Genomic DNA, 54,502 nt, shown 5'->3' with positions numbered 1-54,502 from the left:
ACGTCATGCCGGTTTTACTGGATCTTGTCCGCGCGCCGACGCTTGAAGCACTGTTGAGCGCCGCCAATACCCAGGGATTGGACTGGCGCATCAGTGCGGCGCCAGGCGCAGACCCCTTGCAGGTCTGCGGCATTGGAACGCTGTCATCGGCGGGCCCGCAGGAAATCTCCTTCCTGGCCAATCCCCGCTACCAGAGCCAGCTCGGCGCCACCAGGGCGGCGGCGGTCATCGTCTCGAACGACGTGGCCGAGGCCCTGGAGGCCGAAGGCAGCCCGCGGCCGCCTTTCGCGCTGGTCGTCTGCAAGCATCCCTATCTGCTTTACGCCCGCGTGGCGCAGTGGTTCGACGCCGCGAGGCGGCCCGAGCTGCCCGCCCATACGCATCCGTCCGCGGTGGTGGCCGATGACGCCACGATCGAAGAGGGCGTGCGCATCGGCCCGCAATGCGTGGTGGAATCCGGCGCCCGGATCGGCCGCGGCGCGGTGCTGGGGCCGGGCTGCGTCATCGGCGCCGGCTCGTCCGTGGGGCCTGGCAGCCTGCTGCACGCCCACGTTACGCTGTACGAAGGCGTCACCGTGGGCGCCCGGGCCATCATCCATAGCGGAGCGGTGCTGGGCGCGGACGGATTCGGTTTCGCGCCGGATCCCTCGCTGGGCAAGGGCGCCTGGGGCAAGATCCCGCAGTTGGGCGGGGTGACGATCGGCGACGACGTCGAAATCGGCGCAAACACGACGATCGACCGCGGCGCGCTCGAAGACACCCTGGTGTCCGACGGCGTGAAGCTGGACAACCAGATCATGATCGGCCACAACTGCCGCATCGGCGCGCACACCGCGATGGCGGCCTGCGTCGGGGTGGCTGGCTCGACCACGATCGGGGAACGCTGCACGATCGGCGGAGCCGCCATGCTGTCGGGCCACCTGACGCTGGGCGACGACGTGCATATTTCGGGCGGCACCGCGGTTACGTCCAATATTTCGAAGCCAGGCCGCTATACGGGCGTATTCCCGTATGCGGAACATGGCGAATGGCAGCGCAACGCCGCCGTGATACAGCAGTTGGCGCAATTGCGCCGCCGCGTGCGGACGCTGGAAAAAGAGTAGGGCGCTCCGTCGCTCCGGCGCGTCCGCGCCGCGAAATTATTTCACTTTGCAGGAAAGCATAGAAAAATGGAACTCGACATCAAGGGGATCATGGAGAGGTTGCCGCATCGTTACCCGATGCTGCTGATTGACCGCGTCGTCGAAATGGTGCCTGGCAAGTCCATCGTGGCCATCAAGAACGTCTCGATCAATGAACCGTTTTTCAATGGCCACTTTCCGCATCACCCGGTGATGCCTGGCGTGCTCATCGTCGAAGCCATGGCCCAGGCCTCGGCCCTGTTCTCGTTCACCGACGAGAACGGCGGCCTGAAGTGCGAAGGTTCCAAGACGGCGTATTACCTGGTCGGCATCGATGGCGCGCGTTTCCGCCGCCCCGTGGTGCCGGGCGACCAGCTGCGCATCGAAGTGGAAGCCGAGCGTTTGAGCCGCAGCATCTGTAAGTACCAAGCGCGCGCAACGGTGGACGGCCAGGAAGTCGCCTCGGCCAAGCTGATGTGCGCGATTCGCAGCCTGGAAGAGTAGTCAATGGCAGGAAACATTCACCCCACCGCTGTCGTCGATCCGGCGGCAAAACTCGACCCGACCGTGGTGGTCGGCGCCTACGCGATGATCGGCCCCGGCGTGACCATCGGCGCCGGCACCGAGATCGGCCCGTACTGCATGGTGGACGGGGTGACGACCATCGGACGCGACAACCGCTTCTACCGGTACTGCTCGATCGGCGGCATGCCGCAAGACAAGAAATACAAGGGCGAGCCGACGCGTCTCGAAATCGGCGACCGCAATACCGTGCGGGAGTTCGTGACGCTGAACACGGGCACCGTGCAGGACGGCGGCGTCACCACGCTGGGTGACGACAACTGGATCATGGCGTACGTGCACGTGGCGCACGACTGCCACATCGGCAGCAACACCATCCTGGCCAATTCCGTGCAGCTGGGCGGCCACGTCCATGTCGGCGATTGGGCCATCGTGGGCGGCCTGACCGGGGTGCACCAGTTCGCGCGCATCGGCGCGCACAGCATGACGGGCGGCAACAGCTCCTTGATGCAGGATACGCCGCCGTTCGTGCTGGCTGCCGGCAACCCCTGCCGGCCGGTCGGCGTCAACGTCGAGGGCCTGAAACGCCGCGGATTCACTCCCGCCGAGATTTCTGCGCTGCGCGACGCCTACAAGACCATCTACCGCAGGGGGCTTTCCCTGGACGCGGCGCGGGCCGAGTTGCGCGCCCGCCAGCAGGCGGAACCGGAAGTCGCCAGCCGCCTGCAGACCCTGCTCGATTTCCTGGACGTCGCCAGCCGCGGCATCATCCGGCCATGAACACGCGGATCGGCATGGTGGCCGGCGAGCCTTCGGGCGATTTGCTGGCCGGTCGCATCATTGCCGGTCTGCAAGCGCGCGACGCCGGCGTCCGGTGCGAAGGAATCGGCGGGCCGCAGATGCAGGCCCGCGAGTTCGACGCCTGGCATCCCATGCATGCCCTGACGGTGTTCGGGTACGTCGATGCGCTCAAGCGGCTGCCCAGCCTGCTGGGCACCTATCGCGACGTCAAGCGCCGCTGGCTGGCCGAGCCGCCTGCCGTTTTCGTCGGTATCGACGCGCCGGATTTCAATCTGCGCCTGGAGCACCAGCTGCGGCAGGCCGGCACGCCCACGGTGCATTTCGTCGGGCCGTCCATCTGGGCCTGGCGCTACGAGCGCATCCACAAGATCCGCGAATCCGTGTCGCACATGCTGGTGCTGTTCCCGTTCGAGGAAGAGATCTACCGCAAGGAAGGCATTCCTGTTACCTACGTGGGCCACCCGCTGGCCGGGGCCGTGCCCATGCAGCCGGATCGGGCCGCGGCGCGGGCTCGCCTGGGCATAGCCCAGGACGCGCGCGTGCTGGCCATCCTGCCGGGCAGCCGCTCGTCCGAGATCCGGCTGCTGGCCCCGCGTTTCCTCCAGGCCGCCCAGTTGCTGCAGAAAAAAGACCCGGCCCTCCAATGCGTGGTGCCGATGGTCAATGACCAGCGGCGCGCCGAATTCCAGGCCATCCTGGCCCAGTATCCGGTGCCCGGCTTGCGCTGCGTGACCGCAGAGGACCTGCACGGGGAGGGCGGCGAGCGCCAGGCGCCCGTGGCCTGGTCGGTGATGGAAGCGGCCACGGCGGTGTTGGTGGCCAGCGGCACGGCGACGCTCGAGACGGCGCTGTACAAGCGCCCCATGGTCATTTCCTACGTGCTGTCGCCCTGGATGCGCCGCATCATGGCGTGGAAATCTGGTCAGCAGCGTCCGTACCTGCCGTGGGTCGGCCTGCCGAACGTGCTGCTGCGCGATTTCGCCGTGCCCGAGCTGCTGCAGGACGACGCCACCCCGGAAAAACTGGCCGAGGCGACCTGGGCCGCGCTGACCGATGAAGCGCTGACGGCGCGGGTCGAAGCGCGTTTCACCGCCTTGCACCAGGAACTGCTGCGCGATACGCCGGCGCTGGCCGCCCAGGCGATCCTGGAGGTGGCCGGTGGAGCAGCCTGACCTGTTCGCGGCGCCCGAACAGCCGCCGATGGTGACTGCCGGGGTCGACGAGGCCGGCCGGGGCCCGCTTGCGGGCGCGGTGTACGCCGCGGCCGTTATCCTGGATCCCGCCCGGCCCATCGACGGCCTGGCGGATTCCAAGGTGCTGAAGGCGGCGACACGCGAAGCCCTGGCGCTGGAAATCCAGGAGCGCTCGCTCGCCTGGTTCGTCGCCAGCGCCAGCGTGGCCGAGATCGACAGCCTGAACATCCTGCGCGCCACGATGCTGGCGATGCAAAGGGCGGTCCAGGGCCTGTCCCTCCTGCCGCAGCTGGCGCTTGTGGACGGCAACCAGGCCCCGAAGCTGGGTTGCACCGTGCAGACCGTCATCAAGGGCGATGCGCTGGTGCCCGCGATTTCCGCGGCCTCCATCCTGGCCAAGACAGCCCGGGACGCGGACCTGCTGCGGCTGCATGCCTTGTATCCCCAGTACGCGTTCGACCAGCACAAGGGCTACGGCACCGCGCTGCACCTGCAAATGCTGCGCGAACACGGTCCTTGCGCCGAACACCGCCGCAGCTTCGCGCCGATCAAGGCCTACGGTCCGACCTCATGAAGCACATCAGTTCCCGCGACAATCCCGCGGTCAAGGCGCTCGCCAGGCTGGCCGGCACGGCGGGCAAGCGCGGGGCGCCCGTGCTGCTGGACGGGGTCCACCTGTGCCAGGCATGGCTGCAGCATCATGGCGCGCCCGACCAGGCCGTTTTCGACGTGGGGCGCCTGTCTCAGCCCGACATCGCCGCCTTGGCCGCCGCCGTGCCCGATAGCCGCTGCCTGGCCCTGGACGCGCGCCTGATGCAATCGCTGGCCAGCGTGGAAAGCGGGCAGGGCGTTGCGTTCCTGGTCACGCCGCCAGCCATGGCATTGCCCGCGGAAGTGGACGAGAACTGCGTGCTGTTCGACCGCATCCAGGATCCCGGCAATGTCGGCACATTGTTGCGCACCTGCGCGGCGGCCGGCGTGAAACGGGTGTTCCTGGCGACCGGCACGGCGGCGGCATGGTCGCCCAAGGTGCTGCGCAGCGGCCAGGGCGCCCACTTCGCCCTGGCCATCCATGAACATGTCGATCTTGCGGCCTTGCTGCCCAGCCTGCGGGTGCCGCTGGTGGCGACCGCGTTGGAGGGCGCGCAGGATCTGTACCGCGGCCGCCTGCCGGAACGCTGCGCCTGGGTATTCGGCCACGAAGGACAGGGCGTGGCGGCTGCCTTGCTTGACGCCGCCTCTCTTAAGCTGCACATCCCCCACGATATGGCGGCGGTGGAGTCGCTCAATGTAGGAGCCGCGGCCGCCATCTGCCTGTTCGAACAGCGGCGGCAGGGCTTGCTCGCCTGATCCGGTTCCGCAACGCTGAAGGGTAAGCGGCGCGGCTGCGGCGACAGACGGAACCGGGCGGAAAACGTTTTGTAAATATAGGACGCACTCATATACTTCGGCTTTTGCTTCCGAGGTGTTTATGGCGTCATCGCCGGTTCGTAGGCTTGAAGATTGTCCCGCCCGCGCGGCCAGGGTGCTTTTTTTGGCGGCCGCGTGCGCGTTTGCGCTGGGCGCGTGCATGTCGGTCAATACCCAGAAAGTCAGCATGGTGCATGCGGCTCCGGCGGATCCCGTCCACATCATCCAATTGTCCAGACCGGTCATCGCGGCCCTGCCGAACGATAGTAGCGTGACGCTGGCTGCCGGCTCGCAATGGCGCCGCGTGGGCGCCTTGCCGCAAGGCGACGTCTATCGTCCCCTGAGCGGGCTCTTCACCATCCAGACGCGTCGCCAGGACGAAGCCTATGCCGTGGCGTCTTCCGGCAAGCTTCTCGGTTTCTACCTGCCGGGCGAAGGCTCATACATGCCTCTGTCCCGTCCCGTCACGTTGCCCGTGGAGATGCGTCAATGAAAGCGTGGTTGAGAATGGCGGCCGCCGCGGTCGTTGCTGTGCTGTTGGCCGGTTGCGCCGGATCCAGGTACGAATCGCTGCATGGCAGGATCCCGCCCATCGCCGAGGGGAACGGCCGGATTTATTTCTATCAGCCGCAACCCGCGAGCATGGCGGCCGCCCAGCAAAAACTGCGTGTCAACAAGGAGGTCGTGGGCCGCAACAAGCCTGGCAGCTTCTTCTTCGTGGACCGCCCCGCGGGCAGCTACGTCGTCACCAATCTGTATTGGACCGGCGACGGCGTGAGCTTCATGTTGGATGCGGGTCAGACGCGCTATGTGCGCATCATGGCGGAATCGCTGGGCAGCACCAGCGCGGTGGGCCAGTTGTCCATGCAATTGGTCGACCCGCCCGAGTTGGCCGAGAATGAAATGCGCCAGTTGCGCTATTGGGGCGCCGCCTCGCCCGAACAGGTGCCCGGCCTGTAAGCCGCGACGGTGCTGTAAAGAGGGGCGCGCCAGGGGCGCGCCCTTGCTGTTTTCAACCCCGGTCCAGGCCGACCTCCTGCAGTACGGTGGTCGCGATCTCCTCGATCGATTTCGTGGTGCTCGACAGCCACGAAATGCCTTCGCGGCGCATCATGCGTTCGGCCTCGGCGACTTCGTAGCGGCATTGTTCCAGCTTAGCATAGCGGCTGTTGGGGCGGCGTTCGTTGCGGACCTCGGCCAGGCGCTCGGGCTGGATCGACAGGCCGAAGAGCTTGCCGCGGTGCGGCGCGATGGTCGAGGGCAGGGTGCCGCGCTCGAAGTCGTCCGGCGTGAGCGGGAAATTGGCCGCCTTGATGGCGTATTGCATGGCCAGGTACAGGCTGGTGGGCGTCTTGCCGCAGCGGGACACGCCCACCAGGATCACGTCCGCCTGGTCCAGCTGGTTCACGAATTGGCCGTCATCGTGGGCCAGGCTGAAGTTGATCGCGTCGATCCGATTGCGGTACTTTTCTGAATTGGCCTGCATGTGCGAGCGGCCGATGGAATGGCTGGACTTCAGCCCCAACGCCTGCTCGATGTGGCTTACGAAAGTGCCGAACAGATCGAGGAAGATTCCGTTCGCCTGGCGAACACGGGCCAGCATGTCGGGGTTGACCAGGGTGCTGAAAACGATGGGCGGAACGCCGGCCTCCTGGGCGCTTCGGTCGATCCGCATGGCGACTTCGGCCGCCTTTTCCAGCGTGTCGACGAAGGGCAGCCGGACGGGCTTGAAATCGACCCCCTCGAACTGCGAAAGGACTGACTGGCTGAAGGTTTCTGCGGTGATGCCGGTACTGTCGGAAACGATGTATACCGTGCGTACGATCGGGGTAGATGTCATGTGTAAAAAATTCCAACCAGGCGGATGGCCGGACGTACTCCACCGAGTACAATCAGGCCCCTATAAGTCACCCCAAGGGCGGTCCAAGGCCAGTTTGGTCAGCGCGTAGAGTTGGGGCTGTGATCCAGCTTCCTGACGCATTGACCAAACTCGCTTTCATTCCATTGTAAAAGGTGACTTCAATGTCGTATGTTGTTTTGTTCGAGCAGCTCCGCATGACGGACGTGGACTCGGTAGGAGGCAAGAACGCATCACTAGGCGAAATGATCAGTCAGCTGTCTGGCGCGGGCGTCCGCGTGCCGGGCGGCTTCGCCACGACCGCGGATGCCTTCCGCGACTTCCTCAAGGCCTCCGGCCTCGACAAGCGCATCGCTGAGCGCTTGAGCACGCTGAACCCCGAAGACGTCCGCGAGCTGGCCAATGCCGGCGCGCAGATTCGCCAATGGATCGTCGAGGCGCCGTTCTCGTCCGAATTCGAAAAGCAGATCCGCGAGGCCTTCGCCAAACTCGACGCCGACGGCAAGGGCTCGTTCGCCGTGCGCTCGTCCGCAACCGCCGAAGACCTGCCCGACGCTTCGTTCGCCGGCCAGCAGGAAACCTTCCTGAACGTCGTCGGCATCGACGACGTGCTGGACAAGATCCGCCACGTGTTCGCGTCGCTGTACAACGACCGCGCCATTTCCTATCGCGTGCACAAGGGCTACGCCCACGCCGACGTCGCCTTGTCGGCCGGCATCCAGCGCATGGTGCGTTCCGACAAGGGCAGCGCCGGCGTCATGTTCACCATCGACACCGAATCGGGCTTCCAGGACGTGGTGTTCATCACTTCGTCGTACGGCCTGGGCGAAACCGTGGTGCAAGGCGCGGTCAACCCTGACGAGTTCTACGTCTTCAAGCCCACGCTGGCCCAGGGCCACTTCCCGATCGTGGGCCGCCGCATCGGCTCCAAGCTGATCAAGATGGAATTCGACCCGGAGCGTCCGGAAGGCCGCGCCGTGCGCACGGTGGACGTGCCCGTCTCCGAGCGCAACCGCTATTCGCTGACCGACGACGAGGTCAACGAACTGGCCCGCTACGCCGTCATCATCGAAAAGCACTACGGCCGTCCCATGGACATCGAGTGGGGCCGTGACGGCGTGGACGGCAAGATCTACATCCTGCAGGCGCGTCCGGAAACGGTGAAGTCGCAGCAGGGCGCCGCCGACGTCCAGCAGCGCTACCGCCTGAAGGCCACCGGCCAGGTCCTGATCACCGGCCGCGCGATCGGCCAGAAGATCGGTTCGGGCCCCGTGCGCGTGGTTGGCGACATCTCCGACATGGACAAGGTCCAGCCGGGCGACGTACTGGTGACCGACATGACGGACCCCAACTGGGAACCCGTGATGAAGCGCGCCTCCGCCATCGTGACGAACCGCGGCGGCCGTACGTGCCACGCGGCCATCATCGCGCGCGAGCTGGGCATTCCGGCGGTTGTGGGTTGCGGCAACGCCACCGACGTGCTGAAGGAAGGCCAGGCCGTGACCGTGTCCTGCGCGGAAGGCGACGAAGGCCGCATCTATGACGGCCTGATCGAGACCGAGGTGGAAGAAGTGCGCCGCGGCGACATGCCCGCCATCGATCTGAAGATCATGATGAACGTGGGCAATCCGCAGCTGGCCTTCGACTTCGCCCAGATTCCCAATGGCGGCGTCGGCCTGGCGCGCCTGGAATTCATCATCAACAACAACATCGGCATCCACCCGAAGGCGGTGCTGGACTACCCGAACGTCGACGGCGAACTGAAGAAGGCCGTGGAATCGGCGGCCCGCGGGCACGCCAGCCCGCGCGCCTTCTTCGTCGAGAAGATGGCCGAAGGCGTGGCCACGATCGCGGCGGCGTTCTACCCCAAGCCCGTCATCGTGCGCATGTCGGACTTCAAGTCGAACGAATACCGCAAGCTGGTCGGCGGTTCGCGCTACGAGCCCGAGGAAGAGAACCCCATGCTGGGCTTCCGCGGTGCGTCGCGTTATATCGCCGAGGACTTCGCCGAGTGCTTCCGCATGGAATGCGAAGCGCTGAAGAAGGTGCGCGACGAGATGGGCCTGACCAACGTCGAAATCATGGTGCCTTTCGTGCGCACGCTGGGCCAGGCCGAGCGGGTGGTCAACCTGCTGGCCAAGCATGGCCTTGCCCGCGGTGAAAACGGCCTGAAGCTCATCATGATGTGCGAAGTGCCGTCCAACGCCATCCTGGCCGACGAGTTCCTGCAGTATTTCGACGGCTTCTCCATCGGCTCGAACGACATGACCCAGCTGACGCTGGGCCTGGACCGCGATTCGGGCATGGAGCTCCTGGCCGCCGACTTCGACGAACGCGACGAGGCCGTGAAGTTCATGCTGCGCCGCGCGATCAAGGCTTGCCTGGCCGCCAACAAGTACGTGGGCATCTGCGGCCAAGGCCCCAGCGACCACCCCGACTTCGCGCAATGGCTGAAGGACGAGGGCATCCTGTCGATGTCGCTCAATCCGGACACCGTTGTCGACACGTGGCAGCGCCTGGCCAAGAACTGATCGGATTTCCGATGTGAAAACCCCGCGTCACGGAAGTGGCGCGGGTTTTTTTTTGTCGTCGGGCCGCCCCAAGACAAAAAACGCCCCCTTGGGGGGCAGCAAACCCGCGAAGCGGGTGCGGCGTGGGGGTATTTTTTGTCGTCGGGCCGCCCCAAGACAAAAAACGCCCCCTTGGAGGGCAGCAACCCGCGAAGCGGGTGCAGCGTGGGGGTATTGTATTTCTTGTTTGTTTGGGGGTGTCTGACACCCGGGGACGCCTTGTTTGATCGGACCAGCGTTTCGTACGGGTGTCAGACACTTGGCGGTAAGCCCAGGCGTCTCGGGCATATGGCCGGTGTCTGACATCCCTACGAGACGCCGCCCCAACTGAAGCCGGTCTTGCCGGGTGTCTGACACCCTTCGCACGCAAGCATTTCGTCTAAGCCGCCAACGCCTCCCGCGCTATCAGTTCCCGCTTGCGGTCTATGCCCCAGCGGTAGCCGGCAAGCGAGCCGTCGGTGCGCACTACGCGGTGGCAGGGGATGGCCAGGGCGATATTGTTGGTGGCGCAGGCGCGGGCCACGGCCCGCACCGCCCGTGGGGAGCCGATGCGTTCCGCGATGTCGGTGTAGGTGGCGGTTGCGCCCACGGGGATCTCGCGCAACGCTTCCCAGACCCGGCGCTGGAAGGCCGTGCCGCGCACGTCCAGGGGCAGGTCCAGGCCCCGGGAAGGGTCTTCGACGAAGCCCACCACGGCCGCCACCCAGCTTTCGAACTGCGCGTCGGCGCCAATCAAGCGCGCCGCCTTGAAGCGGTCCTGCAGGTCGCGCACGAGTTGCTCCGGGTCCTCGTGCAAGGCGATCTCGCAGATGCCGGTGTCGCTGGCCGCCACCAGCAAGGCGCCCAGCGAGCATTGGGCGACCGCGAATCGGATGTCGACGCCGGCGCCGTTCCTGCGGAAGGCGGTGGGCGTCATGCCCAGGATGGCGTGCGCGGCTTCATAGAAACGTCCGCTGGAATTAAAGCCGGCGTCGTACATGGCGTCGGTGACGCTGGCGCTCTGCTCGAGCCTCTGCCGGGCGCGGTTGGCGCGCAGGGCGGTGGCATAGGCCTTGGGAGTGATGCCCGTGGCCGCCTTGAACACGCGGTGGAAATGGAAGCGGCTCATGCCGGCCTGCTCGGCCAGGGTGGCAAGGTCCGGGGGCTGCTCGGACTCCAGCGCGCGGCAGGCGCGCTCGACAGCGGCGGCGTGCTGTTTGCTCAAAGAGGCGGCGGCGTGATTCATAAGGGACTCCTGACAGTGCGCAGGCTGTGCGCTTGACTGCATCGTCTCAAGGCCTGCCGCGCGCCGCACTCCGGTTGTTGCGCGCAGGCCCGGGCGCCTGGGCAGGTCCGGCCGCTAGGAGGGGGCGTAGGCGTCCAGGAAGCGGCGCAGCAGGCTGCCCGCCACGGGGGTGGCGCGCACGTTGGCGGACAGGCCCGGCACGTCCAGGTTTTCGGCGGCGTACCGGCGCCCGTAGCGTTCCAGGTGGGCGCGGATGAAGTCGGGGCCGAATTCGGGATGGAACTGGGTGGAGAACACGTTGCGGCCGATCCGGATCATCTGGTGCCCGTCCAGGTCCGAGCGCGCCAGCACGGCCGATCCGGGCGGCGCTTGCAGCACGGTCTGCGCGTGCAGCATCTGGGCCGGGAAGGTGGGCGGCAGGCCGGCCAGCAGCCTGTCGCCCGTGGCGGGCGGCAGCAGTTCCACCGTTTGCGTGCCGACTTCGCGGCCCGCCGGGTTGTAGCCCACCTTGCCGCCCAGGGCATGCGCCAGCAGCTGGTGGCCGTAGCAGACGCCGAACATGGGCAGTTCCGCGGCGGCGGCCTCGCGCAGCCACGCGGCGGTGTCCTCGCTCCAGGGTTCCTTGTCGGTCACCATGGCGGGCGAGCCGGTGATCAGCGCGGCGCGATAGCTGGAGGGCGCGCGCGGGCGCTGGCCCGCATGCACCGCCACGATTTCCATGTCGTCGGGCGCCAGGCCGGCGGCCTGCGCGAGCTGGTCGGCATAGCCGCCGAACTGGCTTTTGAGCGTATCGTCCGGGTCGCCGGTGTGCAGGATCAGGACGGGTAGGGCGGAAGGAATTGCAGCGGTCATTGGGGGCTTTGCGTAAGAGGCGCGGGCGCCGGGTCCTGGAGGAACCCAGCCGCAATACACATCATAATCCAGCGCTATTGTCCTTGAGGCGCGGCGTCCTTACCGTTGCGTCCCGGAAATACGTACAATCCGGCACAGGGACTCATCCTTTCGGGCGAACGACAACTATGTGGATATGGCTGGGACTGGCTGCGCTGGCCCTGATCGGCGAATTGGCGACGGGAACGTTCTACTTGCTGCTGGTGGCCCTGGGGCTGGCGGCCGGAGGCGTGGCCGCATGGTTCGGCACGGGTCTCGAATGGCAGCTCGTGGCCTGCGGCGTGGTGCTGCTGCTGGGCCTGCTGGTCCTGCGCAAGACCCGCGTCCTGAAGAAGCGCGAAGTCGATTCGGCCAGCAACGCCGACGTCAACCTGGACATCGGCCAGACGGTCTCGGTCGAGGCCTGGTCCGAAAACGGCACGGCGCGCGTCTGGTATCGCGGAGCGCACTGGCAGGCCGAGCTGGCCCGGGGGCAGGCGCCGCTGGCCGGCGAACAGATCATTACCGAAATGCGCGGCTCGATCCTGGTGCTGACCCCGAAGGGCACGCCCGGCTCGGCATGAGCAGGGCCGGCCCGCCGCGGGCGAGGCCGGCGGCAGGCGCCCATGCCGTCCAGGCGGGCGCTGCGAACGTACTTACCAGAAGAAGAGGCTCCGAATGATGATAGATACTTCCACCATCGTCCTGCTTGTCGTCGTCGCGCTGGCGATACTGATCGTCATCAAGGCGATCGCCATCGTGCCCCAGCAGCACGCCTGGGTGGTCGAGCGCCTGGGCAAATTCGACCGGGTCCTGTCTCCGGGCGCGGGCTTCGTCATCCCGTTCATCGAGCGCGTTTCCTACAAGCATTCGCTCAAGGAAATCCCGCTGGACGTGCCCAGCCAGGTCTGCATCACGCGCGACAACACGCAGCTGCAAGTGGACGGCGTGCTGTACTTCCAGGTAACGGACCCGATGCGCGCCTCCTACGGCTCGTCGAACTACATATCGGCCATTACGCAGCTTGCCCAGACCACGCTGCGTTCGGTCATCGGCAAGATGGAACTCGACCGCACGTTCGAAGAGCGCGACTCCATCAACAGCAACATCGTTTCGTCGCTGGACGAGGCCGCGCTGAATTGGGGCGTGAAGGTCCTGCGCTACGAGATCAAGGACCTGACTCCGCCCAACGAGATCCTGCGTTCGATGCAGGCGCAGATCACCGCCGAACGGGAAAAGCGCGCCTTGATCGCCGCGTCGGAAGGCCGCCGCCAGGAACAGATCAATATCGCCACGGGCGAACGCGAAGCCGCGATCGCCCGCTCGGAAGGCGAGAAGCAGGCGCAGATCAACCAGGCCCAGGGCGAGGCCGCGGCCGTGCTGGCGATCGCCGAGGCCACCGCCAAGGCCATCACCCAGGTCGCCGACGCGGTGCGCCAGCCGGGCGGGATGGAGGCCGTGAACCTCAAGGTGGCCGAGCGCTATGTCGAGGCTTTCGGCAACGTGGCCAAGGAAGGCAATACGCTGATCCTGCCGGCCAACCTGTCCGACGTGGGCGGCATGATCGCCTCCGCCATGACCATCGTGAAGTCCACCCGGAACAGCTGACAACCGCGCCTGCCGGCGCCTGCAAGATGATCGCTCCCGTTAACTTGCTTTTGGTGGCAGCGCTGGCGGGAGTGCTGGCGCTGTGTGTGCTTGGGTCGCTGGCCCGCAGCGGCATGGCGGGCATCAAGGAAGCGATAAGCGCAAACCTGCTGACGCTGCTGGCGTTCGGCGCCTTCGCGTTCCAGGCCACCGGCGCGCCTCTGTTCCTGTCGGTGATCCTGGCCAATACGGCCGTCGCCCTCGCGCTGTGCGCATACTATGCGGGCCTGTGCAGGCTGGTCGGCCGTCCCGTGCCCAGGCATCTCATGGCGCTGGCCTCGGGGGCGACCCTGCTGGTGCTGGCCGCCTACACCTACATCGAGCCGCGGGTCGGGGCCCGCATGGTGGCGATGTCGGTGCTGATGACCGGCTTCATGCTGGCCGTGGCCGTCACCGTCGGGCATGGCATGCCGATGAACCGGTCGCGCTACAGCTACCATTTCGTCCGCGTGGTGGCGTTCGTGTCCGCCGTGGTGTGCGCGGCGCGCGCCGTGGTCTATCTGCTCGGCATCGCCGAACCGCAGGCGCTGCTGCTGCCCACCGCCTGGAATATCGCGTTCATGACGCTGGGCGTGCTGACCATGCCATGCCTGACCCTGGGCGCCATCATGATCATCCACGACCGGATGCTGGCGGATCGCGAACAGGAGGCGAACACGGACTTCCTGACCGGGCTGATGTCGCGCAAGGCCTGGTGGCTGCAGGCCGAGCGCTATTGCGCCCAGGCGCTGCGCACGCGGCGGCCGCTGGCGATGCTGTTGCTGGACATCGACCATTTCAAGCGCATCAACGATACCCATGGGCATGCGGCCGGAGACGCCGTGCTGCGCCATTTCGGCCTGCTGGCGACCGCCACGCTGCGCACGGGCGACCACGTGGGCCGCGTGGGCGGAGAAGAGTTCGCCGTGCTGTTCCCGGACCTGCGCAGCGATGCGGTGATGGAGGTGGCGGACCGCCTGCTGGATTCGGTGCGGCGCACGCCATGCTCGCACGGCGGCAGCACCATTTCGTATACGTTCAGCGCGGGGGTGACGGATTGGATGCCTGGAGAGAACCTGCAGGCGTTCTTCGAGCGGGCGGACCGCAAGCTCTATGCGGCGAAGGCGGCGGGGCGCAACGGGATCGCGGGGCCGGGAACCGACGTCGAGCGCCAGCCGCAGCCCGTGGCCGCGTGAATCAGCCGTCCTTGCCCTTGCGCGGCGCGCGGGTGTCGTGCTTCATCATGCGCTCTTTCTCGCGCTGCCAGTCCTTTTCCCGGGCGGTGTCGCGCTTGTCGTACAGCTTCTTGCCGCGGCCCAGCGCGAAATCCAGCTTGATGCGCCCGTTCTTGTAGTGCAGATTGAGCGGCACCAGCGTGTAGCCGCGCTGCTCGACCTTGCCGATGAGCTTGCTGATTTCCTCCGCCTTGAGCAGCAGCTTGCGCGTGCGCATGGCGTCGGGGTGGATGTGCGTGGATGCCGTGGGCAAGGGGCTGACGTGCATGCCCAGCAGGTAGAGCTCGCCATCGCGCACGATGACATAGCTTTCCTTGAGCTGCACGCGGCCATCGCGGATCGCCTTGACTTCCCAGCCTTGCAGAACAAGGCCGGCCTCGTAGCGGTCTTCGATGAAATAGTCGTGCGTGGCCTTGCGGTTGTCGATAATGCTCATAAAGCCCTTGTGCCTGGGTGCCGCGCGCTGCGGCTAGGCGTATTCTGGCCCCAGGTCGTGTTGTGCCGGTAAAATCGTGCCATTCTAGCCATTTGCGATAGTCGATGCACAAAGTACAACGATCCGTCCTGGTGCCGTACAGCGCCGCCCAGATGTTCGATCTGGTCGCCGACGTGGAGAAGTACCCCGAGTTCATGCCGTGGTGCGGCGGCACCGAGGTGCAGACCCGGGACGAGCACGGCATGCAGGCTTCCATCCTGATCAGTTTCGCGGGCATGAAGCAGCGCTTCACCACGCGCAATACCCACGCCTATCCCGACCGGATCGACCTGGAACTGGTCGACGGCCCGTTCTCCAGCCTGGTCGGGCATTGGGAATTCCAGCCGCTGGCCGAAGATGCCTGCAAAGTGCTCTTCACCATGGAATACGCGTTCTCCAACCGGGCGCTAGAGATGGTGGTGGGGCCGGTGTTCAACCGCATCGCCACCAGCTTCATAGATTCCTTCACCAAGCGCGCGCAGGCCAAGTATGGCGAATGAGCCGTCCCCGGCGCGGCAGTTGAGCGTCAGCGTCTGCTACGCCTTGCCAGGCCACGTCTGGATGCGCGAGCTGCGCCTGCCCGAGGGCGCCACCGTTGCGGATGCGCTGGCGGCCAGCGGTTTTGCCGATGCCTTCCCGGTGGTGCGGCCCTGGGAGCGCGGCGTGGGCATTTTCGGGCGCGCCACCGAGCCCCAGGCCGTGCTGGCCGACGGCGATCGCGTGGAGATCTACCGCGGCCTGACCTTCGACCCCAAGGAATCGCGCCGCCGCCGCGCGGAGCACCGCCGCGCCAAGACGGCCAGGAACGGGCGCATCCGCCCGGCCGGCCTGCTGTAGCCGGCCCGCCCCGGTGGAAACCCGGGGAAACATTGTCGCGGGTAAGACAAATCGCGCTGGCGCTTCGGGCGTAACATAAACGTGGTTACGCATTTACGTTTACGTCAACGTCATGCCAAAATCGGCATGCTGGCGTTCACGAGACGGCAGCAACGCCAACAGACAATACCGACTACAACAGGAGACAGGCTGTGGACTTGGAACTGACCGACGAACAGCGCGCGTTCGCGCAGGCCGCGCGCGACTACGCGGAGGGCGAGCTGGCTCCCCACGCCGCGCACTGGGACGCGGAGGGCATCTTCCCGCGCGAGGCCTTCGCCCGCGCGGGCGAGATGGGCTTCTGCGCCATTTACGCCAGCGAGGACATCGGCGGCCTGGGGCTGCCGCGCCTGGACGCCACCCTGGTGTTCGAGGAAATGGCGGCGGTCGATCCGTCCACCACGGCGTTCCTGACGATCCACAACATGGCCACCTGGATGGTGGGCAAATGGGGGCAGCCGGGGCTGCGCGAGGCCTGGGGGCCTATGCTGGCCAGCGGCCAGAAGCTGGCCTCGTACTGCCTGACCGAGCCGGGCGCGGGCTCCGACGCCGCCTCCCTCTCCACGCGCGCGCAGCGCGACGGCGACGACTACATCGTCAATGGCGCCAAGGCCTTCATCTCGGGCGGCGGCGACACGGACCTGCTGGTGGTCATGGCGCGCACCGGCGGCGAGGGCGCCAGCGGCATCAGCGCGTTCGCCATACCTGCGGACAGCGAGGGGATCGGCTACGGGCGCAAGGAAGAGAAAATGGGCTGGAACAGCCAGTCCACCCGTCCGATCACGTTCGAGAACGTCCGCGTGCCGGCCGCCAATATGCTGGGCCAGGAAGGCGAGGGCTTCAAAATCGCGATGAAAGGCCTGGACGGCGGCCGCATCAATATCGGCACCTGCTCGGTGGGCGCGGCGCAGGGCGCGCTGGACGCCGCCCGGCGCTACATGGACGAGCGCAGGCAGTTCAACCGGCGCCTGGCCGAATTCCAGGCTTTGCAATTCAAGCTGGCCGACATGGCCACGCATCTGGTGGCGGCTCGCCAGATGGTGCGCCTGGCGGCGTGCAAGCTGGATGCGGGCGCGCCGGACGCGGCGACCTACTGCGCGATGGCGAAGCGCTTCGCTACCGACATGGGTTTCCAGATTTGCCTGGACGCGCAGCAGATTCATGGCGGCTACGGATACCTGCGGGACTATCCCTTGGAGCGCCTGGTGCGCGATACTCGCGTTCATCAGATTCTGGAGGGAACCAACGAGATCATGCGAGTGATCATTTCCCGCCAATTGTTGGAAAAAGGAGCCGACATAAGATGAACGCACCGGTGCTGTTCGAAGAAAAAGCCGCTGCCAATGGAATGCGCTTCGGGATCGCGACGCTGAATTCGCCGCAGACCCTGAATGGCCTGTCGCTGGAGATGGTGGACTTGCTGGCCGCGCAGCTGGATACCTGGGCGAACGACCCGGGAGTGGCGCTGGTGGTCCTGCAGGGCGCGGGCGAAAAGGCGTTCTGCGCCGGCGGCGACCTGCACGGGCTTTACCGCAGCATGCAAGAGAACACGGGCAAGTCCGGCTGGAGCAACGCCTATGCGCGGCGCTTCTTCGAGCACGAATACCGGCTGGACTACCGCATCCACACCTATCCCAAGCCCGTGCTGTGCTGGGGCCACGGCATCGTCATGGGCGGCGGGATCGGCCTGATGATGGGAGCCAGCCACCGGGTGGTCAGCGAGTCTTCGCGGCTGGCGATGCCAGAGGTCACGATCGGCCTGTTCCCCGACGTCGGCGGCAGCTGGCTGCTCAACCGCATGCCGGGCCGGATCGGATTGTTCCTGGCGCTGACGGGCGCGCACATGAACACGGCCGACGCCTTCTTCGCCGGCCTGGCGGATTTCCGCCTGAATCACGCGGACTGGCCCAAGCTGCTCGCTTCGCTGCAGGAGCAGCCCTGGGCCGGCCAGGCGGCGGGCGCGTCCGAAGACGCCATTCCCCCGCGCTCGATCAACGACGGCCTGCTGCGCCGCGCGCTGGCGGCGCTCGAGCCGCAGACGCCGCTCGAGGGCGGCAACCTGCGCCAGCACTCCTTCCTGATCAACAGCCTGTGCAGCGGCAACCGGCTGGATGACATCTACGAAGAGCTGGCCGCGTTGAAAGACCACGAGGATCCCTGGCTGGCCCGCGCGGCGTCGACGATGCTGGCGGGTTCGCCGGGCTCGGTGCGCCTGTCGTTCGCGCTGCAGCAGCGCATGCGCCTGCGCTCGCTGGACGACGTGTTCCGCGCCGAATACATCGCGGCGTTGGCCTGCACGGCGCATGGCGATTTCGCGGAAGGCATCCGCGCGCTGCTCATCGACAAGGACAAGAAGCCGCGCTGGAATCCCGCGGTGATGGACATGGCCACCGACGCCTGGGTGCAGAAGTTCTTCGACGAGCCCTGGCCGGAAGGCGAGCCCCATCCGCTTGCGGACCTGGGCAAGGAAGGGCGATAGCCCGTCCGGGGCGGCGCCGGCGCCCATTACGCAGTACACGATGATTCCATACCTACAGCATTGGCAACAGGAGACAAGACATCATGAGCAGTATCGCGTTTATCGGATTGGGCAACATGGGCGCGCCTATGGCATTGAACCTGGTCAAGGCCGGCCATAGCCTGACGGTTTTCGACCTGGTGCCGGCAGCCGTGAAAGGGTTGACCGACGCCGGCGCCAAGGCCGCGGCTTCCGCTGCCGAGGCGGTCAAGGGCGCCGAGGTGGTGATTTCCATGCTTCCGGCCAGCAAGCACGTGGAGGGGCTGTACCTGGGCGAGGACCTGCTGGGCAAGATCCCGTCCTCGGCGCTGGTCATCGAATGCAGCACCATCGCTCCGGATTCGGCGCGCAAGGTGGCCCAGGCCGCCGAGGTGCGGGGCATCGCCATGATCGATGCGCCCGTTTCGGGCGGCACGGGCGGGGCGGCCGCCGGCACGCTGACGTTCATCGTCGGCGGCCAGGCCGCGGCGTTGGAGCGGGCCCGCCCGGTGCTGGAGAAAATGGGCAAGAACATCTTCCACGCCGGCCCGGCGGGCGCCGGCCAGGTGGCCAAGATCTGCAACAACATGCTGTTGGGCATCCTGATGGCCGGCACGTCCGAGGCGCTGGCTCTGGGCGTGGCCAACGGGCTGGATCCCAAGGTGCTGTCGGACATCATCGCCAAGAGCTCCGGCCGCAACTGGGCAACCGAACTCTACAACCCCTGGCCCGGCGTGATGGACCACGCGCCGGCGTCCAAGGGCTACGCGGGCGGCTTCGGCGTGGACTTGATGCTCAAGGACCTGGGCCTGGCGGCCGAGGCGGCGCTTTCGGCGCGGGCCTCGATCCCGCTGGGCGAGCTGGCGCGCAATCTCTATTCCCTGCATAGCGCGGGCGGGTCGGGCAAGCTGGATTTCTCCAGCATCGTCAACCTCGTCAAGCGTGAGCAGGACTGACATGGCGCACATCCAGGCATCGGAAGACGCGGCCTCGCGGGTCAAGAGCAGCTTTGACCGGCAAAGCATCATGGCCCTGCTGGGGGCGGGGCTGGACGTGGTGGAGCCCGGGCGGGTGGATATCGTGCTGCCGTACCGCGCCGACCTCTGCCAGCAGAACGGCTTCCTGCATGCCGGCATTTCCACGACCATCGCGGACAGCGCCGGCGGCTATGCCGCCTACACGCTGTTCGAACCGGGCGAGGACGTGCTGACGTCGGAGTTCAAGATGAATTTCCTGGCGCCCGCCAAGGGCGACCGCTACGTGGCCAGCGGCCGCGTGGTCAAGCCGGGAAAGCGCCTGTCGATCTGCCAGGTCGAAGTGCATGCGTACGAGGGCGAGCAGGCCACCCTTTGCGTGATAGGCTTGCTTACCGCGGTGCGCGTGACGCCGCGCTGAACCCCGCCGCGCGGCGGGGCCTGCCCACCGGGGCAGTCCTGCCGCGCGGTTCGTCGCGCGTAGCATGGGTAGCTGGCAATGCCTCCTAGAGAACATCATCGGATTTTCCGCAGCAATTGGCTGCGTGCGGCCGTGCTCGGCGCAAACGACGGCATCGTGTCTACCGCCAGCCTCATCACCGGCGTCGCGGCCGCGCAGGCCACCCATGGCGCCATCCTCACCTCGGGGCTGGCGGGGCTGGTGGCCGGGGCGCTGTCGATGGCGGCCGGGGAATATGTATCGGTGCGCTCCCAGGCCGATACCGAGGCGGCGGACCTGCGGCTGGAGCAACGGTCGCTGAAGCGCAACTCCACCGAGGAGCTTGCCGAGCTGATCGATATCTACGTGGCGCGCGGCCTCACCCGGGACCTGGCGACCCAGGTGGCGAGCCAGTTGACCAGCCACGATGCGCTCGATGCGCATGCCCGCGACGAATTGGGCATTTCCATACACAATCGCGCGCGACCGGTGCAGGCTGCGGTGGCGTCGGCTGCGTCGTTCGCCGGCGGCGCGGCCTTGCCCTTGCTGGTGGCCGCGCTGGCGCCCGTGCCGCAGCTGATCGGCTGGGTCATCGGAGCGTCGGTGGTCTGCCTGGCGGGGCTGGGAGCCCTGGCCGCCGGGGCTGGAGGCGCGCCGAAGGGGCCGGCCGCGTTGCGCGTGACGATCCTGGGCGCCTTGGCGATGGCGGCGACCACCGCCGTGGGCGCGCTGTTCGGCGTGGCCGTCTAGGATTCCCCGGCCGGGCTCCGCGCGGATGCGTCGAGGCCGGCGGGGCGGCTCAGGGCGTGATGGAATAGGGCAGCGGGGCGGCGGAAATGCGCGGGCCGTCCGCGGCGCCCAGCCGCAGATCGCCTTCCGGCAGCGCGGCCAAAGCGGTTTCGAACAGCACCGACACCACGCCTTGTTCGCTGGCGGCGTCCACGATGCGGCCGGTGGGTTCGCCGGGCTGGGTGGCATCGTATACGTCCACGCCGGCCAGGGCCGCGCCTGGCGTGGCTGCGTCGGCGATGGTGCCGTACGCCATGCGCCGCTTGACCGTGCCGCGGTAGTGGCTGCGCGCCACGACTTCCTGGCCGGGATAACAGCCCTTGGTGAAGCTGACGCCCTCGATCAGGTCCAGGTTGACCGTTTGAGGGATGAAGGTGTCCTGGGTGGCCGTGGTGATCCACGGAATGCCCGCGGCGAGATCGGCGGCATGCCATTGGGCGGCGGACGCCAGCCCGAGCGCGCCGGCCAGCGGGGCCGCGTTTTCCAGCTGCGCGTCAGAGGCGATCCACCACCAGCGCAGGCGCGCATCGGCGGACGGCGCGGCGATCCAGGTGCCCGACGGCAGGTCGGCGCGTTGCCACGGCGTGCGGGGCAGGGGGCCGGCCGCCGCTTCCAGCGCAGCGGCCTGCTCCGCAGTGGCCAGCACGCCGGCCACGTGCAGCGGCGTGGCCGCCAGCTTGGCCTTGGCGCGCAGCACGAACATCGACAGGCGCTTGATCAGGGCCTGGGCGAGGTCCTGGCGGACCAGGCCGTAGAGGCGGGGGGCGTCGTCCGCATCCGCGGGCGCCGCGCGCCACATCACAAGGGTTGCCAGCAGGCGGCCCTTGGCGGTGCAGTAGCCGGCCAGCCGGGCGGAGTGCGAGGGCAGGCCCGTGACGTCCTGCGTCAACTGGCCGTGCAGGAAGGTCAGGGCGTCCGCGCCGGAAGCGGCGAAAACCAGGAAATCATCCAGCGGCGCGCATTGCGCGCAACCTTCGGCGCGCGCGGGAATCGAAGAATGGAAAGCGTGCATGGCGGCGGTGTTATCGCGTCATCAAAGTGCAAATGATAGCCGCGTTCCCCGGCGCGCAGGGCCAAGCCCCCGTCGGGCAAAGGGGCGGGCTGCGCGCTCCGGCCCCTCTTTTGGCGCGACAGGCTCGCGCGATCAATTAAACTTCCACAACTTATGAAGAAGCGACTCAGTTTTTACGTCTTGTGGTTTGTCCTGCTCATCGTGCTGGCTGCCGCCGCCGCCGTGGGCGCCGCCTGGCACTGGATGCACAGGCCCATGCAATTGTCGGCCGACAAGATCGATTTCGTGGTGGAGCCGGGCAGCAGTCCGCGCACGGTCGCGCGCGCGCTGAACGAGGCCGGCGTGCCGGTGTGGGAGCCAGGTTTCGTGTGGATGGCGCGGCTGTCCGAGCTGGACAAGCAGATGAAGGCTGGCGGCTACCAGGCGATCAACGGCGATACGCCGTGGCGCCTGCTGGAGCGGCTGGCCCGCGGCGACATGACGCAGCGGCAGATTACCTTCCTGGAGGGCTGGACCTACCGGCAGATCCGCCAGGCGCTGCGCGCCAACCCCGACGTCAAGCAGACGCTGGGCGACGTCACCGACGAGGAGCTCATGGAACGCCTGGGCTCCAGCATCAAGCATCCCGAGGGGCTGTTCTTCCCCGATACGTATATCTTCACGCCGGGCAGCACCGATTTCGACCTGCTGCGTCGCGCGTACCAGGAAGGCCAGCGCATCCTGGACGACACTTGGGCCAAGCGCCAGCCGGACCTGCCCGTGAGCACGCCCTACGAAGCGCTGGTGCTGGCCTCCATCATTGAAAAGGAAACGGGCCACGGCCCCGACCGCCGCCGCGTGTCCGGCGTCTTCACCAACCGCCTGAAGGTCGGCATGCTGCTGCAGACGGATCCGACGGTGATCTACGGCATGGGCGAGGCCTACCAGGGGCGGATCCGCAAGCGCGACCTGCAGACGGATACTCCCTGGAACACCTATACGCGGCCGGGCCTGCCGCCCACGCCCATCGCGGCGGCCGGCAGGGCGGCGTTGCTGGCGGCCGTGCAGCCGGAGCAGCACAAGTTCCTCTTTTTCGTTTCCCGCGGCAACGGCACCAGCGAATTCTCGGTCAGCCTGTCCGAGCACAATCGCAACGTATCCCGCTACATCCTCGGGCAGGGGCAGAATCCGGGCGCGGCGCAGGGCCGCAGCCCCGCGCCCGCCCCGGCTCCCGTCGCGCCTCCGTCGCCGGCGCCGGCCGACGAGCAGGACCCGTCGTCAGTACAAGCACAAGGACAAGACCAATGACCTCGCGTGGACGCTTCATTACGCTGGAGGGCGTGGACGGCGCGGGCAAGAGCACGCACACCGTCTGGATCACCGACTTCCTGCGCGCGCAGGGCCTGGACGTGGTGTCCACCCGCGAGCCCGGCGGCACGCCGCTGGGCGAAAAGCTACGCGCCTTGCTGTTGACCGACCCAATGGGGCTGGATACCGAAACCTTGCTGATGTTCGCCGCCCGCTGCGAACACCTCCGCCAAGTGATCGAACCTGCGCTGGCGCACGGAGCCTGGGTCGTGTGCGACCGCTACACGGACGCTTCCTATGCATACCAGGGCGGCGGCCGCGGGCTGGGCGCGGAGCGCGTCGCCGTGCTGGAAGACTGGATGCAGGCGGGGCAGCCCGACCGCACCTGGCTCTTCGACGTGCCGCTCGAAGTGGCCAGGGCGCGGCTGGCCGACGCGCGCGAGCCCGACCGCTTCGAGCGCGAGGGCGCGGCCTTCTTCGAGCGCACCCGAGCGGCCTATCATGCGCGGGCGGCCGCCAATCCGGACCGGATCCGCATCGTCGATTCCACGCGCTCCATCGCCGAGGTGCGCGCCGGGCTCGAGGCGGGGTTGCGCGAACTGCTGGGGCAGGGCGCATGAACGCGGCCCGTTCATCCGAGAGCGCGCAGCCGGCCGCGTCCGGCGCGCCGCAATTCCTTCCGTGGCAGATGGAGACGGCGCGCGCCTGGCTTGGCAATCGCGACCGTTTCGCCCACGCCTGGCTGGTGCATGGGCTGGCCGGCATCGGCAAGCTGGATTTCGCGGTCGCCGCGGCGGCAAGCCTGCTGTGCGAAACGCCGGAGAACGGCCTGGCCTGCGGGCACTGCGCCGCGTGCGCCTGGTTCGCCAGCGGCAACCATCCCGACCTGCGCCGCATCCGGCCCGAAGCCGTGGCGCTGGAAGAGGGGGCGGACGCCGCCGAGTCCGCCGAAGATGCCGAGCCCGCCGCCGGCGCGGCCAAGCGCGCGCCGTCCAAGGAAATCCGCATCGACCAGATCCGCTCGTTGGAATCCTGGTTCAACACCGCCACGCACCGCGGCGGCTGGCGCGTGGCGCTGCTGTATCCAGCCCATGCCTTGAACGTGGTGTCGTCCAACGCCTTGCTCAAGGTGCTGGAAGAGCCGCCTCCGCACACGGTCTTCCTGCTGGTGGCCGATGCGCCGGACCGCCTGTTGCCGACACTGGTGTCGCGCTGCCGCCGGCTGCCGCTGCCGGCGCCGGATCCGGACACCGCGCTGCAGTGGCTGCGCGAGCAGAACGTCGAGCCGGCGCGCGAATGGCTCGCGGCGGCGGGCGGGGCTCCGCTGGCGGCGCTGCGCCTGGCGCAGTCGGGCGAAGCCGCGTGCCCGTCCTGGCTGTCGCAACTGGTGGGCCCGCTCGCAAATGGGCAGGCGCCCGACGTGGGCACCCTGGCCGAGGCCCTGGAAAAGGTCGCCGCCAGCGAATGGATCGATGCCCTGCAGCGGCTGTACACCGATCTGATGCTGGCCGGCGCGGGGGCTCCCGCACGCTATTTCCCGTCCCTGGCCGGCAGCGTCGCGCAAGTCGCCGCGCGCATGAACGCGGCGCGGGTGGCCGAGTCCGCGCGCTGGCTCACCAAGCAGCGCGCGCTGGCCACGCACCCCCTGAACGCGAAGCTGTTCGCCCACGCTGCCCTGCAACGCGTGGTGCTATCCTGCCAAGCGTAAGCCCTTGATCCGACGGCGCTTTACCCCTAAGCGGGCAGGGCGCAGCGGCACTTTCATCCAGATTCAATATGTACGTCGATTCCCACTGCCATTTGAACTTCCCGGAGCTTGCCTCCGATCTGCCGGCGATCCTCGACCGGATGGCCGCCAACCGGGTAACGCACGCGCTGGTCGTCAGCGTCAATATGCCGGAATGGCCGTCTCTGATGTCGCTCGTCGAGCCGCAGGCGAACCTGTGGGCCTCGGTGGGCGTGCATCCCGACTACGAAGACACGCCCGACCCCACGGCGGAAGAGCTGACGCGCCTGTCAGCGCATCCGAAGGTCGTGGCCATCGGCGAGACCGGGTTGGATTATTACCGCCTGTCGGAGCCGCTGGATTGGCAGCGCGAGCGCTTCCGCCGCCATATCGGCGTCGCCCGCGACACGGGCCTGCCGCTGATCGTGCATACGCGCGCGTCCGCGGAGGACACGGTACGCATGCTGCGCGAAGAGAAGGCGGCCGAGGTCGGTGGCGTGATGCACTGTTTCACCGAGACCTGGGAAGTGGCGCAGGCGGCGCTGGATCAGAACTTCTATATTTCGCTGTCGGGGATCGTCACGTTCAAGAACGCGCAGGTGGTGCACGAAGTGGCCGCGAAGGTGCCGCTGGACCGGCTGTTGATCGAAACCGATTCGCCGTACCTGGCGCCCGTGCCATACCGTGGCAAGCTGAACGATCCCTCCAAAGTGATACACGTGGCCGAGAAGATCGCGGACCTCCGCGGCATTCCCGTAGCAGAAGTGGCGCGCGCATCAACCGATAATTTCTTCCGTCTTTTCAACAAGATAAAGAAATAATCTAAAGTCATTTATTTAAAGTAAATTCTAGGATATTCATGGCTATCAGTCTCGCTATCGCCCGCAGGGCCGTGTTGTCGTGCTGCCGCGGCGCGCTTCTGGCCGTGGCCGTCGGGTTGGCCGCGCCTGTGGCGCAGGCGGCCAACCCCGCCGATTGGTGGGTTTATGTCGCCAACGACTATCCGGACGACATTCGGGATTTGCTCAAGCAGGGGGCGGATCCCAATGTGCGCTACAAGAACGGCCAGCCGGCGCTGATGCGCGCGGTGGCCGACGGCGCCTGGAAAGTGTTCGACGTGATCGCGGCCGACAAGCGCACGGACGTGAACGCGGAGAACCCCGCCGGCGAGACCCCGCTGATGTACCTGGCGATCGCGGGCCAGACGGAAAGGGCGAAAAAGTTGATTGCGCGCGGCGCGCAGGTCAATCGGCTGGGTTGGACGCCGCTGCACTACGCCGCATCCAAGGGGCAGGTGGAGATGGCGCGCCTGCTGCTGGCGCAGCACGCCATGCCCAACGCGCCCGCGCCCCACGGCGAAACGCCCCTGATGATGGCGGCGCTGTCGGGCCGCAAGCCCATGGTGGACCTGTTGCTGAAGGCCGGCGCGGACGTGGGCACGCGTGACACCAAGGGCCAGACCGCGGCGGATTGGGCGCGCACCGGCAAGTCGACGGCATTGGCGGCCCAACTGGACAAGCTGATCGCCCAGCAGGAGGAAGCGCACCGCAAGCGCCGCGCGGCGGTTCCGGCCGATACGGGCGCGGCGCCCGCGACGCCCGCGGCCGTTCCTGCCCCGGCCCCGGCTGCGGCGGAGGTCCAGGCACCCGCAGCCCCGGCTCCGTCTTCCTCCGTGAAGGGCGTGTCCGGCCTGAAGCTGAACAATTACGACGAGCCGGCCGCGCCTTGAGCGCGCAAGGCGTGGCGGCCCTCCTTAGGGCCCCGCGCCTCCTGCCGGCCTCTTTCCCAGCGCCTTCGGGCGCTTTTTTCATGCCTGCTTTTCGGGGTTTTCCCTGGTTATTCTCAGTATTCGGGAATAAAAACCTCAGATAACACCACAAATTGATAATCTGCGCTCCGTTAGCATGGAGCCAAATGTTGAAAGCGGATCAATCAGTCGGAGCCGGCGCGGACCGCGTGCTGTATGTGCTGGCCACCCTGGCCCGGCATGACGGCCCGCTTAGCATCGCCGCGCTGGCTGAAGAGACCGGCTTGGCGCAAAGCACCTTGTACCGTCAGGTGGCCTTGCTCAAGCGCTGGGGCTTCGTCGCCGAGCACGACGGCGAGTACGGCCCGGGCCCGCTCTGCGTGCAACTGGCCTGGGGATTCGACCAATCTTCATTCCTGATCCACGAAGCCCAGCCCGACATGGCGGCGCTCGCCATGGCCTCGGGTGAAACCATCGGCCTGCTGGTCGCGGTCAAGGACCAGGCCGTGTGCCTGGATATGGTCGAAAGCCAGCATCCGCTGCGCTGCTCCTTCACCAAGGGCCGCGGCCTGCCGCTGGCGCGCGGAGCCTCCGCCAAATCGCTGCTCGCCTTCATGCCTGTGGCCCGGTTGCAGGCCGCGCTGGCCTATCTCGCCTCCGAGGCCGGGGTGGACGCGGCCAGGCTGGCCAAGGAACTGGAGACCATCCGCGAGCAAGGCTATGCCGTGACCGACAGCGAGGTCGATGCCGGCGTCTGGGGCGTCAGCGTGCCGATCTTCCAGCGCGCCAATCAGGCCGTTGCGTCGATCACCTTGATGGCTCCTTCCACGCGGGCCGCCCAGCGGCCCGATGCTTTGATCGAGATGACCGTGGCGGCCGCGCGGCGCATCTCGTCGAAACTGCAGGTTCATTGATTCCGCAGCCCCGTCGTTCACGTTTTTCCTGAAGTCCACGCATCCGCACCCATCCGATCGCCGTTACCCATTTTCCATAGGACCCACCATGACCACTCGCCGCACACTGCTGACCGCCGCCCTGACGCTGGGCCTGGCCTGGAGCGCCGGTTCCGCGCACGCGCAGGAAACCATCCGCGCCGTCACCGACGCCACCTTCCCGCCGATGGAATTCGTCAAGGACGGCAAGCGCACCGGCTTCGACATCGAGCTGGTCGAGGCCCTTGCCGGCGCGATGGGCAAGAAGGTCGAATGGATCGATATCGACTTCAAGGGCCTGATTCCGGCTCTGCAGGCCGGCCGCGCCGACATCGCGGTGTCCGCCATCTACATCACGCCCGAGCGCGCCAAGGTGGTGGACTTCACGGATCCCTACTACGCGGGCGGCCTGGTCGTCATGACGAAGAAGGATGGCCCGGTCAAGACGCTGAAGGACCTGGACGGCCGCAAGGTGTCGGTGCAGGTCGGCACGAAGTCGGTCAACTACCTGAAGGAGCACTACCCGTCGGTGCAGCGCGTGGAAGTCGAGAAGAACCAGGAGATGTTCAACCTGGTGCAGATCGGCCGCGCCGAAGCCGCCGTGACGGGCAAGCCCGCGGCCAAGCTGTTCGCGCAAAGCACTCAGGACCTGACCGTGCTGGGAGAGCAGATCACCACCGAGGACTATGGCATCGCCGTGCCCAAGAACAAGCCGGAGCTGACGCGTGAGCTGAACGCCGCGCTCCAGAAGCTGAAGGTCGACGGCAGCTACCAGGCCATCGTGAACAAGTGGTTCGAGGCGCCCGCGAAATGAACCTGGATTTCTCCCCCGTCTTTGCCGACTTCGGCGCGCTGATGGACGGCGCGGCGGTTACCGTGGAGGTGACCGCCGGGGCCTTGTTGCTTGCCTGCTTTATCGGCCTGCTCGTGGGCGTGGGCCGCCTCGATCCGCGGCGCTACGTGATCTACAACCTGTGCAGCCTTTACCTGCTGCTGTTCCGCGGCACGCCCCTGCTGGTGCAGCTCTTCATCTGGTTCTTTGGCCTGCCGCATTTCGGCGTGACGCTGCCTGCGTTCGCCTGCGGCGTGCTGGGTCTGGGCATGTACTCGGGCGCCTACGTGTCGGAAATCGTGCGGGGAGCAATCCAGTCGGTGGACCGCGGCCAGACGGAGGCGGCCCGCTCGTTGGGCATGTCCTCCGGCCAAGCCATGCGCATCATCGTGCTGCCGCAGGCCATCGTGCGCATGATCCCGCCCTTGGGCAACGAGTTCATCGCGCTGATCAAGAATTCGGCCCTGGTGTCGCTCTTGACCATCCATGACCTGATGCACGAAGGGCAGAAAATCATCAGCGTGTCGTATCGCTCGCTGGAAACGTATCTGGTGGTGGCGCTGATCTATCTGGTCCTGACCACGGTCACGATGCTGGTGTTGCGCAAGGTGGAACATCGCCTGCGCGCGGGAGGGATGGTGCAATGAACGCCTCGACGAACCGGGCCGCGGGCCCGCAAGAAATGATCCGCATCCGCGGCCTGCAAAAATCCTACGGCGCCCATGCCGTCCTGCGCGGGATCGATTTCGACGTGCTGCCTTCGCAGGTGGTGGTGGTGATCGGGCCAAGCGGCTCGGGCAAGAGCACCCTGCTGCGCTGCTGCAACGGGCTGGAAGTGGCCGAGGCGGGCACCGTGGACATCTGCGGCCAGACCTTGCTGGACCACGGCACGCTGCTGCCGGAGGCGGAGCTGAACCAGCTGCGCATGCAGGTGGGCATGGTGTTCCAGGGCTTCAACCTGTTCCCGCACCTGTCGGTGCTGGACAACGTGACGATCGGTCCGCGCAAGCTGCACGGCATGGGCCGCGACGAGGCCAATGCGCTGGCGGCCGACCTGCTGGCCAAGGTCGGCCTGGGCCAGAAGATGTCGGCCATGCCGGCCAGCCTGTCCGGCGGCCAGAAGCAGCGCGTGGCGATCGCCCGCGCGCTGGCCATGCAGCCCAAGGTCATGTTGTTCGACGAACCGACCTCGGCGCTGGACCCGGAACTGGTGGGCGAGGTGCTGCAGGTCATGAAACTGCTGGCCCGCGAGGGCATGACCATGATGGTCGTGACGCACGAGATGGGCTTTGCCCGCGATGTGGCCGACGTGGTCGCGGTGATGGACGGCGGGGTGATCCTGGAGTCCGGCTCGCCCGAGGTGATCTTCAGCCAGCCGCGCGAGCCGCGCACCCGCGAGTTCCTGCAGGCGGTGCTGAGCGCGTCGCCGGGAGCGGCGGCATGAGCATGGGGCAATTGGACAAGAGCCTTTGGAAGGCGCGCGACGACAGCGCGGAGCAGGGCGATACGCGGCGCCTGGCTCACATCGTTGAACCGGCCGCCGGGCAGATCCAGGCGGGCGAGGCTGTGCTGCTGGGCTTTGCCTGCGATGCCGGCGTGGCGCGCAACCAGGGGCGCGTCGGCGCCGCAGGAGGCCCCGCCGGCATCCGGAAATTCCTGGCGGGATTGCCCGCGCATGGCCTGGCGCGCGTGCTGGACGCGGGCGACGTGGCATGCGAGGGCGACCTGCTCGAGGATGCCCAGGAACGCCTGGGCTTGCGCCTGGCGGAACTGATGGGGCAGGGCGCCCGTCCGGTGGTGCTGGGCGGCGGGCACGAGATCGCCTGGGGCAGCTTCCAGGGCCTGGCCCGCTGGCTGCGGGCGGGCGGCGGCGCGGGGCCCGTGCTGGTGCTGAACCTGGACGCGCATTTCGACCTGCGCACCGGGCGGCCTGGAAGTTCGGGCACGCCGTTCGATCAGATCGCCCGCTACTGCGAGGAGCAAGGCCAGCCCCTGCAATACGCCTGCCTGGGCGTGTCGCGGCTGGCCAATACCCCCGCGCTGTATGCCCGGGCCGCCGAGATCGGGGCATTCTGGGTGGAGGACCGCGATATGCAGGAGCGCCACCTGGAGGCCCGGCTGGCCGACGTGGACGCCTTGCTGGAGGGGGCGGCCCACGTCTACCTGACGATAGACCTGGACGTGTTGCCGGCGGCGGTCATGCCCGGCGTATCGGCGCCCGCGCCTTACGGGGTGCCGCTGGCGGTGGTCGAGGACATCGTCCTGCGGGTAAAGGCGAGCGGCAAGCTGCGCCTTGCCGACATGGCGGAGTACAACCCGCGCTTCGACGTGGATGGCCACGGCGCCCGCGCGGCGGCGCGCCTCGCATGGCAATTGGTTTCCCCCTGAACGGCAACGGCCAGGGGCGGGGCGGAAAGGGCGGCTTCCCATGGGGAGGCCGCCCTTTTTCATGCCTGGAATGACGAGTCCCGCTTATGGCGGATGGGCTGGACGCTGGCTTGGCTCCGGCTTAGGATAGGGCCAGCAGTAGGGCCGGCTTGCGACCCGTCAGGTGCCCGCAACATTTATATGTCCCCATTTAAATATTTTTCTTTTAAATTGGGGACACTATATTTTTCGCGGATAAAATGGCGCAACTTAGTCAGGAGAGCATGCTCATGTCTCAAACTCCCACCCACGCCTTGCCGTCGTATCTGAACGCCGAAGACCTCGGCCCCTGGGGTAATTACCTGCAACAAGTCGATCGGGTCACCCCGTATCTCGGTTCTCTGGCGCGGTGGGTCGAAACCCTGAAGCGTCCGAAGCGCTCGCTGATCGTCGACGTGCCGATCGAACTCGACAACGGCAGCATCGCGCACTTCGAGGGCTACCGTGTCCAGCACAACACCTCGCGCGGCCCCGGCAAGGGCGGCGTGCGTTTCCACCAGGACGTCACGCTCTCCGAAGTGATGGCGCTGGCGGCCTGGATGTCGATCAAGAACGCCGCGGTGAACCTGCCTTACGGCGGCGCCAAGGGCGGCGTCCGCGTCGATCCGCGCAAGCTGTCGCAATCCGAGCTCGAGCGCATGACGCGCCGCTATACCTCGGAGATCGGCGTCATCATCGGCCCCTCCAAGGACATTCCGGCTCCTGACGTGAACACCAACGCCCAGACCATGGCCTGGATGATGGACACGTACTCCATGAACGAAGGCGCCACCGCCACCGGCGTGGTCACCGGCAAGCCGATCGCGCTGGGCGGCAGCTTGGGCCGGGTCGAAGCCACGGGCCGCGGCGTGTTCGTCGTGGGCTGCGAGGCCGCCCGCGACCTGAACATCGACGTGTCGAAGGCGCGCGTGGTCGTGCAGGGCTTCGGCAACGTGGGCGGCACCGCCGCTCGCCTGTTCCATGAGGCCGGCGCCAAGGTCATCGCTGCGCAGGACCACACCGGCACCGTGCACAACGCCGAAGGCCTGGACGTGCACAAGTTGCTGTCGCACGTGTCGCAGCACGGCGGCGTGGGCGGCTTCTCCGGCGGCCAGGCCATGGACAAGGACGAGTTCTGGACGCTGGAAACCGAATTCCTGATCCCGGCAGCCCTGGAAAGCCAGATCACCGCCGAGAACGCCCCCAAGGTGCGCGCGAAGATCGTGGTGGAAGGCGCCAACGGCCCGACGACTCCGGAAGCGGACGACATCCTCGCCGAACATGGCGTCTATGTGGTGCCCGACGTGCTGGCCAACGCCGGCGGCGTGACGGTCAGCTACTTCGAGTGGGTGCAGGATTTCTCCAGCTTCTTCTGGAGCGAGGACGAAATCAACCAGCGCCTGGAACGTCTCATGCGCGAAGCCTACGCAGCGGTGTCGCAGGTGGCCCGCGAGCACAAGGTCACGCTGCGCACGGCGGCGTTCATCGTCGCTTGCACGCGGATCCTGCAAGCGCGCCAGGTGCGCGGCCTGTACCCCTGATATCCGATTCGGCGGCGGGTCAGCGACCTGCCGCCGAGGAGGCAAGGAGACAAAAACGAAAATCGCCCCGCAAGGGGCGATTTTCATTGGCCGCCGCAAATGGATCGCGGGCACGCGGACATTGCAGCGATGCGGGCGCGACATTTTTTCATGCGGGTGTCGGGCCGGCGCCACAATGCGCCCCTGTTTTCGCGATCAGGGAAAATCCCGGCTTGCTTTTCACGAATTGAAACATTGCGTCCCTAGAATCCATTCCTGCCATGTGCCGGACGCGCCGTTCGCGATTCGAGCCAACCGGCCATGTCTGTTCAATCAACGGGAATTTGCAATGAAAAAGACTTTGTTCGCCACCGCCATCCTGGCCACGTTCGGCGCAGCGGCGCAGGCGGAAACCTCGGTGACGCTGTATGGCCTGATCGACACCGGCGTGGGCTACCAGCGCATCAAGGGCGACAACTACCATGAATCCAAGGTCGGCATGGTCAACGGCGTGTCCAGCGGTTCGCGCTGGGGCCTGCGCGGCGCCGAGGACCTGGGCGACGGCCTGAGCGCCGTGTTCACGCTGGAAAGCGGCTTCAATTCGGGCAACGGCCAATCGGGCCAGAGCAGCCGCCTGTTCGGCCGCCAGGCCACCATCGGCCTGAAGAGCAATTCGTGGGGCCTGTTCGAACTGGGCCGCCAGACCAACATCGCGTCGAAGTACTTCGCCGCGATCGATCCGTTCGGCGGCAGCTACGGCCAGGCCAACGTGGGCGTGGCCTTCAGCGCCGCCAACACGGTCCGCTACGACAACATGGTGCAGTACTCGACGCCGTCGTTCGGCGGCGTGCAGTTCGGCATCGGCTACTCGTTCAACGCGTCGGACACGACCTCCGCCCAGACCGGCTTCAAGACGGCCGACAACACGCGCGCCATCACGACCGGCCTGCGCTACGTGAACGGCCCCTTGAACCTCGCCGTGACGTACGACCAGCTCAATCCGGCCAGCCAGCTGGATACGGACGCTACCCCCAAGTCCTGGATGGTGGGCGGTTCGTATGACTTCGAAGTGCTGAAGCTGGCGCTGGCCTACGGCCAGACGCGCGACGGCTGGTTCACGGGCCAGGGCGCCAACGCCTTCGGCAGCGGCAGCCCCGAAGCCAAGGGTTTCGGCACCAACGTGGCCGTTTCGGGCTTCAAGGCCAATTCCTACCTGGTCGGCCTGAGCGTGCCGCTGGGCGGCGCCAGCAACATCCTGGCCTCGTGGCAGCGCGCCGATCCGGATAGCGACGCCCTGACCGGCGATGACGCCACCATGAACGTCTACAGCCTGGGCTACACCTATAACCTGTCCAAGCGCACCAACCTGTACGCCTTGGGTTCGTATGCCACCAACTTCGCGTTCGTCGATGGCGTGAAGAGCACCGTGGCGATGGTGGGCATCCGCCACCGCTTCTAAGGCGCAGGCATGAGCGGGCGGCGCGCAAGCGCCGCCCCTTGCGCCGAGCCGCGGTTGCACTGAGCGGATTGGGCGTCTTACCCGGCCACAGACGCGAAAAAGGCGGCCACCTCCCTAGCTCCACTCCCAGTCCGCTCACCCGAACCCCGGCCCCGATGGGGCCTTGCGCCTGCCGTGGCCGCTCAAGGCTGGGGCAGCAGCTCCGGCTTGAGTATGCCGCGCAGATCCGCGTAGGAAATGCTCAATTCGGGTTCGCCGTGCGAGTACGGCGCGATGGAATAAGCGTCGTACTTGACCACGATGCCGTCGCGCGTCAGCGCGAAGTTGTCGCTTTCCTGGAACGGCCACATCTTGCCGTAGGCCGCCGGATCGCGGCGGGCATCGGCATTCTGCTCCAGCCACTTGGCGTGCGCGCGCTGCAGCGCGGCGACGTATTGCGCGCGTCGGCCCGGAATCAGGGCTTCGTCCAGGCTCATTACGCGCCCGCGGCTGCGCTCCCAGTTCAGGTACTGGGTGGCCGGGATGCCGTGCGCGGCGCCGGTCAGGAACTGTTCGGTATGCAACTCGATGGAGACCACGTCGCCGACCGTGTCCTTCACGCTCGCCTTGAAATAGGTGGCATCGCGCGGGCGGGCGGTGGACCAGAAGTACTGCGTGTATTCGGACAGCGTGTCGTAGGGGCCGCGGCGGTTGGCATCGGTGCCGGTCATGTAGGCCAGGACGTGGTCCACCAGGGCCGTCAGCTTGGGAATGCCCGGGAATGCCACGCTGTCGATCTCGATGCGGGGGCAATCGCCCTCGCAGCCGGGCTTGTTAGATGCCCATTGGATGCGTTCGGTGGACAGGTCTCCGATCTGCTCGGGCGTGGTGGCCGCGGGCGACGATTGCGGGGCGAGGGTGATGTCGGCCGGCGGCGCGCTGCCGCAGCCGGCAAGCGCCATGACGGCCGCGCCCAGGATGAAACCGCTAATCGCGCCTCGTGGCGTGAACGTGCGACGCATTGAACTACCTCCAGAGAATCAGGGCGTGGCCGGTCAGGGGACGACGCCCGTCCACTCCGGCGTGGAGAACTTTTCGGCCGCCTGCGCCTGCGCGAGCGCCAGCGTGCTGCTACCCACTTGCCCCGGAGTGAGACGATGCAGCCCGGCAAAAGTTTCCACCATGCGGTCGATGATGACCTCGCGCGCCAGCCCGGTCTGGGTGCGCAGCGGGTCGACACGCTTCTTCGCGCTGGTGGTGCCCTTGTCCGAGAGCTTCTCGCGGCCGATGCGCAGCACTTCCACCATTTTATCGGCGTCGATGTCATAAGACATCGTCACATGGTGCAGCACGGCGCCGGAGCGGCGGGCCTGCGCGGCGCCGCCGATCTTGCCGATGTCGGACGCGATGTCGTTCAGCGGCTGGTACCAGGCCTTGATTCCCAGGCCCTGCAGCGCGGTCAGCACCCAGGCGTCGAGGAAGGCGTAGGATTCCTGGAAGCTCATGCCATGCACCAGCGCCTGCGGCACGCTGAGCGAATAGGTGATGGAGTTGCCGGGTTCGATGAACATGGCGCCGCCGCCGCTGACGCGGCGCACGACCGCGATGCCGTGGCGGCGCGCGCCTTCGGGATCGACCTCGTTCTTCAGGGATTGGAATCGTCCGATAACCACGGCTGGCGCCGACCATTCCCAGATGCGCAGCGTGGGGGCGCGCTGGCCGGCGCCGACTTCGTCGGTGATGACCGCGTCCAGCGCCATGTGCAGCGCGGGCGGTTGCGGGCCTTCGTGGATCAGTTCCCAGCCGTAGTCATTCCAGTCGGTGCGCGTCATGCCAGCGCTCTCCGCAGCACCACGGCGACGGCTTCCGCAGTGAAGCCGAACATCTCGGCGTCGGCGGGCAGGGCCGATTGCACGGCCACCGCCAGCTCGAGCTCGCCGGCGTCGGCGGGCATGCCGTTCAGGCCGCGGTTGATGGCTTCGAGCGCTTCCGGAGGCTCGAGAAAGAAGTCGCCGCTGATGCGCACGTCGGCCAGGCGGCCGTCGCGCACTTCCAGATCCGCGACGACCAGTTTGCCGCCGGGGACTTTATATTCGCCATGCATGGGCGCTCCTTGCTAAATCCAATTAGTGTAAACAGGCCCTAGAGGCTGAGTTTCATGCCGTCGTGGCTGGCCTTGAAGCCCAGGCTTTCGTAGAACCGGCGCGCGTCGGGACGGGCGCGATCGGTGGTCAGCTGCACCAGTCCGCAACCCTGGATGCGGCATTGCTCGATCGCCCACTCGAACATGGCGCGGCCCAGGCCCGCGCCGCGAGACGAGGAGGCGATGCGCACGCTCTCGATCTGTCCGCGCCACTGGCCCAGCCGCGACAGGCCGGGTATGAACGATAACTGCAAACAGCCGACCAGGCGCGAATCCTGCTCGACCACCGCCAGGAACTGGTTGGAATCCTGGGCGATGGCGGCGAAGGCGGCGGTGTAGCGCGGATCGAGGGGAAGAGAGGGGTTTTCGCGCGTCGCGCCCAGTTCATCGTCGGCCAGCAGCGCGACGATACCGGGCAGGTCTCCCAGGCGCGCCCGGCGGAACTCCAGTTGCGGATCAGGCATTGCGGCTCCTTCAGCGGGCGACGTTCTGGGCAGTCTGGCCGAACAGGATGCGGCGCGAGGCTTCGTCGTTGACCGACGGGGCCGTGTTGATCGTGTCGGCCAGCGCGTAGGCGCGCTGCGTGGCGGGCCGGGCGGCGATCGCGTCGAACCAGCGCTTCAGGTGGGGGAAATCGTTCAGGTCCTGGCCCTGCCTGGCGTGCGGCACGATCCAGGGATAGGCCGCCATGTCCGCGATCGAGTAGTCGCCCGCGACGAACTCACGGTCCGCCAGGCGCTTGTCCAGCACGCCGTAGAGACGGTTGGTTTCCTTGACATAGCGCTCGATGGCGTAGGGGATGCGCTCGGGCGCATAGGCGGAGAAATGATGGTTTTGGCCGGCCATGGGGCCCAGCCCGCCCATCTGCCAGAAGAGCCATTGGGAAACTTCGGCGCGGCCCCGCAGGTCCGCGGGCAGGAAGCGGCCGGTTTTTTCGGCGAGATAGAGCAGGATGGCGCCCGATTCGAACAGCGGGACCGGCGCGCCGCCGTCGGATGGCGCCTGGTCCACGATGGCCGGGATGCGGTTGTTCGGCGCGATGGCAAGGAATTCGGGCTTGAACTGATCGCCGCGGCTGATGTTCACCGGGTGGATCTTGTACGGCAGGCCGGCTTCTTCGAGGAACAGTGTGATCTTGTGGCCGTTGGGGGTGGTCCAGTAATAGAGATCGATCATGGGGGTGTCCTGGTCATGGCGCCGGCGGCGGCCGGCGGATGGAACGGCCATGATAGCGGGGCATCGCGGGCGGCGGCCCGAATAACCGGGGGACGGGTGCGGGTTTGCCCCCCGGTCCGGCCGGAGCGTCACGCCGCGCCCGGGCGGGCGCGGCCAGGCAGCCTCCAGGTCCAGTTCAGGCTGACGCCGGCGGCCGCCAGGAAGATCATGGCCACGCCCACGATCTGCGATGCGTCCATGCGGTGCCCGTAGACCACGAAATCCAGCATGATGGCAACTGCGGGATAGATGAAGCTGAGCGCGGCGGTGGAGGTCGTGGGCAGCTTCTGGATGGCCGAGTACATCAGGATGTACATGAGGCAGGTATGGACCAGGCCAAGGGCCACCAGATAGCTCCATTGCAGGGGCGCCGCCGGCAAGGCGCCGAAGTCCGCCATGGGCAGGAGCATGACCGCGCCGAGCGAAACCTGCACGAGCGCCAGCACCTGGGGCGGGATTTCCTTCAGCCGCTTGACGATGATGGCGGTCACGCCATAGAGCGCTGCTGCGCCCAGGCCCAGCAGCAGGCCGGAAAGATAGGCACTGCCGCCGGCCCCGCCGCTCTCGGACAGGCGCAGCACCAGCATCAGCCCGGCGAAAGCGATGACCGACCAGGCCAGCTTGCCCCGGGTAGGACGTTCGCCCAGGAAGAGGACACCCAGGCCGATGAGGAAGAAAGGCTGGACGTTGTAGACCGCCGTCGCCAGCGAGATCGAGGCCAGGCGGTAGGCGGAAAACAGCAGCACCCAGTTCATGACCAGGGCGGCTCCGGCGGCCAGCGCCAGCGCCAGCGTCCTGGCGGTGAACAGGCCCGGCTTGAGCAGCCCCCGCATCCAGCAATACAGGAAGAGCGACAAGGCGCCGAAGACGCAGCGGAAGAAGACGACGTTCCAGGCGCTTTGGCCGGACTCCAGCACGAAGACGCCCAGCGTGCCCGACAGGGTCATCGCGGCCGCCATTTGCACCAGGCCGGTACGTTCTGATGAGGGATTCATGAGGATTCTCCAGGAGGCGCGCCGGCCTCGACGTTTGATGGAGAAATTATCCCAGGCAGACAAAGCTGGTTATATGATATTGATGCGATGAATCGGTAATTGAACCTTTGTTTGGGTGGAATTTATGCAAAACGACCTAAAAAATGAAAATCCGGTTCTGGACGGCATCGACCGCCGCCTGGTGGAGACGCTTTCCGCCAATGCGCGCACCACCACGGCCGATCTTGCGCGCCAGGTGGGCATGTCCGCGCCCAGCGTGGCGGACCGCCTGCGGCGCCTGGAGGATTCGGGAGTGCTGCGGGCCTATACGGTGAACGTGGACCCGGTGGCGCTGGGATACACGCTGGAGGCCATCGTGCGCATCCGGCCCTTGCCCGGGCAATTGCGCCACGTGGAGGGTCTGATCCAGGAGATCCCGGAGTTCGTGGAATGCGACAAGGTGACGGGCGACGACTGCTTCATCGCGCGGGTGGTGCTGCGCTCGATCTCGCACCTGGACGGCATCCTGGAGCGCGTGACCGAATTCGCCGAGACCAACACGGCGATCGTCAAGGCGCACACGGTGCGCCGGCGCCTGCCGCCGCTGCGCTAGGCGGCAGGCAAGCGGGCTCAGACCGGCGCAGACAGCGCCTTTTCGATGTCGTCCTTGAGGCCCGCGGGGGTGTCGGTGGGCGCGTAGCGCTTGATGACGCGGCCGTCGCGGCCGACCAGGAACTTGGTGAAGTTCCACTTGATGCCCTCGGTGCCGAATACCCCGGGCTTTTCGCCCTTTAGCCAGCGGTACAGCGGATGGGCGCCGTTGCCGTTGACCTCGATCTTGGCGTAGAGGGGGAAGGTGATGTCGTACTGCGTGCTGCAGAAATTGCGGATCTCGGCTTCGTCGCCGGGCTCTTGGTGGCCGAACTGGTCGCACGGAAAGCCCAGCACGGCCAGCCCGTCGTCGCGGTACGCGCGGTACAACTCCTCGAGGCCCGAGTACTGCGGCGTGAAGCCGCACTTGGAGGCCACGTTCACCACCAGCAGCACGCGGCCGCGATAGGTGTCCAGGGATTGTTCCGCGCCATCGATGCCGCGGGCGGAGAAATCATAGATCGTGCTCATGGGGGCTCCTGCCGGTCAGGCGTCGGAACGCGAGGGCGTCAGCGCGCCGGCTTGTTCCACGAGTGTAGCCCCGGCGTGGCGGCCGTAGTAGCGCGTGCCCCACAGCGTCAGCAGCAGCACGCAGAGCGTGATGGCCGCCGACATCCAGGGCAGGTCCGTCAGGGGCAGGCCCTTGCCCAGCGCCATGCTGCCGAGCCATGCGCCGCCCGCATTGCCCAGGTTGAACGCGCCCTGGTTGAGCGTGGACGCCAGATTCGGCGCCTCGGCCGCCTGGTCCACGATCAAGGTCTGCAGCAGCGGCACCACGGCAAAGCCCAGCACGCCCCAGACGAAAACCGTGAGCAGCATGGGCGCCAGGGAGTGGATGGCCTGGCTCAGGGCCAGGAAGACCAGCAGCAGGCCGACGAAAATGCGGCGCAGCGACACCTCGAGATTGCGGTCGCCCAGTTTGCCGCCCAGGGTGCTGCCGATGGTGAGCGCCACCCCGAAAAGGAGCAGCACGCCGGTGACGCCGCGCTCGGACACGCCGGTCACTTCGCGCAACAGGGGCGCGATGTAGGTCAGCACGCAGAAGAGCGCCGCGGACGCGAGCACGCTGGCGGCCAGCGGCCATAGCACGCGCACGTCGCGCAGCACTCTGAATTCACGCAGGATGTTGCCGGGTTGCATTGGAATGCGGGAGGGCAGCCATGCCGCCAGCGCGGCGACGGCGGCCAGCCCGATGCCGCTGACCACCCAGAACGTGGAGCGCCAGCCCGCCACCTGCCCCAGCGCCGTGCCCAGGGGCACGCCCAGCACGTTGGCGAGCGTCAGTCCGGTGAACATCAGCGCAATGGCGCTTGCGCGCTGGTTGCGCGGCACCAGGTCCGCAGCCACCACCGCGCCCAGGCCGAAGAATGCGCCGTGGCAGAAGGCGGTGAATACGCGCGCCGCCATGAGCAGCGCGTAGGTGGGCGCCAGCGCGCAGAGCAGATTGCCCAGGACGAACGTGCTGGCCAGCCCGATCAGCGCGGCCTTGCGGGGCAGCTTCGCGGTGACGATGGCCATGATGGGGGCGCCGATGACCACGCCCATGGCGTATCCGGTGATCAGCAGGCCCGCGATGTCGATCCCCACATGGAGATCTTCGGCGACGTTGGACAGCAGGCCCATGATGACGAACTCGCTGGTGCCGATGCCGAAAGCGGCGGCGGCCAGCGCAATGAGGTGCAGGGGCATGGAAGGCAGAGTGGGCCGGGCGGCGAGGGAAAGCCGCGCCGGTGTGCGCGGGTAAAAGGCAAGGGCGGAATTCTAGGGCAGTCCGGCGGCGCAGCGCCGGGATGGCCCTGCTGATATTAAGGGTATACCCTGATCAAACCTGCCCGGGCAGGCGGCTATACCAGCTTCAGATCCACGGGGGCCACTCCCGGAAACACGCGGGCAAGCCGGGCCTGGTCCAGTCCGTACAGCCTCGAAAACAAGCCGGCGAACACCGAGCGGTACTCATTGAGCACGGGATAGTCGCGGTCCTGGAACAGCGTGTCGCGCTTGACGCCGACCTGGCGGCCCGCGATGCGCCCGCCCTGCACATTGCCGCCCATCACCCAATAGACCGTGCCATGCCCATGGTCCGTGCCCTTGTTGCCGTTTTCGCGGAAGGTGCGGCCGAACTCGCTGATGACCACCACGGTGGTGTGTTTCCATGCCGGCCCCATGGCGTCGGCATAGGCGGCCAGGGCCCGGCCCAGCTGGCCCAGCCGGTTCGACAGCAGGCCGCTGGCGGCGCCTTGGCCGACGTGCGTGTCCCAGCCGCCGACATCGACGAAGCCCAGGTTGTAGCGGTCCGCCATGAAGCGGGCGATGCGGCGCGCTTCCTGTTCCAGCCTGTCGGTGGATACGGCATTGCCGTTGGCCGCCTTCATCTCGGCCTCGATCTCTTTGCGCGCCGCGCCCATGATGCGCTGCCCTTGCGCGACCGATGCGTGCAGATCGGTGTTCTGGTACATGGATTCGATGATCCGGTTGTCTTCGGCGTTCAGGCGCGACTTGCGGCCGGCGCCGATCAGGTCGACGTTGGGCACGCGCGTGTCGCCGCGGAATATCTGGGGCACTTCCGAGGTGAAGGCGGCCGGCAGCGCCCTCCCGGCGCCCAGGTTCGAGGCCAGGCGGTTGAGAAAGCCCGAGCGGTAGTTGCCGCCCGCGGCCGCGCCTCTCCCCAGCTCGATGCCGTTCTGGGTTTCGAAGTGGCTGCGGCTGGTGTCCTCGGTGCCCGCGAACGGCACGAACGCAAGCTGGCGCCTTTCGTAGAAGGGCAGCAGGCTTTCCTCCAGCGCGGGGTGCAGGCCCCATCCGTCGCTCAGGGGCAGGGCGGCCCCCGGCCCGCTGCCGGGGCGCGCGATGGCGATATTGGGCCGGGATTCGTAATAGAAGTCGCTGCCCGCCGGCACGAGCAGGCTGGCGGCGTCATAGGCGCCGCGCATGAAGACGACCAGCAGGCGGTTGCCAGAGGCGGCGGGAGCGGCATAGAGGCGGCTGCCTCCCAAGGCCAGCGGGGCGGCAGCCATCAGTTGGAGCAGGCGGCGGCGATCCATGGTGTTCTCCTGGGACCTGTTGATGGTAGAAGCCTCGCCCCGGCCCTAGCGGAGCATGAACTCCGGCGAGGCCAGCAGGTAGGTGTTGGCCTTGCTGCGCGACTTGGCCTGCTCGATCGCCTCCCGCGTGGCGGACGAGAGCCCCGCGAACAGGCCGTTGCCGGCGTTCGCTTTCAGCAGGTCGGGCAGTGGCGGCAGGTCCGTCGGGTCGTCGCCGCCTACCTTGTAGAAGCGCTGGGGCGCGCCGGCGATGACGCTGGCGACTTCGAAACGCGTCGTCATCTGGCCCGAACCGGCCCAGTCGGACTTGCTCATGGGGTAGCCGTCGGGCGTCAGGCGCTGGTTCAGGGGCTGGCCGAGCTGCTTCAGCATGCCGACTCCCATCTTCGGATTGAGGATGGGCGGCATGCCTCCATAGGCCAACCGCAACGAGGAATAGACGTAATGGACGGGGTCCTTGAATATTCCCTTCTTCAGGGATGCCGAGAACTCCGGAGAATCGAACAGCGTCTTGAGTGTGGCCGCGATGTCGCCGTCCGAGGCCAGGAATGTCCTGGCCATCTTATCGACGACGGAGGCGGGGGGCGCATCGCCCATGAAGTACACGGCCAGCTTGCCGCTGACGTGCTTCGCGGTCGCGGGATTGCGCGCCAGCAGCTCGGCGGCCTTATCGACCTCCTGCATGCCGGTTCCGGCGATGCGGTGGCCGAGGAATTTCTTTTCACCGAAATCGTGGCGCGCGGGATTGAAGAGGAACAGCCCCTCCTGGACGACCTTGTCGCGCCATTCGCGCTTGACCTTCGGCGGCTCCGGCTTGTTGCTGATGCCTAGCCCAGTCAGGATGCGGGCCAGTTCCTGCACATCCGTCTGCGAGTAACCGCCGCCCACGCCCAGCGTGTGCAGCTCCATCAGTTCGCGCGCATAGTTTTCGTTGATCTTGCCGGCGGCGTTCTGGGTATTGTCCAGGTAGATCAGCATCGCCGGCGCGCGCATCGTAGCCGACAGTAGGTCCCGGAATTTACCCAACGCATGTGGACGAATGGCTCGGTCTTCATACTGCGACAGGAAAACGCCCACGTCGCCTTTGTTCAGATCGACGTTGAAATGGTTCATCCAGAACCAGGTCATCTGGTCCTGCAGCTGGTTGGCCGAATAGAGCGCGCGCCACAGGGCGCGGTCGTTGACTTCCGCGGCGCGCCGAATCGAGAACCGCCGCGCTTCGCGCATAGCTTTGATCTTCTCGTCGGGCGGTAGTTTGTTCGCCTTTTGTCGCATGCTGATCTGCGTGGCTCGCGCCGCCTCGTCGGAAGTGCGCGAAATTGAGAGGGCGTCGATGCGTTGCTGTACAGCGGCCGGCAGCTTGTCCTGGGATACGGGATGCAATTGCGCGTGCAGGTAGCGTTCGGCGCCTACTTGCTGCATGCGAGCCAGTTCTGCGGGCGTTGCGCCCCAGGTCACGCGGTTGACCAGCGCCGCTTCGCGCGTTTTGGCGTCGACGTCCGCTTGGGCCAGGGCGCATGCGGCCAACGGGAGCAACAGCAAGGGTAGGACGCGCCGCAGATGGGCTGGCAACATGGGATGGAAACCCTCCTTGGGGCCAATCGAGATGTGACAGGATAATCGCGGCAAGTTTCCCCGCCGAGCGCGTCTTGAAACGCAAGGAAACGGATCGCATCCTGCCATCGCCCAAGTCCGGGCGCCGCGCGGGGCTTTTGCCGGCGCCGGGCGGCCGCCGTCCTATCATGGCGGATGGCAGAGATGCGCAAGCGCCTGAAGGAGGGCGGCAATGGAAGGAATGATCGAGCGTCTTGAGGCGATGCTGGCCAAGGGAACGGACAACATGCTGTTGCGATTTTCCCTGGGCAAGGCCTACGCGGAGCAGGATTGTTTTCAGGAAGCCGAGGAGCATCTGCGCGCGGCGCTGGCGTTCGATCCCGCGTATTCCGTCGCGTGGAAATGGCTGGGCAAGGCCTGCCTGGGACGCGGAGACAAGGCCGGGGCGCGCACGGCCTGGGAGTCCGGCCTTCAGGCCGCCCAGGCGCGGGGCGATCAGCAGGTGGTGAAGGAATTGCAGGTATTCCTCAAGCGCCTGGACAAGGACGCCGCGGCCGGCGCCTGAGGCGCGTCAAGCGTTCGCGGCGGGCGCGCGAGGCAGCCCGCCGAACGCCTCCAGCGCCCGCAGGCGGCTCTGAGCCAGGTCGACGATGGCAGCAGGGTAGGAGGCGGCCGCGCGTTCCATCGGGCTGGGATCGTGGATGGCATGTTTGTCCAGGTGCGCCAGTTCCGGCAGCCATGCGCGCAGGAACGAGCCGTCCGGATCGAACCGCCGCGATTGCGACAGCGGATTGAAGACGCGGAAGTACGGCACTGCATCGGCGCCGGTGGATGCGCTCCATTGCCAGCCGCCGTTGTTGGAGGCCAGATCGCCATCCACCAGCTGCGACATGAACCAGGCCTCGCCTTCACGCCAGTCGATGAGCAGGTTCTTCGACAGGAACATGGCCGCCACCATGCGCAGGCGATTGTGCATCCAGCCCAGCGCCTGCAGCTGGCGCATGGCGGCGTCCACGATGGGAACGCCCGTGCGGCCCTGTTGCCAGGCGCGCAGGTCTTCGGGCGCATGGCGCCAGGGCACCGCGGCCGTCTCCGGTTTCATGGGCCGGTGCATGGATAGAGCGGGATGCGCGGCCAGGAGATGCTGGTAGAACTCGCGCCATAGCAGCTCATCGATCCAGGCGGATGCGCCTGCCTTGCCGCTGTCCAGTTCGCCGTGGTTGGCACTCAGCGCGGCGCGCAAGGCCTGGCCGGGCGACAGCACGCCCGCGGCCAGATAAGGCGACAGGCAACTGGTGGCGGGCAGGCCAGGGAAGTCGCGCTGCTCGTGGTATGCATCGATCGCCCCGTCGGCGAAGGCATCCAGGCGCTCTGCGGCGGCGGCTTCGCCCGCAGGCCACAGGGCCTTTACGGCGTCGTCCGGAGCGCTGAACCCTTCGAACGACCCGGGCAGGGAGTCGGCCCGCCAGGCAGGGGGCGACTGCGGGCGAGGCGCCGGTATGGCGCGGGGCGGCGCAGTGCGCAGCCGTTCGCGGCAGGCGCGCGCGTAGGGGGTATAGACGCGATAGCACTCGCCCTTGCCGGTAAGCACGGTGCCGGGACGCAGGAGCGACGCGCCATGGTGCAGGGTCCAGCCCACCTCCATGGCCCGCAGGCGGTCGGCGACCGCGGCGTCGCGGCGGCGTTCATTGACGGCCCATTCGGCGTTGGCATGGACATGGCCGATGGCGTGGGCCTGGCAGAATCCCGCCAGCGCCTCGGGCGCTTCGCTCCAGTCGCGCACGGTCAGTAGCTTGAGCGGTATGCCCAGCCGGCCCAGTCCGCCCGAAAGCTCGCGCAGATTGCGCAGCCAGAAGTCCACCTTGGCCGGCGCGTCGCCGTGCATGCGCCATTGGCCCGGCGCGGTCAGGAACAGCGCGGTCACGGAGCCGCTCTCGGCGGCTGCCGCAAGCGCCGGGTTGTCATGCGCCCGCAGGTCGGTGCGCAGCCAGAGCAGCGTATTCATGGAGGTCCAGGGGGGAGGATTGCCCGCGGCACGGGCGGGCACGGCAGGCATTCTATATTGCACGGGACTGGGCGCAGCGGCCCGCGAGGCGTGGAAGATGATGTAAAAACTACGAGTAGATGTGTCCGGTCGGGCGCGGCTGGGCCGCGCAACCGTCAAACCATGAAACACGCTGGCGTTTCGTAAGTATTGACGCGGCAGGGGCCCCGGCCTGTAATCCAAGTAAACGACTAGAGCAAGTGAACGCTATGGGAAATCTGATGGACCTACGCCCGTCCTTTCTGAAAGGCCGCGCACCTGCCAAGACTCCGCTCGACGTACTGCAGAAGCTCTGGCGCTCGGTCGACCTTCCGGACGAATCGCTTGGCCATGTCGTGCTCACAGGCGCCGATCCCGTCCTTCCTTCGTCGTTTGCCGTCGGCGCGGCGGCACAGGCCAGCGTGGCCGCGGCCGCCCTGGCCGCCGCCGAGATCTGGCACTTGCGGGGCGGCGCCAGGCAGCAGGTCAGCGTCGACATGCTGCACGCCGCGCAGGAATGCCGCAGCCATTTCAAGATCAACGGCATTACGCCCAACCCCTGGGACCCCATCACGGGCCTGTACCGTTGCGGGGATGGCAGCTGGGTCCGCATCCATGCCAATTTCGCCCATCATCGCGATGGCGCGCTGGCGCTGCTGGGCTGCCCGCCCGGCGACGGTGCGACGCGCGCGGCCGTCGAGCGCGCCCTGGGACGCTGGAACGCATTCGATTTCGAGCAGGTGGCCGCCGACGCGGGGCTGGCCGTAGCCGCCATGCGCAGCTTCGACGAGTGGGACCGCCACCCCCAGGGCCAGGCGGTGGCCGCGCAGCCCTTGCTGACGATCGAACGCATCGGGGAAGCCGACCCGCGGCCCTTGCCCAAGTACGGGCATGACGCCCGGCCGCTCAAGGACATCCGCGTCCTCGATCTCACCCGCATCATCGCGGGGCCGGTTTGCGGCAGGGCGCTGGCCGCTTATGGCGCCGACGTGATGCTGGTCAATTCTCCGCAACTGCCCAATATCGACAACATCATTGACACCAGCCGGGGCAAGCTCTCGGTTCTGGCGGACCTGGACACGGCCGACGGCCGCATCGCCCTGGGCAACCTGCTGCGCAGCGCGCACGTGTTCGTGCAAGGTTACCGGCCGGGCGGCCTGGCCGCGCTGGGCTTCGGGCCCCGGGACGCGGCCCGCATCCGCCCGGGCATCGTCTACGTTTCCCTGTCCGCCTATGGCAACGCCGGCCCGTGGGCCAACCGCCGGGGTTTCGATTCCCTTGTGCAGACGGCCACCGGCTTCAACCATGCGGAAGCGCAGGCGGCGGGCCAGGACGCGCCCAAGCCGTTGCCGATGCAGATCCTGGACCATGCATCCGGCTACCTGATGGCGTTCGGCGCGCAGGCCGCGCTGGCGCGCCAGGCGACGGAAGGCGGCAGCTGGCATGTGCAGGTATCGCTGGCGCAGACCGCGCACTGGTTGCGCAGCCTGGGGCGGGTAGAAGGCGGCCTGGCCTGTCCGATGCCCGGTTTCGACGGCCTGCTGGAGACCGAGCCTTCGGGCTTCGGCGAATTGATCGCGGTGCGCCATGCCGCGCAATTCTCGGAAACGCCGGCCCGTTGGACCCGTCCTTCCAGCCCCCCGGGCACGCACCCCACGGTCTGGCCGTTCCACTGAGAGGCGCGGGCCGCCTGCCTATTTGTTGCCCGCTTTCCATTCGCGCAACGCGCGCATGGTGTTGGCGACGTGGGACTCGGGGCTCATGTCCGTGAATTCATACAGGATCCTGCCCTGCGGCGAGATGACGTAGGAGACGCGCTGTGCGTACTCCGGGCGCTTGTCGTGCACGGCGTCATAAGCCTTCATGATCTTGCCGTCGCCGTCGGCGGCCACCGCGAACTTGCTGCGGCATTCGCTGACCGAGAATTTGTTCAGGGTGTCGATGTTGTCCGTCGACACGCCGATGACAGTGGCGCCCAGCGACTTGTATTCGTCCGTGGCTTCGGCGAAGTTGTGCGCTTCGATGGTGCAGCCCTGCGTGAAGGCCGCCGGAAAGAAGTACAGCACGACGGGGCCTTGCTTGAGCGCTTCGTTCAGCTTGAACGTAAAGACATTGCCGCCCAGCGTAGCCTGGGCGCTGAAGTCTGGAGCCGGGGCTCCCACCGTCAGCGCGGCGTGGGCCGGCGCGCCGGCCAGCAGGCCGCATAGCAACAGGCAATTGGCAATGCGCTTCATCGGAATCTCCTTCTGTGTCTCGCGCCGTGAGCCGGCATTCGTCGTACTGTAGTCCCGCGGGCGGCGAGGGTCCAGGGGGCGATGCGCCCCTGCGCCGTCAATCGCGTCCCGACTGGCCCCGGCCGTTGCCGTCTCCGCGCGGCTGATCGCGGCCACGGCCTTCGCCTCCTTGCTGGCGGGATTGCTGCTGGGCCTGCTGCGCGCGTTGTTGCTGCTGGCGGGCCTGCTGTTCGCGTTGCTGCTGCTGGCGGGCCTGCTGCTGGGCCTGCTGTTCGCGCTGTTGCTGCTGGCGGGCCTGTTGCTGGGCCTGCTGTTCGCGTTGTTGCTGCTGTCGGGCATGCTGCTGGGCCTGCTGTTCGCGCTGTTGCTGTTGGCGGGCCTGCTGCTGGGCCTGCTGTTCGCGTTGCTGCTGCTGGCGGGCCTGCTGCTGGGCCTGCTGTTCGCGTTGCTGCTGCTGGCGAGCCTGCTGCTGCGCCTGCTGTTCGCCTTGTTGCTGCCGGCGAACCTGGTCGTCGCGTTGCCGCTGTTGGCGAGCCTGGTCCTGGGCCTGCGGATTCCGCGGCGGTTGCTGGGCCTGTTGCGGCGCGTCCCGGCGGCCGCCCTGGCCGCGATCCTGGTTGCCCCGCCCATTGTCCGGTCCGTTTCCCTGCCGGACATCCTGTTCCGGGCGGCGGCCTTCGGGCCGCCTGCCGTTGTCGTCGTGATGGTCCAGGTAGGCCTGGGGCGGACGGCCCTTGTTGTGTTCATAGAATTGATTGCGGTCCCTGCCGGCATCGCGGACATAGCCACGCTGCGCCTGAGTGGGCGGAGCATGGCGTTCTTTGCGTGCGGCGAGTTCGCGAGGATCGGCCCGGCGCTGGATGCCCGAAGGGCCGCCGTGATAGCTGACGCGGCGGTTGTCCACCTTGTTCACGACCACGGTGTGGTTGTAGACGTTGGTGACGCGCGTGATGTTCACGTTCGTGACGGAGCGGTTGTAGTAGAAGCGGTCGCGCTTCCAGTAGCCTCCGACGTAGCCCAGGCCCGTGTAGCCGAAACCATAGTTGATGCCGCCATAGAAACCCACGTGGGGCCCCCAATAGCCGGCGTTCCAGATGTACAGGCCGTTGACGAAGCCCCAGTAGCCGGGGGTCCAGAGCGCGCCTGCATAGGGCGCGAGCACCCACGCGCCGGGCACCCAGAAGAAGCCGTAGCGATTGCGGCTCCAGTAGCCCGGCACCCAGATATAGCCGTCCGCGGGGGCGGGCGGCTGGACATAGACGGGCAAGGGCGGCGGAGGCTCGGGGCTTCGGTCCACCAGCGCTAGATTGGCGTCCGAGGGGTCGCCCCCGTCATAGGCAGGGGCCGCGGGGGCGGGCGGCGGTTCATAGGTCTGCGCCGCGGCGCCGGCACAGGCGGCCAGCAGGATGGCGGCGGCGAGAGGCCGCGCATGGAGGATCCGGGATTGGCGAGTCATGGTTATTCCTTTGCGCAACTGGCGCGCGGATCAGTAGCCACGATAGTAGTAATGCGGAGCGGGATAGGCCGGATAGTAGTAATGCGGCGTGTAATAGACGGGGGCCGGGCGGTAGTGAGCCGGCCGGGCCGGCACCACCACACATCCGGTCAACGCGCTCGACATCGCCAGCATCAGCAATAGACTCTTCTTCATTTTGCAACTCCTGCCGAGCGCCAGGCGCGGCTTGCGCCCTGGTCGCGCTCGTAAGGATTAGGCCACAGGGCCTTGCCTGGAGTTCTGGACTGTAATCATTCCGAAACAGCTTTCGGGTGACGGATGTTTGCGTTCTCGTGACCGTCGATGTCGTTCGTATCAGGATGGGAGCCCCCACGCTGCGCACGCTTTGCGTGCTTGCTGCCCCCCGAGGGGGCTGCGCCGCCTTGGGGCGGCCCGGCGGCGGCGCGGCTATTTTTGCGAGGAGCCGCAAAACAGTCTTCCGTTCAAGGTATTCGCTGCGCTGCAAAGCTGTTGCCTCTCCAGCGCACTGGCTACGCTTGCTTTGGGTCCCGAGGGGGCTGCGCCGCCTTGGGAGCGGCCCGGCGGCGGCGCGGCTATTTTTGCGAGGAGCCGCAAAACAGTCTTCCGTTCAAGGCATTGGCTGCGCTGCAAAGCTGTTGCCTCTCCAGCGCACTGGCTATGCTTGCCTTGGGTCCCGAGGGGGCTGCGCCGCCTTGGGGCGGCCCGGCGGCGGCGCGGCTATTCTTGCGAGGAGCCGCAAAACAGTCTTCCGTTCAAGGCATTCGCTGCGCTGCAAAGCTGTTGCCTCTCCAAAAAAAATAGGGGCCGCCTGAGCGACCCCTATCCGATGCCAGCCGTGTGTGGCGGGTTTTAGTTCCAGCGGCCGCCGTTGCCCGCGAGGCTGAAACGGCCGGCGCCCATGAAGGCGATGGCCAGGCCGGTGAAGAGGAACATGCCTTGCAGTTCCAGCGCCCAGCCGCCATTGTTGGTCAGGCTGCTGATCTGGCCGGAGTGCGCCAGCAGGATGGCGACGACCATGTTGATGGCGATGAGCAGGCCGCCCAGCCGGGTGTAAACGCCGACGATGATCAGGACCGGCGCAAGGATTTCGCCGACGTAGGCGCCGTAGGCCAGGAAGCCGGGCAGGCCGTGCGAGGACAGCATGCCGCTGATGCCGCCGACGCCGCCGCCGGTCAGTTTGAAAAGACCGTGCAGCAGTATCAGGATGCCGAGGGTCAGACGCAGGATCAGTTTGCCGGTGTCATCGGACTTGATCATGGTGGGTTCTCTTCTAATGGTTGAAAGGGACAGCGGCCGTTGGAACGGAATGCGAGCCTTTGGTTCCGCGCCCGGCGGGCCCCGCGGGAGCTGGGTCTGAACCGGGGACGGGCCGGGCCATTATTGCAAAACCCGATCAAAATCATCAAGCATTTGTCGTGGCGCCGCGACGCTTTTCAACAAATGCTTACCGACGGGGCAGGCGCTCAGAATTCTTCCAGGAAACGCATGCGGAAGCGGCGCCCCTTGATGTTGCTGTTGGACAGGCGGGAGAAGGCCTGCTTGGCGATCTGGCGGTCCAGCGCCACGTAGGAGACGAATTCGCCGATGTTGATCTTGCCGACCTGCTCGAACGCCAGGCCGCCGTCGCCGGTCAGGGCGCCTAGGAGGTCGCCGGGGCGCAGCTTGTCTTTCTTGCCGCCCTGGATGCACAGGGTGATCATCGGCGCGCGCAGCGGGCGGTCCGCCTTGGGCCGCAGCGACTTGATGTCGGCCCAGACCAGCGGCGAGCCCTGGTACTGTTCGATCAGGTTGGCCCAGCGCATTTCGTCGGGCGAGCACAGGCTGAGCGCCAGCCCCTTCTGTTCGCCGCGGCCGCTGCGCCCGATGCGGTGCACGTGGACTTCGGTGTCCTTGGTCACGTCTACGTTGATGACGGCGCCCAGGTTCTGGATGTCCAGGCCGCGCGCGGCCACGTCGGTGGCGACCAGCACGGCGCAGCTCTGGTTGGCGAACTGGATCAGGATTTCGTCGCGCTCGCGTTGTTCAAGGTCTCCGTTGAGAGCCTGGGCGCTGATGCCGTCGGCCTGCAGGCGTTCGACCAGGTCGTGGCTGCGCACCTTGGTATTGCAGAACGCCAGCGTGGACGCCGGCCGGAAATGCGCCAGCAGGCGGGCCACGACGTCCAGCCGGTCGCGGTCGTCGATTTCGTAGAAGATCTGTTCGATGCGACTGGCGTCGTGCTGCGCCTCGACCTTGACCTCGGCGGGGTTGCGCAGGAAGCGCGCGGCGAGCTTGCGGATGTTGTCGGGATACGTGGCCGAGAACAGCAGCGTCTGGCGCTTGGCAGGGCAATGCGAGGCGATGGCGACGATATCGTCGTAGAAGCCCATGTCGACCATCCGGTCGGCTTCATCCAGCACCAGGGTGTTCAGGCCGGCCAGGTCCAGGTTGCCGCGCGCCAGGTGGTCCTGGATGCGGCCGGGCGTGCCGACCACGATGTGCGCGCCGCGGGCCAGGGACTCGGCCTGCGGACGCGTGGCGGCGCCGCCGCACAGCGTCAGTATCTTGATGTTGGGGATCTGGCGCGCCAGCCGGCGCAGCTCCTGGGCGACCTGGTCCGCCAGTTCACGCGTGGGGCAGAGCACCAGGGACTGGGGCGCCAGCCAGGGCGGATTGACCTTCTGCAGCACGCCCAGCCCGAAGGCCGCGGTCTTGCCGCTGCCGGTCTTGGCCTGCGCGATGAGGTCGCGGCCTTCCAGGATCAGCGGCAGGCTTTGCGCCTGGATGGGCGTCATCTGTTCGAACCCCAGGCTTTGCAGGTTGGAAAGCAGGGCGGGCGCGAGGGGCAGGGAGGAAAAGGCGGTGTTCGTCACGTTGAGGGGCGCCAGGCGAGGGCGCCTGTAGGGGAATCAACCGAGAGTGTAAGGCCTGCCGGACGTCAGGCGCTCAGGGCTCGTCCGGCCCGCTCGCCTCGGATTGCGGCTGGTAGGTGCGGGCGAGCTTGCGGGCGGCCTCCTGCATGCGCGGCAGCCAGGCGCGCGCGCCCTCGATGGACAGCCGGGCCACGGGCGCGTGCAGCGCCACGGCCGCGATGGCGCGGGAACCGTGCAGGATGGGCACCGCCATGCACACGATGCCAAGCAGGAATTCCTCGCGGTCGAAACTGGCGCCTTCCTTCTTGATGGCGCGCAGTTCGCGCTCCAGCGCGGCCACGTCGCATAGCGTGTTGGGCGTGTAGCGGGGCAGCGGCGCGGCGGCGAGCAGGCGTTCGCGCGCTTCACGCCGCATGTGGGCCAGGAACAGCTTGCCGCTGGCCGAGCAGTGCAGGGGGACGCGAGAGCCGGATTGCAGGTTGACGCGCAGCGGCCAGGCGGTTTCGACGCGGTCCAGGTAGATGACCTCGTCTCCGTCCAGCATGGTGCAGTTGCAGGTTTCGCCGATTTCGTCGACCAGGCTGTCCAGGATGCGATGGCGTTCGCCCCGCAACGGCGAATTCAGCAGAGTGTCGCGGGCCAGGGCGCTGAGCCGCGGGCCGCTGACGTAGCTTTTGCCGGCGGGTTCGCGCAATAGCATGCCCGCGTCGACCAGGCGCGACAGGATGCGCAGGACGGAGGGCTTGGGCAGGCCCGTGGCGTCGGTGAGCGCGGCCAGCGACACCGGGTGCCCGGCCCGGGCGACCTGTTCCAGCAGCGTCAGCGCGCGCAGCGCGGCGGAGGATTCGTCTTTCATCTTTCAATAATTGAAGATTCGGCGGCGTGGCCCCTATCCTCGCACGGATTCTGCAGAAAATGAAACGCCATGGGGTGGGATCGGCGGGCGTTCTGCTGCAGTATCGGATCACACCGGCCAATATGCAATCCGGCACGCGCCGGCCTGCCAGGAGAGAGACCATGAGCAGCAAGCAACACATGACCCCCAGCGAAGCGTTCGTTGAAACGCTGGTTGCGCAGGGCGTCAAGGACGTATTCGGCATTGTCGGTTCGGCCTTCATGGACGCGCTGGACCTGTTTCCGGCGGCGGGCATCCGCTTCGTGCCGACGGTGCACGAGCAGGGCGCCGCGCACATGGCCGACGGCTATTCCCGCGTGACCGGCCGCCACGGCGTCTGCATCGCGCAGAACGGGCCGGGCATCACCAACTTCGTGACGGGCGTGGCCGCCGCCTATTGGGCGCACAGCCCGGTCGTGGCGATCACCCCCGAGACCGGTACCTCGGGCATGGGCCTGGGCGGATTCCAGGAAACGGAGCAATTGCCGATCTTTTCGCGCATCACCAAGTACCAGGCGCATGTGAACCGCCCGGACCGCATGGCGGAGTTCACCGCCAAGGCCTTCGACAACGCCCTGGCGGAACGCGGGCCGACGCAGCTGAACATCCCGCGCGATTATTTCTACGGCGAGATCGACGTGGCCATTCCCGAGCCGCGCCGCGTGCGCCGCGGCCCGGGCGCCGAAGAGGACCTGGAAGCGGCGGCGGCCCTGCTGGCCCAGGCCAAGTTCCCGGTCATCGTCGCGGGCGGCGGCGTGCTGTTCTCGGACGGACAGGCCGAATGCGTGGCGCTGGCCGAGCTGCTGGGCGCGCCGGTGGTGACCAGCTATCTGCACAACGACGCCTTTCCGGCCAGCCATCCGCTATGGTGCGGCCCGTTGGGCTACCAGGGCGCCAAGGCCGGCATGAAGCTGTTGTCGCAGGCCGACGTGGTGCTGGCGCTGGGCACGCGCCTGGGGCCTTTCGGCACCTTGCCGCAGCATGGGCTGGACTACTGGCCCCAGGGCGCGCGCATCATCCAGGTGGACGCGGACCATCGCATGCTGGGGCTGGTGCGCCCGATATCGGTAGGCATCTGCGGGGACGCCAAGCCCGCCGCCGCCGCCCTGGCCGCCAGGCTGCAGGGGCGGGAGGTGGCCTGCGCGCGCACCAAGGCGGCGCGCGGTGAACAGATCGCCGCGCAGAAGGCGGAGTGGGAAAAGGAACTGGACAGCTGGTCGCACGAGCGCGACGACTGGAGCCTGGACATCATCGAGCACGGCGGCGGCCGCATGCATCCGCGCCGCATGCTGCGCGAACTCGAACGCGCCATGCCCAAGCATGTGATGGTGTCCACGGACATCGGCAACATCTGCTCGGTGTCCAACAGCTATCTGCGCTTCGAGGAGCCGAATTCGATGCTGGCCGCGATGAGCTTCGGCAATTGCGGCTACGCCTTGCCAGCGCTGATCGGCGCCAAGCTGGGCCGCCCCGACAGGCCGGCCGTGGCCTACGTGGGCGACGGCGCGTGGTGCATGAGCTTCCAGGAGTTGCTGACCTGCGTGCGCGAACAGATCCCGGTTACCGCCGTGGTGTTCCACAACGGCCAATGGGGCGCCGAGAAGAAGAACCAGGTGGATTTCTACGGGCGCCGCTTCGTCGGCAGCAACCTGAAGAATCCGAACTTCTCCGAGCTGGCGCGCGCCATGGGCGCGGAAGGCATACGCGTGGAGCACGCCGACCAGGTGGGCGCCGCCTTGCAGGCCGCCTGCAAGGCGCAATCCGAGGGCAAGACGACCGTGCTGGAGATGATGGTCAGCCAGGAACTCGGCGACCCGTTCCGGCGCGACGCTTTGAAGCAGCCGGTGCGTTTCCTGGACAAGTACAAGCCGTATGTGAACCAGCCCTTCAGCCCGGGCGAGGTGCCGCTGCCGATCGATCCCGTCAGGGGCTGACCGCGACATGCCCGGCGCGGCAATGCCCGCGCCGGGCTTTTTTCCGCTTGGCCTTGCGGATCGTCCGCGGCAGGAGCACACAGACATGGAAAGCGATCGATTGTTCGAGCCGCTGCGCAGCGCTGCGC

The 54,502-nt window shown here is 67.0% G+C and carries 58 protein-coding genes (1 of these 58 running past the window's edge); 36 read left to right on the top strand and 22 right to left on the bottom strand.

All coding sequences use genetic code 11. The features are described 5' to 3' along the window. The first annotated feature begins 5 nt into the window (after window positions 1-5). The 8 genes from lpxD (at window position 6) to JL37_RS06715 (ending at window position 6,007) form a co-directional block, all read left to right on the top strand. Entirely contained in the window at window positions 6-1,103 is a 1,098-nt protein-coding gene (lpxD, locus tag JL37_RS06750) for a UDP-3-O-(3-hydroxymyristoyl)glucosamine N-acyltransferase (RefSeq protein WP_043542843.1), read from the top strand. A 66-nt stretch (window positions 1,104-1,169) separates the two neighbouring features. Next, window positions 1,170-1,625, top strand: coding sequence for a 3-hydroxyacyl-ACP dehydratase FabZ (fabZ, locus tag JL37_RS06745; protein ID WP_008167730.1), 456 nt, complete (start codon window positions 1,170-1,172; stop codon window positions 1,623-1,625). Between the two features lie 3 nt (window positions 1,626-1,628). Continuing rightward, the gene (gene lpxA, locus JL37_RS06740; RefSeq protein ID WP_043542842.1) at window positions 1,629-2,423 is read left to right on the top strand and encodes an acyl-ACP--UDP-N-acetylglucosamine O-acyltransferase; all 795 of its coding nucleotides are present in this window, start codon (window positions 1,629-1,631) and stop codon (window positions 2,421-2,423) included. Further along, window positions 2,420-3,616, top strand: coding sequence for a lipid-A-disaccharide synthase (lpxB, locus tag JL37_RS06735; RefSeq protein ID WP_043542841.1), 1,197 nt, complete (start codon window positions 2,420-2,422; stop codon window positions 3,614-3,616). The genes lpxA and lpxB overlap by 4 nt, the downstream gene beginning before the upstream one ends. Further along, a complete protein-coding gene (gene rnhB, locus JL37_RS06730) occupies window positions 3,603-4,211 on the top strand; it encodes a ribonuclease HII (protein ID WP_043542839.1) in 609 nt (202 codons plus the stop codon). Before lpxB ends, rnhB begins: the two co-directional genes overlap by 14 nt. Next, complete coding sequence (locus JL37_RS06725) at window positions 4,208-4,987, top strand: RNA methyltransferase (protein WP_043542838.1); 780 nt, start codon at window positions 4,208-4,210, stop codon at window positions 4,985-4,987. The genes rnhB and JL37_RS06725 overlap by 4 nt, the downstream gene beginning before the upstream one ends. A gap of 220 nt (window positions 4,988-5,207) precedes the next feature. Beyond that, window positions 5,208-5,540, top strand: a complete 333-nt coding sequence (locus tag JL37_RS06720; protein ID WP_156124236.1) for a hypothetical protein — start codon at window positions 5,208-5,210, stop codon at window positions 5,538-5,540. Next, window positions 5,537-6,007, top strand: a complete 471-nt coding sequence (locus tag JL37_RS06715) for a DUF2846 domain-containing protein (protein ID WP_043542834.1) — start codon at window positions 5,537-5,539, stop codon at window positions 6,005-6,007. Before JL37_RS06720 ends, JL37_RS06715 begins: the two co-directional genes overlap by 4 nt. Window positions 6,008-6,059: 52 nt before the next feature. Here JL37_RS06715 and JL37_RS06710 read toward each other — a convergent pair whose 3' ends face one another. Then, window positions 6,060-6,887, bottom strand: a complete 828-nt coding sequence (locus tag JL37_RS06710; RefSeq protein ID WP_043542832.1) for a pyruvate, water dikinase regulatory protein — start codon at window positions 6,885-6,887, stop codon at window positions 6,060-6,062. A 182-nt stretch (window positions 6,888-7,069) separates the two neighbouring features. Between JL37_RS06710 and ppsA the strand changes: the two genes are divergently transcribed. Then, window positions 7,070-9,436 carry a phosphoenolpyruvate synthase gene (ppsA, locus tag JL37_RS06705; RefSeq protein ID WP_043542830.1) on the top strand — a complete coding sequence of 789 codons (2,367 nt, stop codon included), beginning with the start codon at window positions 7,070-7,072 and terminating at the stop codon, window positions 9,434-9,436. A gap of 418 nt (window positions 9,437-9,854) precedes the next feature. Here the strand turns inward: ppsA and JL37_RS06700 are convergent, their stop codons facing one another. Both JL37_RS06700 and JL37_RS06695 read right to left on the bottom strand, forming a co-directional pair. Further along, window positions 9,855-10,700 carry a bifunctional transcriptional activator/DNA repair enzyme AdaA gene (locus JL37_RS06700; RefSeq protein ID WP_052096910.1) on the bottom strand — a complete coding sequence of 282 codons (846 nt, stop codon included), beginning with the start codon at window positions 10,698-10,700 and terminating at the stop codon, window positions 9,855-9,857. A gap of 114 nt (window positions 10,701-10,814) precedes the next feature. Then, a complete protein-coding gene (locus tag JL37_RS06695; protein WP_043542828.1) occupies window positions 10,815-11,552 on the bottom strand; it encodes a glutamine amidotransferase in 738 nt (245 codons plus the stop codon). Window positions 11,553-11,719: 167 nt separating this feature from the next. Here JL37_RS06695 and JL37_RS06690 point away from each other — a divergent pair, with 167 nt between their 5' ends. From JL37_RS06690 to JL37_RS06680, 3 genes are all read left to right on the top strand, one after another. Continuing rightward, window positions 11,720-12,154, top strand: a complete 435-nt coding sequence (locus JL37_RS06690; protein WP_043542826.1) for an NfeD family protein — start codon at window positions 11,720-11,722, stop codon at window positions 12,152-12,154. 97 nt (window positions 12,155-12,251) lie between these two features. Continuing rightward, window positions 12,252-13,178, top strand: a complete 927-nt coding sequence (locus tag JL37_RS06685) for an SPFH domain-containing protein (RefSeq protein WP_043542871.1) — start codon at window positions 12,252-12,254, stop codon at window positions 13,176-13,178. Window positions 13,179-13,204: 26 nt separating this feature from the next. Next, the gene (locus JL37_RS06680) at window positions 13,205-14,392 is read left to right on the top strand and encodes a GGDEF domain-containing protein (protein WP_043542825.1); all 1,188 of its coding nucleotides are present in this window, start codon (window positions 13,205-13,207) and stop codon (window positions 14,390-14,392) included. 1 nt (window position 14,393) lies between these two features. On the opposite strand, the gene smpB is transcribed toward JL37_RS06680, so the two are convergent. Next, window positions 14,394-14,867 (bottom strand): SsrA-binding protein SmpB, encoded by a 474-nt coding sequence (smpB, locus tag JL37_RS06675; protein WP_043542823.1) that lies wholly within the window; start codon window positions 14,865-14,867, stop codon window positions 14,394-14,396. A 104-nt stretch (window positions 14,868-14,971) separates the two neighbouring features. On the opposite strand from smpB, the gene JL37_RS06670 reads away from it, so the two are divergent. From JL37_RS06670 to JL37_RS06640, 7 genes are all read left to right on the top strand, one after another. Further along, window positions 14,972-15,406 (top strand): type II toxin-antitoxin system RatA family toxin, encoded by a 435-nt coding sequence (locus JL37_RS06670; protein ID WP_043542822.1) that lies wholly within the window; start codon window positions 14,972-14,974, stop codon window positions 15,404-15,406. Further along, window positions 15,396-15,743 carry an RnfH family protein gene (locus JL37_RS06665; protein ID WP_043542820.1) on the top strand — a complete coding sequence of 116 codons (348 nt, stop codon included), beginning with the start codon at window positions 15,396-15,398 and terminating at the stop codon, window positions 15,741-15,743. Before JL37_RS06670 ends, JL37_RS06665 begins: the two co-directional genes overlap by 11 nt. Window positions 15,744-15,934: 191 nt before the next feature. Then, window positions 15,935-17,089: an acyl-CoA dehydrogenase family protein gene (locus JL37_RS06660; RefSeq protein ID WP_043542819.1), complete on the top strand. Its 1,155-nt coding sequence runs from the start codon at window positions 15,935-15,937 to the stop codon at window positions 17,087-17,089. Next, entirely contained in the window at window positions 17,086-18,261 is a 1,176-nt protein-coding gene (locus JL37_RS06655; RefSeq protein WP_043542817.1) for an enoyl-CoA hydratase/isomerase family protein, read from the top strand. The genes JL37_RS06660 and JL37_RS06655 overlap by 4 nt, the downstream gene beginning before the upstream one ends. 83 nt (window positions 18,262-18,344) lie before the next feature. Further along, a complete protein-coding gene (gene mmsB, locus JL37_RS06650; protein WP_043542815.1) occupies window positions 18,345-19,235 on the top strand; it encodes a 3-hydroxyisobutyrate dehydrogenase in 891 nt (296 codons plus the stop codon). A 1-nt stretch (window position 19,236) separates the two neighbouring features. Further along, the gene (locus JL37_RS06645; protein WP_043542814.1) at window positions 19,237-19,674 is read left to right on the top strand and encodes a PaaI family thioesterase; all 438 of its coding nucleotides are present in this window, start codon (window positions 19,237-19,239) and stop codon (window positions 19,672-19,674) included. Between the two features lie 78 nt (window positions 19,675-19,752). Next, window positions 19,753-20,442, top strand: coding sequence for a VIT family protein (locus JL37_RS06640; protein ID WP_043542813.1), 690 nt, complete (start codon window positions 19,753-19,755; stop codon window positions 20,440-20,442). A 49-nt stretch (window positions 20,443-20,491) separates the two neighbouring features. On the opposite strand, the gene JL37_RS06635 is transcribed toward JL37_RS06640, so the two are convergent. Continuing rightward, the gene (locus tag JL37_RS06635) at window positions 20,492-21,493 is read right to left on the bottom strand and encodes a folate-binding protein YgfZ (protein WP_043542811.1); all 1,002 of its coding nucleotides are present in this window, start codon (window positions 21,491-21,493) and stop codon (window positions 20,492-20,494) included. 153 nt (window positions 21,494-21,646) lie between these two features. On the opposite strand from JL37_RS06635, the gene mltG reads away from it, so the two are divergent. The 12 genes from mltG to JL37_RS06575 all read left to right on the top strand — a co-directional run bounded on the left by mltG (window position 21,647) and on the right by JL37_RS06575 (window position 33,402). Beyond that, on the top strand, window positions 21,647-22,780 hold the full coding sequence (gene mltG / locus JL37_RS06630; protein ID WP_043542809.1) for an endolytic transglycosylase MltG: 1,134 nt from the start codon (window positions 21,647-21,649) through the stop codon (window positions 22,778-22,780). Further along, window positions 22,777-23,400 (top strand): dTMP kinase, encoded by a 624-nt coding sequence (gene tmk / locus JL37_RS06625; RefSeq protein WP_043542808.1) that lies wholly within the window; start codon window positions 22,777-22,779, stop codon window positions 23,398-23,400. Before mltG ends, tmk begins: the two co-directional genes overlap by 4 nt. Then, window positions 23,397-24,488 (top strand): DNA polymerase III subunit delta', encoded by a 1,092-nt coding sequence (gene holB, locus JL37_RS06620; protein WP_052096907.1) that lies wholly within the window; start codon window positions 23,397-23,399, stop codon window positions 24,486-24,488. Before tmk ends, holB begins: the two co-directional genes overlap by 4 nt. 68 nt (window positions 24,489-24,556) lie before the next feature. Then, window positions 24,557-25,327, top strand: coding sequence for a TatD family hydrolase (locus JL37_RS06615; protein WP_043542806.1), 771 nt, complete (start codon window positions 24,557-24,559; stop codon window positions 25,325-25,327). Between the two features lie 38 nt (window positions 25,328-25,365). Beyond that, a complete protein-coding gene (locus tag JL37_RS06610) occupies window positions 25,366-26,235 on the top strand; it encodes an ankyrin repeat domain-containing protein (RefSeq protein WP_052096905.1) in 870 nt (289 codons plus the stop codon). Window positions 26,236-26,420: 185 nt separating this feature from the next. After that, window positions 26,421-27,167 (top strand): IclR family transcriptional regulator, encoded by a 747-nt coding sequence (locus tag JL37_RS06605; protein WP_043542805.1) that lies wholly within the window; start codon window positions 26,421-26,423, stop codon window positions 27,165-27,167. Between the two features lie 88 nt (window positions 27,168-27,255). Then, window positions 27,256-27,999, top strand: a complete 744-nt coding sequence (locus JL37_RS06600; protein WP_043542804.1) for a transporter substrate-binding domain-containing protein — start codon at window positions 27,256-27,258, stop codon at window positions 27,997-27,999. Further along, window positions 27,996-28,664: an amino acid ABC transporter permease gene (locus JL37_RS06595; RefSeq protein WP_043542802.1), complete on the top strand. Its 669-nt coding sequence runs from the start codon at window positions 27,996-27,998 to the stop codon at window positions 28,662-28,664. Before JL37_RS06600 ends, JL37_RS06595 begins: the two co-directional genes overlap by 4 nt. 35 nt (window positions 28,665-28,699) lie before the next feature. Next, the gene (locus JL37_RS06590; protein ID WP_197064578.1) at window positions 28,700-29,461 is read left to right on the top strand and encodes an amino acid ABC transporter ATP-binding protein; all 762 of its coding nucleotides are present in this window, start codon (window positions 28,700-28,702) and stop codon (window positions 29,459-29,461) included. Then, the gene (gene hutG / locus JL37_RS06585) at window positions 29,458-30,405 is read left to right on the top strand and encodes a formimidoylglutamase (RefSeq protein ID WP_156124235.1); all 948 of its coding nucleotides are present in this window, start codon (window positions 29,458-29,460) and stop codon (window positions 30,403-30,405) included. Before JL37_RS06590 ends, hutG begins: the two co-directional genes overlap by 4 nt. Before the next feature lie 269 nt (window positions 30,406-30,674). Further along, window positions 30,675-31,964, top strand: coding sequence for a Glu/Leu/Phe/Val dehydrogenase (locus tag JL37_RS06580; protein ID WP_043542868.1), 1,290 nt, complete (start codon window positions 30,675-30,677; stop codon window positions 31,962-31,964). Between the two features lie 328 nt (window positions 31,965-32,292). Next, window positions 32,293-33,402, top strand: a complete 1,110-nt coding sequence (locus JL37_RS06575; RefSeq protein ID WP_043542796.1) for a porin — start codon at window positions 32,293-32,295, stop codon at window positions 33,400-33,402. Between the two features lie 182 nt (window positions 33,403-33,584). Here JL37_RS06575 and JL37_RS06570 read toward each other — a convergent pair whose 3' ends face one another. From JL37_RS06570 to JL37_RS06545, 6 genes are all read right to left on the bottom strand, one after another. Next, window positions 33,585-34,403 carry an RsiV family protein gene (locus JL37_RS06570; protein ID WP_043542795.1) on the bottom strand — a complete coding sequence of 273 codons (819 nt, stop codon included), beginning with the start codon at window positions 34,401-34,403 and terminating at the stop codon, window positions 33,585-33,587. Between the two features lie 33 nt (window positions 34,404-34,436). Continuing rightward, the gene (locus JL37_RS06565; protein WP_043542794.1) at window positions 34,437-35,213 is read right to left on the bottom strand and encodes a biotin/lipoate A/B protein ligase family protein; all 777 of its coding nucleotides are present in this window, start codon (window positions 35,211-35,213) and stop codon (window positions 34,437-34,439) included. Continuing rightward, window positions 35,210-35,485, bottom strand: coding sequence for a lipoate protein ligase C-terminal domain-containing protein (locus JL37_RS30350; protein WP_043542792.1), 276 nt, complete (start codon window positions 35,483-35,485; stop codon window positions 35,210-35,212). The genes JL37_RS06565 and JL37_RS30350 overlap by 4 nt, the downstream gene beginning before the upstream one ends. 38 nt (window positions 35,486-35,523) lie before the next feature. Beyond that, window positions 35,524-35,988 carry a GNAT family N-acetyltransferase gene (locus JL37_RS06555; protein ID WP_043542790.1) on the bottom strand — a complete coding sequence of 155 codons (465 nt, stop codon included), beginning with the start codon at window positions 35,986-35,988 and terminating at the stop codon, window positions 35,524-35,526. 10 nt (window positions 35,989-35,998) lie between these two features. Next, the gene (locus JL37_RS06550) at window positions 35,999-36,700 is read right to left on the bottom strand and encodes a glutathione binding-like protein (protein WP_043542788.1); all 702 of its coding nucleotides are present in this window, start codon (window positions 36,698-36,700) and stop codon (window positions 35,999-36,001) included. Between the two features lie 128 nt (window positions 36,701-36,828). After that, window positions 36,829-37,734, bottom strand: coding sequence for a DMT family transporter (locus JL37_RS06545; RefSeq protein WP_043542785.1), 906 nt, complete (start codon window positions 37,732-37,734; stop codon window positions 36,829-36,831). Window positions 37,735-37,858: 124 nt separating this feature from the next. On the opposite strand from JL37_RS06545, the gene JL37_RS06540 reads away from it, so the two are divergent. Continuing rightward, window positions 37,859-38,326 (top strand): Lrp/AsnC family transcriptional regulator, encoded by a 468-nt coding sequence (locus JL37_RS06540; protein WP_043542782.1) that lies wholly within the window; start codon window positions 37,859-37,861, stop codon window positions 38,324-38,326. Window positions 38,327-38,343: 17 nt separating this feature from the next. Here JL37_RS06540 and JL37_RS06535 read toward each other — a convergent pair whose 3' ends face one another. From JL37_RS06535 to JL37_RS06520, 4 genes are all read right to left on the bottom strand, one after another. After that, window positions 38,344-38,835, bottom strand: coding sequence for a glutathione peroxidase (locus JL37_RS06535; RefSeq protein WP_043542780.1), 492 nt, complete (start codon window positions 38,833-38,835; stop codon window positions 38,344-38,346). Window positions 38,836-38,850: 15 nt separating this feature from the next. Then, on the bottom strand, window positions 38,851-40,053 hold the full coding sequence (locus tag JL37_RS06530) for an MFS transporter (protein WP_043542777.1): 1,203 nt from the start codon (window positions 40,051-40,053) through the stop codon (window positions 38,851-38,853). 155 nt (window positions 40,054-40,208) lie between these two features. Next, on the bottom strand, window positions 40,209-41,405 hold the full coding sequence (locus JL37_RS06525; protein ID WP_043542775.1) for a DUF1501 domain-containing protein: 1,197 nt from the start codon (window positions 41,403-41,405) through the stop codon (window positions 40,209-40,211). Window positions 41,406-41,450: 45 nt separating this feature from the next. Next, window positions 41,451-42,980, bottom strand: coding sequence for a DUF1800 domain-containing protein (locus JL37_RS06520; RefSeq protein ID WP_052096903.1), 1,530 nt, complete (start codon window positions 42,978-42,980; stop codon window positions 41,451-41,453). Window positions 42,981-43,191: 211 nt separating this feature from the next. On the opposite strand from JL37_RS06520, the gene JL37_RS06515 reads away from it, so the two are divergent. After that, window positions 43,192-43,524, top strand: a complete 333-nt coding sequence (locus JL37_RS06515; protein ID WP_081954990.1) for a tetratricopeptide repeat protein — start codon at window positions 43,192-43,194, stop codon at window positions 43,522-43,524. A gap of 6 nt (window positions 43,525-43,530) precedes the next feature. On the opposite strand, the gene phrB is transcribed toward JL37_RS06515, so the two are convergent. After that, window positions 43,531-44,964 carry a deoxyribodipyrimidine photo-lyase gene (gene phrB, locus JL37_RS06510; RefSeq protein ID WP_043542865.1) on the bottom strand — a complete coding sequence of 478 codons (1,434 nt, stop codon included), beginning with the start codon at window positions 44,962-44,964 and terminating at the stop codon, window positions 43,531-43,533. A 248-nt stretch (window positions 44,965-45,212) separates the two neighbouring features. Between phrB and JL37_RS06505 the strand changes: the two genes are divergently transcribed. Continuing rightward, entirely contained in the window at window positions 45,213-46,658 is a 1,446-nt protein-coding gene (locus tag JL37_RS06505; protein WP_043542774.1) for a CoA transferase, read from the top strand. Window positions 46,659-46,676: 18 nt separating this feature from the next. Here the strand turns inward: JL37_RS06505 and JL37_RS06500 are convergent, their stop codons facing one another. From JL37_RS06500 to JL37_RS06480, 6 genes are all read right to left on the bottom strand, one after another. Next, window positions 46,677-47,216, bottom strand: coding sequence for a peroxiredoxin (locus tag JL37_RS06500; RefSeq protein ID WP_043542772.1), 540 nt, complete (start codon window positions 47,214-47,216; stop codon window positions 46,677-46,679). A gap of 97 nt (window positions 47,217-47,313) precedes the next feature. Beyond that, a complete protein-coding gene (locus tag JL37_RS29675) occupies window positions 47,314-48,672 on the bottom strand; it encodes a BcpO-related WXXGXW repeat protein (protein WP_052096899.1) in 1,359 nt (452 codons plus the stop codon). 30 nt (window positions 48,673-48,702) lie between these two features. After that, a complete protein-coding gene (locus JL37_RS30650; RefSeq protein WP_197064576.1) occupies window positions 48,703-48,867 on the bottom strand; it encodes a hypothetical protein in 165 nt (54 codons plus the stop codon). Between the two features lie 675 nt (window positions 48,868-49,542). Continuing rightward, window positions 49,543-49,950 carry a DoxX family protein gene (locus JL37_RS06490; RefSeq protein WP_043542771.1) on the bottom strand — a complete coding sequence of 136 codons (408 nt, stop codon included), beginning with the start codon at window positions 49,948-49,950 and terminating at the stop codon, window positions 49,543-49,545. Between the two features lie 206 nt (window positions 49,951-50,156). Further along, complete coding sequence (dbpA, locus tag JL37_RS06485; protein ID WP_043542770.1) at window positions 50,157-51,545, bottom strand: ATP-dependent RNA helicase DbpA; 1,389 nt, start codon at window positions 51,543-51,545, stop codon at window positions 50,157-50,159. A gap of 73 nt (window positions 51,546-51,618) precedes the next feature. Beyond that, the gene (locus JL37_RS06480) at window positions 51,619-52,401 is read right to left on the bottom strand and encodes an IclR family transcriptional regulator (RefSeq protein WP_043542769.1); all 783 of its coding nucleotides are present in this window, start codon (window positions 52,399-52,401) and stop codon (window positions 51,619-51,621) included. A 161-nt stretch (window positions 52,402-52,562) separates the two neighbouring features. On the opposite strand from JL37_RS06480, the gene xsc reads away from it, so the two are divergent. After that, a complete protein-coding gene (gene xsc / locus JL37_RS06475; RefSeq protein ID WP_043542767.1) occupies window positions 52,563-54,374 on the top strand; it encodes a sulfoacetaldehyde acetyltransferase in 1,812 nt (603 codons plus the stop codon). 85 nt (window positions 54,375-54,459) lie between these two features. Continuing rightward, window positions 54,460-54,502: the 5' end (the start) of a bifunctional enoyl-CoA hydratase/phosphate acetyltransferase gene (locus JL37_RS06470; protein WP_043542765.1), read on the top strand. 878 nt of this gene lie beyond the right edge of the window; the window shows 43 of its 921 coding nt (coding positions 1-43); its start codon is at window positions 54,460-54,462; its stop codon lies beyond the right edge, outside the window.

It is taken from the genome of Achromobacter sp. RTa (assembly GCF_000757485.1).
Lineage (GTDB): Bacteria > Pseudomonadota > Gammaproteobacteria > Burkholderiales > Burkholderiaceae_B > Achromobacter.
This window is presented reverse-complemented; position numbering and strand designations above follow the sequence as displayed.

Coding starts and splice junctions, on each gene's coding strand:
- JL37_RS06680 (WP_043542825.1), top strand. CDS start 13,205: ATGATCGCTCCCGTTAACTTGCTTTTGGTGGCAGCGCTGGCGGGAGTG.
- JL37_RS06635 (WP_043542811.1), bottom strand. CDS start 21,493: ATGCACGCTTTCCATTCTTCGATTCCCGCGCGCGCCGAAGGTTGCGCG.
- mltG (WP_043542809.1), top strand. CDS start 21,647: ATGAAGAAGCGACTCAGTTTTTACGTCTTGTGGTTTGTCCTGCTCATC.
- JL37_RS06615 (WP_043542806.1), top strand. CDS start 24,557: ATGTACGTCGATTCCCACTGCCATTTGAACTTCCCGGAGCTTGCCTCC.
- JL37_RS06515 (WP_081954990.1), top strand. CDS start 43,192: ATGGAAGGAATGATCGAGCGTCTTGAGGCGATGCTGGCCAAGGGAACG.
- lpxD (WP_043542843.1), top strand. CDS start 6: ATGCCGGTTTTACTGGATCTTGTCCGCGCGCCGACGCTTGAAGCACTG.
- JL37_RS06575 (WP_043542796.1), top strand. CDS start 32,293: ATGAAAAAGACTTTGTTCGCCACCGCCATCCTGGCCACGTTCGGCGCA.
- mmsB (WP_043542815.1), top strand. CDS start 18,345: ATGAGCAGTATCGCGTTTATCGGATTGGGCAACATGGGCGCGCCTATG.
- JL37_RS06480 (WP_043542769.1), bottom strand. CDS start 52,401: ATGAAAGACGAATCCTCCGCCGCGCTGCGCGCGCTGACGCTGCTGGAA.
- JL37_RS06590 (WP_197064578.1), top strand. CDS start 28,700: ATGATCCGCATCCGCGGCCTGCAAAAATCCTACGGCGCCCATGCCGTC.
- JL37_RS06530 (WP_043542777.1), bottom strand. CDS start 40,053: ATGCCCCTGCACCTCATTGCGCTGGCCGCCGCCGCTTTCGGCATCGGC.
- JL37_RS06690 (WP_043542826.1), top strand. CDS start 11,720: ATGTGGATATGGCTGGGACTGGCTGCGCTGGCCCTGATCGGCGAATTG.
- JL37_RS06700 (WP_052096910.1), bottom strand. CDS start 10,700: ATGAATCACGCCGCCGCCTCTTTGAGCAAACAGCACGCCGCCGCTGTC.
- JL37_RS06645 (WP_043542814.1), top strand. CDS start 19,237: ATGGCGCACATCCAGGCATCGGAAGACGCGGCCTCGCGGGTCAAGAGC.
- JL37_RS06725 (WP_043542838.1), top strand. CDS start 4,208: ATGAAGCACATCAGTTCCCGCGACAATCCCGCGGTCAAGGCGCTCGCC.
- JL37_RS06580 (WP_043542868.1), top strand. CDS start 30,675: ATGTCTCAAACTCCCACCCACGCCTTGCCGTCGTATCTGAACGCCGAA.
- JL37_RS06500 (WP_043542772.1), bottom strand. CDS start 47,216: ATGAAGCGCATTGCCAATTGCCTGTTGCTATGCGGCCTGCTGGCCGGC.
- JL37_RS06540 (WP_043542782.1), top strand. CDS start 37,859: ATGCAAAACGACCTAAAAAATGAAAATCCGGTTCTGGACGGCATCGAC.
- JL37_RS06565 (WP_043542794.1), bottom strand. CDS start 35,213: ATGACGCGCACCGACTGGAATGACTACGGCTGGGAACTGATCCACGAA.
- JL37_RS06610 (WP_052096905.1), top strand. CDS start 25,366: ATGGCTATCAGTCTCGCTATCGCCCGCAGGGCCGTGTTGTCGTGCTGC.
- JL37_RS06640 (WP_043542813.1), top strand. CDS start 19,753: ATGCCTCCTAGAGAACATCATCGGATTTTCCGCAGCAATTGGCTGCGT.
- JL37_RS06595 (WP_043542802.1), top strand. CDS start 27,996: ATGAACCTGGATTTCTCCCCCGTCTTTGCCGACTTCGGCGCGCTGATG.
- smpB (WP_043542823.1), bottom strand. CDS start 14,867: ATGAGCATTATCGACAACCGCAAGGCCACGCACGACTATTTCATCGAA.
- JL37_RS06715 (WP_043542834.1), top strand. CDS start 5,537: ATGAAAGCGTGGTTGAGAATGGCGGCCGCCGCGGTCGTTGCTGTGCTG.
- holB (WP_052096907.1), top strand. CDS start 23,397: ATGAACGCGGCCCGTTCATCCGAGAGCGCGCAGCCGGCCGCGTCCGGC.
- JL37_RS06605 (WP_043542805.1), top strand. CDS start 26,421: ATGTTGAAAGCGGATCAATCAGTCGGAGCCGGCGCGGACCGCGTGCTG.
- JL37_RS06570 (WP_043542795.1), bottom strand. CDS start 34,403: ATGCGTCGCACGTTCACGCCACGAGGCGCGATTAGCGGTTTCATCCTG.
- JL37_RS06550 (WP_043542788.1), bottom strand. CDS start 36,700: ATGATCGATCTCTATTACTGGACCACCCCCAACGGCCACAAGATCACA.
- JL37_RS06720 (WP_156124236.1), top strand. CDS start 5,208: ATGTCGGTCAATACCCAGAAAGTCAGCATGGTGCATGCGGCTCCGGCG.
- JL37_RS06670 (WP_043542822.1), top strand. CDS start 14,972: ATGCACAAAGTACAACGATCCGTCCTGGTGCCGTACAGCGCCGCCCAG.
- lpxA (WP_043542842.1), top strand. CDS start 1,629: ATGGCAGGAAACATTCACCCCACCGCTGTCGTCGATCCGGCGGCAAAA.
- JL37_RS06685 (WP_043542871.1), top strand. CDS start 12,252: ATGATAGATACTTCCACCATCGTCCTGCTTGTCGTCGTCGCGCTGGCG.
- lpxB (WP_043542841.1), top strand. CDS start 2,420: ATGAACACGCGGATCGGCATGGTGGCCGGCGAGCCTTCGGGCGATTTG.
- phrB (WP_043542865.1), bottom strand. CDS start 44,964: ATGAATACGCTGCTCTGGCTGCGCACCGACCTGCGGGCGCATGACAAC.
- JL37_RS06555 (WP_043542790.1), bottom strand. CDS start 35,988: ATGCCTGATCCGCAACTGGAGTTCCGCCGGGCGCGCCTGGGAGACCTG.
- JL37_RS06520 (WP_052096903.1), bottom strand. CDS start 42,980: ATGTTGCCAGCCCATCTGCGGCGCGTCCTACCCTTGCTGTTGCTCCCG.
- JL37_RS29675 (WP_052096899.1), bottom strand. CDS start 48,672: ATGACTCGCCAATCCCGGATCCTCCATGCGCGGCCTCTCGCCGCCGCC.
- hutG (WP_156124235.1), top strand. CDS start 29,458: ATGAGCATGGGGCAATTGGACAAGAGCCTTTGGAAGGCGCGCGACGAC.
- JL37_RS06655 (WP_043542817.1), top strand. CDS start 17,086: ATGAACGCACCGGTGCTGTTCGAAGAAAAAGCCGCTGCCAATGGAATG.
- tmk (WP_043542808.1), top strand. CDS start 22,777: ATGACCTCGCGTGGACGCTTCATTACGCTGGAGGGCGTGGACGGCGCG.
- JL37_RS06665 (WP_043542820.1), top strand. CDS start 15,396: ATGGCGAATGAGCCGTCCCCGGCGCGGCAGTTGAGCGTCAGCGTCTGC.
- xsc (WP_043542767.1), top strand. CDS start 52,563: ATGAGCAGCAAGCAACACATGACCCCCAGCGAAGCGTTCGTTGAAACG.
- JL37_RS06525 (WP_043542775.1), bottom strand. CDS start 41,405: ATGGATCGCCGCCGCCTGCTCCAACTGATGGCTGCCGCCCCGCTGGCC.
- ppsA (WP_043542830.1), top strand. CDS start 7,070: ATGTCGTATGTTGTTTTGTTCGAGCAGCTCCGCATGACGGACGTGGAC.
- JL37_RS06535 (WP_043542780.1), bottom strand. CDS start 38,835: ATGAGCACGATCTATGATTTCTCCGCCCGCGGCATCGATGGCGCGGAA.
- JL37_RS06695 (WP_043542828.1), bottom strand. CDS start 11,552: ATGACCGCTGCAATTCCTTCCGCCCTACCCGTCCTGATCCTGCACACC.
- JL37_RS06545 (WP_043542785.1), bottom strand. CDS start 37,734: ATGAATCCCTCATCAGAACGTACCGGCCTGGTGCAAATGGCGGCCGCG.
- JL37_RS06490 (WP_043542771.1), bottom strand. CDS start 49,950: ATGATCAAGTCCGATGACACCGGCAAACTGATCCTGCGTCTGACCCTC.
- JL37_RS06505 (WP_043542774.1), top strand. CDS start 45,213: ATGGGAAATCTGATGGACCTACGCCCGTCCTTTCTGAAAGGCCGCGCA.
- JL37_RS06600 (WP_043542804.1), top strand. CDS start 27,256: ATGACCACTCGCCGCACACTGCTGACCGCCGCCCTGACGCTGGGCCTG.
- JL37_RS30350 (WP_043542792.1), bottom strand. CDS start 35,485: ATGCATGGCGAATATAAAGTCCCCGGCGGCAAACTGGTCGTCGCGGAT.
- fabZ (WP_008167730.1), top strand. CDS start 1,170: ATGGAACTCGACATCAAGGGGATCATGGAGAGGTTGCCGCATCGTTAC.
- JL37_RS30650 (WP_197064576.1), bottom strand. CDS start 48,867: ATGAAGAAGAGTCTATTGCTGATGCTGGCGATGTCGAGCGCGTTGACC.
- JL37_RS06710 (WP_043542832.1), bottom strand. CDS start 6,887: ATGACATCTACCCCGATCGTACGCACGGTATACATCGTTTCCGACAGT.